The following is a 57,671-nucleotide window of genomic DNA, read 5'->3' on the forward strand; positions in this document are numbered from 1 at the left end:
GTGGACTTGCCCGACCCATTGGGCCCGACGAGAGCGAGGACGGCACCGTCGGGGACGGTCAGCGTCGCGTCGTGCACGACCCGGTCCCCGCCGTGGCCGACGCTGACGCCGTCGATCACGAGCCGGGCGCTCACACGCCCACCGCCCCCGTCGCGCTGCGGCGCAGCACCCAGAGGAAGAACGGCACGCCGATCGCGGCGGTGAGGATGCCGATCGGCAGCTCGGTCGGAGCGAGCACGAGCCTGGCGGCGGTGTCGGACCAGACCACGACGAGCGCGCCGAGCAGCACGCACACCGGCAGGGTGCGGCGGTGGTCGGCGCCGAACAGCAGCCGGGCCAGGTTCGGGACGACGAGACCGACGAACCCGATGCTGCCCGACACCGCCACCACCGCCCCGGTGAGCAGTCCGGTGAGGACGAACAGGGCCGCCCGCAGCCGGGTGGGGTCGGTGCCCAGCGCCGACGCCGTGTCGTCGCCGAGGACGAGCAGGTTGACCCGGTTCGCCTGCCACCACAGGGGCACCAGAAGCACGCCGACGATCGCGGCGGACAGTGCGAGCAGGTCCCAGCGGGCCCCGGCCAGGCTTCCGAGCATCCAGAACAGGACCTGCTGCTGGGCGTCGGTGTTGCGGGTGCGCAGCAGCAGGAAGGAGGTGATACCGCCCAGCAGCTGCCCGACCGCGACCCCGGCCAGCACCATCCGGGTCGCGTGCAGGCGCCCGCGGACCCGGGACAGGACGAAGACGCCCAGCCCCGTGAGCAGCGCACCGGTGAAGGCCGCGGCGGGCAGCGTGAACAGCCCGGCCGTCGCGGTGCCGATCGTGGTGATGACCAGGACCGCGCCGACCGAGGCCCCCGACGACAGCCCCAGGATATAGGGGTCGCCGATCGGGTTGCGGACCATGGCCTGCACCAGCAATCCGGCGACGGCGAGCCCGGCCCCCACGACGACACCGAGCAGCACACGTGGGGTGCGCAGCTCCCAGACGATGAAGTCCTCGGCCCGGTCGATCCCCGACACACCGCCGGTCAGGTGGGCGGTCACGGCGTCGAGCACCCGGCCGGGCGGGATCGACACCGGGCCGAGGCCGATCGCGACGACGACCGAGGCCAGCAGGGCGAGGAGCAGCCCGGCGAGCACGGCCGCCGGCGGCACCCGGCCGAGCAGGCCGCCGGCCGCAGGGACCGGCCGGTCCGGCGGCACCCGGCCCAGCAGGCCGCCGGTCCCCGCCGCCTCCTCATGCATGGTCATCCGGTGCCGTGGATGCCCTTCGCGATGGTGGCGACGGCGTGCCCGTTGAGCACGCTGGGGGACAGGGTGATCGACTGCGGGACGGTGACCAGCCGGTTCTCGCGCACTGCGGTCGTCGAGGCGAGGGCGGGGCTGGACCGGATGGCCGCGGTCAGCTCGGCGTCGCTCTGCGGGGAGAATCCGGTGATCACGACGATCGCCTGCGGGTCGAGGGCGGCGACCTGCTCGGCGGACAGGCTCGCGAAGTCGCTGTCCTGGTCGGCGGCGATGTTCTGTCCGCCGGCGAGGGTGATGATGCCGTTGGCGAGGCCGGAGCCGCCCTGGGTCATCAGCGGCTGGGCGGTCTGCGGGGCAGAGGACAGCGCCAGCACCCGGACCGGTGCGGTGCCGGGGGCGGGTGCCGCCGCGGCGACCTGGGCCCTGATCCGGTCGACCAGCTGCGTACCCCGTTCCTGCGCGCCGAAGACGGTCGCGACCTGCTGGATGAACGCGTAGGTCTCGTCGATGTCCTGCACCGGCGAGGGTGCGTCCTCGCAGGCCACCAGGCTGGCGGCGCCGGCCTGCCGCAGCCGCTCCACCGAGGGGGTGCCGTCGAAACCGCCGAAGCTGTAGCTGGAGATCCCGACGACGAGGTCGGGCTTCGCCGCGACGACCGACTCGGTGGTGCCCTGTCCGGGGTCCAGCACCGGGATCGAGTCGAGCTCGGTCCGCTCGGTGCCGGTGAAGGCCGCGAAGAAGTCCGGGGCGGCGGTACCGACGATCCGTTCACGTTGGCCGAGCTCGTTCAGGACTGCGGCGGCCCCGCCGTCCATCGTGACCACGCGCCGGGGCGGGGCCGCGAGCTGCGGTGTCGGGGGGCAGGCGGGTGCGGCCGGGTGTCCGGCACCGCCCGCCGACGATCCGCCCCCGTCCCCACCCTCGTGACCTGCGTGGCCGGCGGCCGGTGCGCCGCTGCCGCACCCGGCCAGCAGGAGGACCGTGGCGGCGAGGGCGGCCACTGCCGTCGTGATCGTCCGTCGGTGTCGTCGCACCCGCACACGTCCTTCATGCCGTACTCGTCCTGGACACCTCACCAGTCGGCGTCCGCGGTCGATCAGTTCCTCCGGTCGTCGTCATGACGTGTGACGTGGATCGCGCCGTTCGGCCGTATCGCCCGGGAACTCGACCACGTGTGGTGACGACTCGTCACTCGACGGTGTGGCGATCGGAGGTGGAGTGGTCGAGGACGGAACGGCGTCGGAGCCGGCCGGGCAGGTGCGTGACGACCGGGCCGCGGTCGCGGTGGCGGGCCTGCTGTCGTTCACGGCGATGTTCGACATGAACGTCGTCACCGTGGCCCTGCCGCGGATCGCGGAGGGATTCGGCGCCGATCCCCGGTCGGTCCAGTGGGTTGTGCTGGCGTATGCGATCCCGGCCGTGGCGCTGCTGCTGCCGGCGGGGCGGTGGCTGGACCGGGTCGCCGTGCGACCCGCCCTGCTCACCGCCGTCGGTGTCTTCGCCGCCGCGAACCTCACGGCCGTGGTCGCGCCGTCGCTGCCGGTGCTGGTCGGGCTGCGCGTTCTGCAGGGTGCCGGCGGCGCGGTGCTGATGGTGCTCATGCCGGTGCTCGCGGTGGCTGCGGTCGCCCCGCAGCGTCGGGGCCGGGCGATGGCGGTGCCCGCGACGGCCGGCCCGATCGGCGGGGTGCTGGGTCCCGCGGTGGGCGGGCCGATGATCGAGCTGGCCGGCTGGCGCGTCGCGTTCGTCCCGGTGGTCGCGTTGTCGCTGGTCGCGGTCGTGCTGGTCCGCCGGTCGCGGATCCCCGCCGGGGTGCTGGCCGGGCCGGACCGGGCGGGCCTGGTCGACGCCGCACTGCTCCTCGCCGGTCTCGGACTCGTGTGTGCCGTCGCCACCGGTGTTCTCGCCGGTCCGGCGGTGGTGGCCGCGGCGATCGTGGTCGCGGTCGCCGCGCTCGCCACCTCGGCGTCGCGCCCCGGCGCTCGCGCGGTCGCCGCGGCGCTTCGGCCGCGTGGCGTCGCGCCCGCCGCCGCCGTGGCCCTGCTCGCCGGGGCGTTCGCGGCCGCCTCGTACCTGGTCGCCGTCGGGTTGCAGGCCGGGGGCTCCGGTCCCGCCGCCGCCGGGCTGGCGCTGCTGGCGTTCCCGCTGGGGATGGTCGTGGCCGGGCCGCCCGCTGGCCGGCTCGCCGACCGCTTCTCCCCGCGCGCGGTCGCGGTCGCCGGCGTCGCCCTCGCCGCGGTCGGCTTCACGCTGCTCGCCGCGCTCCCCGACGGGGCGTCCTGGACCCCGGTCGACGTCGCCTGGCGGGTGGCGCTGGCCGGACTGGGCACCGGACTCTACGGCGGCCCCACCCAGGTGCTCGTCCTCGCCGGAGCCGCGCGGGACCGGATGGCGACCGCCGGAGCCGGCGTGCAGTGCGCCCGCGCCCTCGGTTTCGCGGTCGGCCCGGCCGCCGCCGCGCTCGCCTGGAACACCGACGGCACGGTGCTCGCCACCCGTCCCGCCCTCGTCGTCACGGCGCTCACGGCCGTCGTCGCCGCGTTGCTGCTGATCGGGCACCGCGATCGTCCCACCACCGAGGAGATCCCCTGATGTGTGGCATCGCCGGCCTGGCCGAGCCCGCTCCCGCCGCCGACCCGGCGGCGCTCCGCGCGGTCGCCGAGGCCATGGCCGCGACCCAGGTCCTGCGCGGGCCCGACGCCGGCGGGGTGTGGCACGAGGAACGCGCCGCGCTCGGGCACCGCCGCCTCGCGGTGATCGACCTCGACGGTGGCGTGCAGCCGATGCTCGCCGGCAGCGAGGGCACCCGCACCGTCCTGTCCTACTCCGGCGAGGTCTACAACCACCACGAGCTGCGCGCCGAGCTGCGCTCGCGCGGGCACCGGTTCGACACGCGCAGCGACACCGAGGTCGTGCTCGCCGGGTACCGGGAGTGGGGGCTCGCCGTGCTCGACCGGCTGGAGGGCATGTTCGCGTTCGCGGTGTGGGACCAGCCGACCGGCCGGCTCGTACTGGGCCGCGACCGGCTCGGCGTCAAACCGTTGTACTGGGCCCGCACCCCGACCGGTGGCGTCGCGTTCGGCTCCGAGCCCAAGGCCCTGTTCGCCCACCCCGGTATCGACCCGGTCGCCGACGTCGAGAGCCTGCGCGACGGCTACTCGCTGCTGTTCTCCACCTGGCCCGGCGTCTACGCCGGTGTCGCGGAGGTCGAGCCCGGCGGGTGGCTGCTGTTCGACGCCGACGGCGTGCGCACCGGCCGCTACTGGCAGCTGGAGCTGCGGGAGCACACCGACGGCCCCGAGGCGACCGCCGACCACGTCGCGGCGCTCGTCGAGCGGGCCGCCCGGTCCCGGCTGGAGGCCGACGTCGAGATCTGCAGCCTGCTCTCGGGCGGGCTCGACTCCTCGGTCGTGACCGCGTTCGCCGCGGCAGAACTCCGCGACCGTCACGGGCCCGACGCGGTGCTGCGCTCCTACGCCGTCGACTACACCGACCAGGCCCGCGAGTTCACCGGCGACGTCCTGCGCACCGGGCACGACACCCCCTACGCGGCCGAGGCCGGGGCGCACATCGGCACCGACCACTCGGTGACCGTCCTCGACCCGGCGGCGCTGCTCGACCTGGAGCACCGGCGCGCCGTCGTCGCGGCCCGGGACTCCCCGATCGGCGTCGGCGACATGGACACCTCGCTGTACCTGCTGTTCGGTCGGATCCGCGAGCACTCGACGGTCGCGCTGTCCGGGGAGGCCGCCGACGAGGTGTTCGGCGGCTACCCCTGGTTCCACGCCGAGCGTCCGCGGGCCGCGGCGACGTTCCCGTGGCTGCTGGTCACCGGCGACGACGCGGCGGTCCCGCTGCACCCCGACCTCGCGGCCGCCATGCGGCTCGGGGAGTTCCGCGCCGACACCTACGCCGACGCGCTCGCCGCCGTCCCGCACCACGACGACGAGTCACCCGAGCAGCACCGCTCGCGCGAGCTGCAGCACCTCTCGCTCACCCGCTGGGTGCGTCAGCTCCTGCACCGCAAGGACCGGCTGTCGATGGCGCACGGCCTGGAGGTCCGCGTGCCCTACTGCGACCACCGCCTCGTCGAGTACGCGTTCTCGGTCCCGTGGAGCGAGCAGACCCGCGACGGCCGGGAGAAGTCGCTGCTGCGCAGAGCGGGTGCGAAGCACCTGCCCGACTCGGTGCTGTGGCGGGCCAAGAACCACTATCCGGCCACCCACGACCCCGGCTACGCCACCGGGCTGCAGGAGCTGGCCCGCGACGCCCTGACCGTCGACGGCGTCACCGACGTCGTCGACCGCACCCGCATCGACCCGCTGCTCGACGCGCCCGCGGAGGGGCTCGACTGGGGCACCCGGCTGCGCCTGGAGCGGGTCGTCGACCTCGCCCTGTGGCTCGACGTCGCGCGGCCCGCGCTGCGGATCTGAGAGGACACCGATGATCTCCCACCACGAGACCGAGCCGGTCCCGCTCGTCGGCCCGGACTACAAGCGCGACCCCTACCCGCTCTACGGGGAGCTGCGCCGCCGTTGCCCGATCCACCGGGTGGCGTTCCCCAGCGGTGTGCACGCCTGGCTGGTCACGGGCTACGACGCCGCCCACGCCACCCTGAACGACCGGCGCCTGGGCAAGGACCACAGCCTGGGCAACGACCGCTGGCGGGCGCGGGCGTCGATCATGCCCGAACCGCAGCACTCCCAGCTGCAGGTCCACCTGCTGCACCAGGACCCGCCCACCCACACCGTCATGCGACGGCTGGTGACCGAGTCCTTCACCCCGCGGGCTGCCGAGGAGCTGCGCCCACGGCTGCAGGAGATCGCCGACCGGCTCCTGGACGACCTGACGGCCACCGACGGACCGGTGGACCTGGTCGCGGGGTTCGCCGCCCACTTCCCGTTCGCCGTGCTGGCCCTGGCGATCGGGCTGCCCGACGAGCTCGCGTCGGGGTTCCGGCGGGAGTGGGGCGGCGTCGTCGCCCCGGTCGGGCCCTCCGACCCGCGCCGCGCCCACTACGAGGGGCTGCTGCACGGGCTGCAGGACTACATCGCGCGGGTCGTCGACGGCGTGCGGGACCTGCCCGGCGGCGGGCTGCTCACCCGTCTGGTCGCGGCCCGCGACGCCGACGAGCTCACCGCGGAGCAGCTCGACTCCATGGTCTTCCAGCTGCTCGTGGCCGGGCAGGAGCCGGTGACGAACCAGATCACCACCGCGCTGGTCGCGCTGCTGCACCGCCCCGACGAGCTCGACCGCCTCGCCGCCGACCCGGAGCTGCTGCCGCGCGCGGTGGAGGAGCTGCTGCGCTACGACAGCGCGTTCGAGCTCACCACCTGGCGGTTCCTCGCCGAGACCGACGAGCTGCACGGCCGCGAGGTCCCCGCCGGGGACTCGGTGATCGTGTCGCTGTGCGCGGCCAACCGCGACCCGCGCCGCTTCGACCGAGCCGACGAGCTGGTGCTCGACCGCAGCCCGAACCCGCACCTCGCGTTCGGACACGGCATCCACTTCTGTCCTGGCGCCGCGCTGGCCCGCGTCGAGCTGCAGGTCGCGTTGGGCACCCTGCTCGCCCGGCTGCCCGGCATGCGGTTCGCCACCGATCCCGCCGCGCTCGACTGGACCCCGGCCGTGCTGGGCCGCGGTGTCCGCGCACTCCTCGTGACCCACGACGCGTCGTCGCACGCCCGCTGACCCGACCGACACCCACCACGCCGTCGTCACCCGTGGCGACCCGCCGATCGGAGCATCGTTGATCGCCTGTGCCCCGGACCCGGTCACCGACCGGACCCGCACCGACGCCGTCGTCGAGGACGTCCTCGACATCCTGCTGCGCCACCGGCGCGCCCCGCGCGACGAGCCGGCGCCCGAGCCCTCCGCCTTCGACCCGCAGCGCGCCCAGATCCGGGCCGCCGTCACCGCCGGTACACCACTGCGGCTGGTGCTACCGGCGTTCCCCTGCAAGTCCCCGAACCCGGCCAAGGTGCTCGGCCGGCTGCCCGACGCGGGGGAGCGGCTGTCGCTGCACCACCTGGACCGCGTCCGGGCCGAGATCGCCGCCGTGCACGAACCGGGTGCGCGGGTGCTCGTCTGCTCCGACGGGCACGTCTTCGCCGACCTCATCGGAGTGCCCGACGGGCACGTCGACGACTACGGCGCCGCACTCCGCGAGCTCGCCGCGGCGGAGCGGCTGCCGGGCTTCGAGTTCTTCGACCTGTCGGACGCCTACCCCGATCGCAGCCACTCCGAACGCCGTGCGCTGCTCGACCGGCTGTGGGCGCCGTCGGTCGAGCAGTTGCGGGAGCGCTGCCGCGCCGACCCCTCCGAACGCGCGCTCTACCTGGGGATCGTGCGGTTCCTCGTCGAGGACGCCGGCGACCACGAGGGCAGCCGCGCCGCCCTGCAGCGCCGCTCCCGGGAGCGCGGCTACCGGGTCGTGGCCCGCAGCAACGCCTGGAGCGCGCTGGTCGCCGATCGGTTCCCCGACGGCGTGCGGCTGTCCATCCACCCGCATCCGGCCGGCTCGTCGAAGCTGGGTGTGCGCCTAGTGCCGGCCGACGACGCATGGATGACCCCGTGGCACTCGTGCGCGGTGCGGGGGCGGGACGGGACCTGGTCGCTCCAGCGGGCCGACCGGGCCCGTCGTTCGGGCGGCCTGGTCAGGCGCGCGGGACGACCTGACCACGTCGCCGCTGGTCGGCCCGGTACAGGATGGTCGCCGTGATCACGCGGGCCGTCCTCCGGCGGGTGCCCGTCCCACCGCCGGACGCCGGTGGCGTGGCCCCGGCGGTTGCCGTACTGCTGGTCGCCACCGTCGATGACCCATGACGCCGTGCGGGGCCCGGCCTGATGGCCGGGCCCCGCAACTACAGAGACACTTCTACTGATCCAGATGTCCGGGGGCTTCTCTAATGATCATCCTCCCGCTCGTCTCGATCCTTCGCCGTCCCTCTGGCGTTCAGACCGTTCACGTTTTGCGCGTGCGAAGTTAACCATCGTCGGCGCTCCGGTCAAGCCCTTCTCGGTCGTCCCTCGCAGTGGCGTGGCGACTCGCGCCGTCGGGCAGCGCCTCGGTCCTCACGAGGTTCCGCAGTGAGGCAGCAGGCCCACGGTGAAGGCCTGCCGGTTGGCCCGGGTCCAACTCCACAAGTGAATCTGGATCACTTGCGCTGCCGAAGGTGACGGCCGCTTGTCGGTCTGCATGAGGCTGTGCCGCCTTCCGACGCTCGTTACGTGCCGACTACCGACAGCATGCGTGCTCCATCACTCGATCGGTCTGCATCTGGTGGGCAGCGTGCTCGTTGTTGAGAACAGCCATTCACTAAAGAGAGGCTCGATTATGAGGAGACACGTCCGCGTCGCCATAGCCGTCGCTGCGGCCGTAGCAGCGCTGGTCGGTGTGGTCGGTGTGGCCGGGGCGGCGCCGGACACGCCCGCCGCGCCCCGTGACTACGGAACCCCGACCTCCGCGGAGAACAAGACCTGCCCCTTCGCCGGGCAGATCCCGGTGTCGATCCCGGCGGTGGCCGCTCCGGCCGGGACGTCGTTGCCCGGAACGGCGGGGCTGAACCTGAAGGAGCCTTCGGTCCCGTCCTCCATCTACGGCGAACTGTGCATGAGCCGGGAAGCTCTGGCGGACGCGAAGGCCGGTCGTCCGCCCGCAGTGCTCGTGCTGATCCACGGCATCACCTACGGCACCCACTACTGGGACTTCCCCTACCAGCCGGAGAGGTACTCGGCGGTGAACGCCCTCATCCGCCACGGCTACGCGACCCTCAACATCGACCGGATCGGGCACGGTCGCTCCGACCACCCGCTCAGCGCGCTCACCACCACGGCCGCTCAGGCCGAGACCATCCACCAGCTGATCAGCAAGCTGAAGCAGGGTGCGATCGGTGATGTCGCCTTCGATCACGTCACCACGGTCGGGCACTCGTACGGATCGGTCATCGCCTGGTTCGAGTCGAGCCTCTACAACGACACCGACGCGGTCATCGCCACCGGCTACACCGACCGCGTCGGAGCGATCAACGCGGTGCCGCTGATCCTCACCGGCGGCCCGGCCGCGTTGGACCCGGTGACCGCGGACGAGCCGTGGGCGAAGGACCCGGGCTACCTCCAGGTCCGCCAGGGCAGCCGCAACATCCCGGCGCTCTACCACGAGCCGAACGCCGACCCGGCCGTGATCGAGAAGGACAACGAGCTGGCGAACACGGTGACGGTACCGGAGCTCGCGACGTTCCCGGCGCCGGAGTACACCGGGATGCACAAGAACATCACCATCCCGACCTTCACCATCAACGGTGAGTTCGACACCCTGGTGTGCGGCGCGAACCAGCAGGAGTGCGCCACGGATGCGGGGCACGACGCCTCGCCCCAGGAGCTGGAGGCCGCGTCGACCCGGCTGCGGGAGTGGGAGGCCCCGGCACACGACTCCGCAGCCTGTTTCCGCGCGGCCGCGGTCCCGGACGCCGGGCACGACATCAACCTGCACCTCAACGCACAGCAGGCCTTCGCCCAGATCGCCTACTTCGCGGACGAGGCGTCAGGGGTCCACGGCGAGAACGTCGACGGCTACCGCGCCGGGTGCCGGACGCAGGCGCCGCAGCTGAGCGACGTCCTGCCGGAGACGACCAGGCTGGTACCACCGGTGCCCGTCGACGGCGTCGGCACGCTCGGCGACCCGAAGGGGCTCCCGATCGGCTGACCGTCGGATGACACGTCGGCCACGCCCGAACCCGGGAGTGGCCGACGTGTGTCATGGTGATTCCGGCTGGTGGAGACGGAGGTGTGCCTGTGCCCGGGGAGCGTGGTCCGAGGCGGCGTGATCCTGCCCGTAAGACGCGGATCCTGACCGCGGCCGCCGATCTGATCTCCCGCAACGGCTACCACACCGTGGGGATGGCGGACATCGGCACGGCCGCCGGCATCGTCGGCTCCGGGATCTACCGGCACTTCCCCAGCAAGTCCGCCATCCTGGCCGTGCTGCTGGACAAGGTCATGGACAACCTCCGTACCGGAGCGTCGGAGGTGGTGGAGTCGGCCGTCGACGACCGGGCGGCGGTCACCGCGTTGGTACGGAACCACGTCGAGGTGGCGATCCGTGATCGGCGGATTCTCCAGGTGTACCACCGCGAGGCGCGCAACCTCCCGGAGGAGGACCTGCGCCGGCTCCGGCGCGCGCAGCGGCACTACATCGAGGAGTGGGTCGCGGTCGCTGCACCGCTGCGCCCGGGAATGCCCGACGCCGAGGTCCGGCTGCTCGTGCACGCCGCGATCGGCAGCATCCAGAGCATCCTGTTCCACAACTCGGGTCTACCGCCTGCTCGGCTCGCCGAACTCCTGAGCGGCGCTGCGCACTCGTGTCTGGGGATTGCGCCCGCGCAGGACGTGCCCGGGCGCCGACCGGCCGTCGACGGCGCCCTCGAGGAAGGTGCCTGATCCCAGCCACTCAGAGGACCGCGGTGGCCAGGGTGTCGAGGTCGGCAGGCAGGCCCTGCACGGCGAGGGAGCCGACCACCGTGCTCTCCCAGCGCCCGATCTCCTCCCGGATCTTGCCCGGCGGTCCGACGAGTGCGACCTCCTCGACCAGCGAGGTGGGGATCGCCGCCGCGGCGGCGGCCTTCTCGCCGCGCAGATAGAGGTCCTGGACCCTGGCCGCGAGCTCGGCGTGTCCCATGCGGGCGAACACGTCGTGGTGGAAGTTCGCGCCGCGGGCGCCCATGCCGCCCATGTACAGGGCGAGGTCGGGGCGGACCCGGTCGGCGGCGCGCTCGACGTCGGTGTCGACGACGACGGGCAGGGTGCAGACGACCTCGAACCGCTCCGGCCTGCCGCCGCGTCTCGCGAAGCCGGCGTCGAGGGCCTCGCGGTAGAAGCCGTCGAAGGCGGGGGAGAAGAACATCGCGTGCCAGCCGTCGGCGATCTCGGCGGCGAGCGCGACGTTGCGCGGCCCCTCGGCGCCGAGCTGGATCGGCAGGTCGGGACGCAGGATGTGCAGCGACGACTTCAGCGGCTTGCCGAGCCCGGTGCCGCCACGCAACGGGAGCTGGTGGAACTCGCCGTCGTGGTCGAGCGGTTCCGCGCGGGCAAGGACCCGGCGCACCACGTCGACGTACTCGCGGGTCCGGGCGAGCGGGCGGGGGTAGGCGACGCCGTGCCAGCCCTCGGAGACCTGTGGGCCGGACGCACCCAGCCCGAGGACGACCCGGCCGCCGGAGAGCTGGTCCAGCGTCGCCGCGGTGGTGGCGGTGGCGGTGGGGGTCCGCGCGGGGATCTGCGCGACGGCCGTCCCGAGCCGGATCCGGCTGGTCACGGCCGCGGCGTAGGCCAGCGGGGTGAAGACGTCCGAGCCGTAGGCCTCGGCGAACCACAGGCCGTCGAAGCCCAGGTCCTCGATCCGCCGGACGGTCTCGGCGAAGTCCGCGGGCACTCCCCGGAAGAAGTGCCCGACGTTGACGCCCACGGGCAGAGCCATCCGAACCTCTCTCACAGAAGGAGGCCCGCCCACCGCCAAGGGGGTGAGGCGGCGGACGGGCGGGTGGGTCACCCCGCCACCCCGGTCAGTCCGACAGCAGGGCGACGGGGATGTCGACGAGGCGGCTGCGCAGGTACTCGCCCAGGCCCTTGGCCTGCGGGTCGGGTCGGGTGGCCGAGGCGACCCCGGCGCCGAGGAGCCCGACCACGACGACGTTCAGCGCGCGCAGGTTGGGCAGGTCGAAGCGGCGGATCTCCAGCTCGGCCGCCTCCGGGAGCAGCTCGCGCACGCGTTCGACCGTGAGATGGCCGCGGAGCCACTCGTACTCGGCATCGGTCCGGGTCCAGACGCCGATGTTGGCGTTGCCGCCCTTGTCCCCGGACCGGGCCGCCGCGATCTCGCCCAGCGGGAGCCTGCGGGTGGGGCCCTCGACCGCCGCCGGCACGACGGGCGCGGCCGCCCCGGGCACCTCACCGGTGACCGGGGCGTGGGGCACGGCTCTCGTGGTGCCGTCGGGCAGCGTGACCAGATGCCGGACCTCGGAGGCGGGCACGAGGGTGGGCCAGTAGACGCCGAAGGCGCTCTCGGCCGTGGGTGGGGTCGTGGTGTGGAACCCCGGGTAGCCGCCGAGTGCGAGTTCCATCGTCGTATTGGAGAAGGCCCGGCCGACCTTGCGCCGGTCGGGGTCCTTGACCGTGACCCGCAGGTGCGCGGTGGCCTGGGCGTTGGTGGGGGCGTCCGGGTGGTCGAAGCGCAGCAGCTGCACGTCGAACTCCGCGAAGCGGTCCCGTCCGCCGAGCAGCTCCACGAGCTGCTGCTCCGCCCAGGCCGCCTTCTCCTCGATGCGGGTGCCGGTCAGGACGAGGGTCATGGTGTTGCGGTAGCCGCCCTCGTAGTTCAGGGCCACCTTCAGCTGGTCCGTGGGCGCGCTGCCCCTGACCCCGGAGATCCGGACCCGGTGCTCCCCCTCCTGGGCCAGGTACAGGGAGTCGAAGTGCGCCACCGCGTCCGGGCCGAGGTAGGCGGGCTCCCCGATCTCGTAGAGCAGCTGCGCGGTGACGGTGCCCGGCGAGACCAGGCCCCCGGTGTCGGGCTGCTTGGTGATCACGCTGGAGCCGTCGGCGGCGATCTCGGCGAGGGGGAAGCCGGGGTAGCGGCGGTCGGTGACCTCCTCGAAGAAGGAGTAGTTGCCGCCGGTGGCCTGGGGCCCGCACTCGATCACGTGTCCGGCGGCCATGGCGCCGGCGATGGCGTCGAAGTCCGTCTGCTCCCAGCCGTGCCACCAGGCTGCGGGGCCGACGACGACGGACGCGTCGGTGACCCGCCCGGTGACGACGATGTCGGCCCCGGCACGCAGGGCCTCGGTGATGCCCCAGGCACCCAGGTAGGCGTTGGCGGACACGGGGTTCACCCCGGCGTCGGCGAGCGTGGCGCCGGTGTCGAGGTGGGCCAGGGCGTGACCGGCGGCCTGGATCTCGTCGAGGCGCTCGACGAGGTCGTCACCGTGCACGTAGGCGATCCTCGGGGCGAGGCCGAGGCGTTCGGCCAGGGCGGCCAGGTCGGTGGCCAGCCCGGCGGGGTTGAGTCCGCCCGCGTTGGACACGATCCTGACGCCCCGGTCCAGACAAGTGCCCAGGACGTGCTCGACCTGGGTGAGGAAGGTCCTGGCGTAGCCGCCGTTCGGGTCCTTCTGCCGGGCCTTGTACAGGATGAGCATGGTGAGTTCGGCGAGGTAGTCGCCGGTCAGGACGTCGATCGGCCCGCCCTCGACCATCTCCCGGGCGGCGCTGATGCGGTCGCCGTAGAAGCCGGAGCAGTTGCCGATCCGTACCGGGCGGCTCGGGTCGGGGGTCATCGGAGCCCTCCAGTGCGTGCCGGTTCGGGAGCGGGTCGGGTCGGCTCGGCGACCGCGCCGGAGGCGCGGCCCGGTCCGGGCGGGTTGGCGAACGCCTGCGCGATGGAGATCCACTCTGCTGCGACCGGCCCGCTGACCTGCAGGTCGGTGTCGGAGGGGTGCCTGCGCTGGGTCACCGTGAGACAGAAGCCCAGCGCGGAGCCGGTGACCCGGTCCGTCGCGTCCTCGGGGCCCCAGGTCCAGGTGTCCCCGGAGGGGGCCGCGAGCTCGACCCGTACCGGGGTCGTCGGGATCTTGCGCCCGTTGTTGAGGTAGGTGAAGCCGAAGGTCTGCACGCCGAGGTGGGCGACGTGGCGGAGCCGGTCGGTGGGCTCGCGCCGGTAGCCGAGGGTGTCGGCGACGTCCTGGCCGTGTGCCCAGGTCTCCATCAGCCGCGCGGTCACGCAGGACAGTGCGCTCATGTCCGGCCCGTACCAGGGCAACCGCGCCTTGGGCGCCGCGTCGCGGAACGCGTCGACCAACGCGGCGCGCGCCCGCGCGAACCAGGCCCGCACCTCGTCGGCGGGCAGCGAGGCGTGCTCCGCGGCGATCCGGTCGGGGAAGGATGGGCCCTCCGCCGTGAGCACTGCCGCGTCCCGCCGGAACGCCTCGGGATCGACGACGGCCTGGGTGGCGGTCTCGTCGAAGTAGGCCAGGTGGGTCAGCTGGTCCCGGATGGTCCAGCCCGCGGCCGGGGTGGGTGCGGAGAAGCCAGCGTCGTCGAGGTCGGCGATCATCGCCGCGACCACGCGGGACTCGGCCTCCAGGTCGTCGAGCACCTGGTCGAGGAGGCCGGCCATCAGATGCCCTGCCATACGGGAGCGCGCTTCTCGCGGAAGGACAGCGGCCCCTCCTGAGCGTCCTTCGACAGGTACACCGGCTCCCAGATCTCCTCGGCCAGGTCGTAGGCCTCGGCGCGGGTGTGGCTGGCGGACAGGTACGCCGTGCGCTTGGCGGCGAGCACCGACAGCGGCGCGTTGGCGGCGATCCGCTCGGCCAGCGCCTGGGTGTGCGTGCGCAGCTCGTCGGCGGGCACGACGTCGTTGACCAGGCCGTAGCCCTGAGCCTCCGTGGCGCCGATCGGGTCGCCGGTGAGCAGGATCTTCATTGCGACGCGGGGTGGGACCAGCCAGGACAGCGGCGCCGCCCACGGGGATCCCCGGCCGATCTTGACCTCGGAGATCGCGAAGCGGGCGTGCTCGGCGGCGACGACGAGATCGCACTGTTGGGCGAGCAGGAACCCACCGCCGTAGGCGATGCCGTTGACCGCGGCGATCGTCGGCTTGGGCACGTCGATGTTGCGGCCGAGCTGGGGCAGGAAGTCCGGCGGCGGCACCTGCAGGGCGACGTCGTTCATCTCCTTCAGGTCGCCGCCCGCGCAGAAGGCCTTCTCACCGGATCCGGTGAGGACCAGGACCTTCGCCGTGTCGTCGGCGTTGAACCGGCGGACGCCGTCGAACAGACCCTCACGGACCGCCCTGCTCAGCGCGTTGCGCGCGTCCGGGCGGTCGATGGTCAGCCAGGCGACGCCGTCGGTCACCTCGTAGGTCACGTCGCTCATGTCAGGCCTCCACCTCGTCGATGACGGCGAGGACCTCGCCGGACTCCACGGTGTCGCCGACCCGGACCCCCAGCTCGGTGACGGTGCCCGCCACGGGAGCACGCACGGAGTGCTCCATCTTCATCGCCTCGAACACCACGACGACCGCACCCTGCTCGACCTGTTCCCCGACCTCGGCCGCGACCCGCAGGACGGTGCCGGGCATGGGCGCGAGCAACGAGCCGGGCGCGGCGTCGGTCCCGGGCTCGGGGAGCCGCGGTCGCTCGACGAGTGTGGTGCCGCCGAGGACGCTGTCCACGTAGGCGGTGTCGCCGACGCGGTGCACCCGCACGGCCCGGCGGATGCCGCCGACCCGGAGGTCGACGAGGTCGTCGGTGGCCTCGATGACGGCGACGTCGGCCAGGCCGGTCGCGTTGACGCTCGCCGTCAGGGCGCCGCGGACGAGCCGGTAGGTCACGTCGATCTCGTGGTCGCCCCACCGGTACTCGGCGTGCTGGGGGGCGCTGCGGACGTTCCGCCAGCCCGTCGGGACCGGTCGCTGCACCCGGGCTCCCGCGCGACGGCCGGACTGCTCGGCCAGGGCCGCCGCGAGTGCGTGGACCGCGAGGGTGTTCTCGTCCGGGGTGCCGACGAGCGCGGTGGGCTCGTGCCGGCTCAGATAGCCGGTGTCGGTCCTCCCGGCCAGGAACTCCGGCTCGCGCAGGATCGCGACGAGCAGGTCCCGGTTGGTGACCAGACCGTGCACCTCGGCCTCGGACAGCGCCCGGGCGAGCCTGCGCGCGGCCTCGGTGCGGGTGCGGCCGTGCGCGATGACCTTGGCCAGCATGGGGTCGTAGTGCGTGCCGACGACCGAGCCGTCCCGCACACCGGTGTCCACCCGTACGCCGGGCAGGGCCGGTACGTGGAAGCGGCGCAGGGTGCCCGAGCCGGGCAGGTAGTCCTGGGTCGGGTCCTCGGCGTAGAGCCGGGCCTCGATCGCGTGGCCGCTGATCGTGGCCCCCGTGACCTCCGGGGGCAGCGGCTCGCCCTCGGCGACCGCGATCTGCAGCGCCACCAGGTCCAGGCCGGTGATCTCCTCGGTGACCGGGTGCTCGACCTGCAGCCGGGTGTTGACCTCGAGGAAGAAGAACTCTCCGTTCTGCGCCATGACGAACTCGACGGTCCCGGCGCCGGTGTAGCCGATGGCCGCGCCCGCGGCGACGGCCGCGTCCCCGAGCTGGGCCCGCAGTGCCTCGTCGACCGCGGGGGAGGGGGCCTCCTCGACGATCTTCTGGTAGCGGCGCTGGATCGAGCACTCGCGTTCGAACAGGTGCACCACGGTGCCGTGGGTGTCGCCGAAGATCTGCACCTCGACGTGGCGCGGGTCCTCCACGAACCGCTCGAGGAACACCGTGCCGTCGCCGAAGGCCGACGCGGCCTCACGACGGGCGCCGAGAACGGCGTCGACCACCTCGTCGGCGGAGCGGACGATCCGCATGCCGCGACCGCCGCCGCCGAAGGCGGCCTTGACCAGCAGCGGGTAGCCGATCCCACCGGCCAGCTCGCGGACCTCGTCGGGGGCCGGGTCGGAATCGATCGTGGCGCCGGGAAGGACGGGGACGCCGGCCTTCTCCATCAGTTCCTTCGCCGCGATCTTCGACCCCATCGCCTCGATGGCCTCGACCGGCGGGCCGACGAAGGTGATCCCGGCTGCTGCGCAGGCACGGGCGAAGTCGGCGTTCTCGGACAGGAACCCGTAGCCCGGGTGGATGGCGTCGGCACCGGTGAGCCGCGCGGCCTCGATGATCAGCTCGGTCCTCAGGTAGGTCTCCGACGGGGCGGCACCGGGGAGCCGCACCGCCTCGTCGGCGGCATCGACGAACAGCGTGTCGGCGTCCGGGTCGGAGTGGACGGCGACGGTGGCGATGTCCAGTGCACGGGCGGAGCGGATGATCCGCTCGGCGATCTCCCCGCGGTTGGCCACCAGCAGTTTGTGGATGGTCATGTCCTCACTCACATCCGGAAGACGCCGTAGCCACGCTGGCCGGCGACGATGTTGGAGTGTGCGGTCGACAGGGCGATGCCGAGCACGGTGCGGGTGTCGCGGGGGTCGATCAGGCCGTCGTCGTAGAGCCGGGCGGTGACGAAGAACGAGTGCGACTCGGACTCGATCTGGGCCTCGATGGCGGCCCGGTTGCGCTCGTCGGCCTCGGCGTCGAACTCGCGGCCCGACGACGCGGCGGAGGCCTTCGCGACGATCGACATCACGCCGGCGAGCTGGGTGGCCCCCATGACCGCGAGCCGCGAGCCCGCCCAGGCGAACATCAGCCGGGGGTCGTAGGCGCGTCCCGACATCCCGTAGTTCCCGGCGCCGAACGAGGCTGCCAGGTTCATCGTGATGTGCGGGACCTTGCTGTTGGCCACCGAGTTGATCATCTTGGAGCCGTCCTTGATGATCCCGCCCTGCTCGTAGCTCTTGCCGACCATGTAGCCGGTGGTGTTCTGCAGGAAGATCAGCGGCGTGTCCGTCTGGTTGGCGAGCTGGATGAACTCGCTGGCCTTCTTGGCCTCCTCGCTGAACAGGACGCCGCGGGCGTTGGCGAGGATGCCGACGGGGTAGCCGTGGATCGAGGCCCACCCGGTCACGAGGCTGGTTCCCCACAGCGGCTTGTACTCACCGAAGCGGGAGCCGTCGACCACGCGGGCGATGACCTCGCGCGGGTCGAAGGGCACCTTGATGTCCGCCGGCGCGATGCCGAGGAGCTCGTCGGGGTCGTAGAGCGGCTCGTCGGCCGGGAGGGTGGGGCCGGGGCCCAGCTTGTGCCAGTGGAGCTCGGAGACGATCCGGCGGCCGATCCGGATGGCGTCCCGTTCGTCGACGGCGAAGTGGTCGCAGAGCCCGGAGACCTTCGCGTGCATGGCCGCGCCGCCGAGTTCCTCGTCGTCGGCGTCCTCGCCGGTGGCCATCTTGACCAGCGGGGGGCCGCCGAGGAACACCTTGGCCTGCTGGTCGACCATCACCGCGTAGTCACACATCCCCGGCACGTAGGCGCCGCCCGCGGTGGAGTTGCCGAACACCAGCGCGATCGTCGGGATCGCCATCGAGGAGAGCTCGGTGAGGTCGTGGAAGATCTTGCCCGCGTGGACGAAGAGCTCGGACTGGGTCGGCAGGTCCGCTCCGCCGGACTCCACCAGGTTGATCGTGGGGAGCCGGTTGATCCGGGCGATCTCCAGGGCACGCAACGTCTTCTTCAGCGAGTAGGGGTTCATCGCGCCGCCGCGCACGGTGGGGTCGTGGGCGATGATCATGCACTCGACGCCGGAGACGACACCGATCCCGGTCACGATCGAGGCGCCGACGGGGAACTGGGTGCCCCAGGCGGCGAGCGTGGACAGCTCGAGGAAGCTCGCGTCCCGGTCGAGGAGCAGCTCGATGCGCTCGCGCACGAGGAGGCGGCCGCGGTCGCGGTGGCGCTTCTGGTAGCGCTCACCACCTCCGGCGATGGCAGCCTGGACCTGCTCGTCGAGTTCGGCGAGAACCTGCTCGGAGTGCTTGCGGTTGGCGAGGTAGACCTCGTCGGAGGTGTTCAGCGCGGAGCGCAGGACGGTCGTCATCGGACGCTCCTTCTAGTACGAGCGGGTCAGACCCAGGCTGTGCTGGGCGACGAAGTTCAGGACCATCTCGCGGCTGACCGGCGCGATCCGCAGCAGGCGCGAGATGCCCCAGTAGGGCAGCAGGCCGTACTCGGTGGCCAGACCGTTGCCGCCGTGGGTCTGGATCGCGGCCTCGACCGCGGCGCCCGCGGCCTCGGCGGCGGCGTACTTCGCCATGTTCGAGGCCTCGCCCGCGGGGAGTCTCTCGTCGTGCAGCCAGGCGGCCTTGGACGTCATCAGGGCGGCGAGGTCGGTCTCGATGCGGGCCTTGGCCAGTGGGTGTGACACACCCTGGTGGCTCGCGATCGGGGCGTCCCAGACCGTGCGGCTCGTGGCGTAGTCCGAGGCCTGGGCGAGCACGTGGCGGGCCACACCGACACAGACCGCCGCGCCGGTGATCCGCTCCGGGTTCAGCCCGTGGAAGACCTGGTGGAAGCCCTGGCCCTCCTCGCCGACCAGCGCGCTCGCGGGCAACCGCATGTCGTCGAAGTGCAGCGTGAACTGCTTCTCCGGCAGCATCGCCGACACCGGGAGCGGGGTCCTGTGGAGGCCCGGAGTGTCGGTGGGCACGAGGAACAGCGAGAGCGTGCCCTTACCGGTGGCCTCGTCCTTGCCGGTGCGGGTGACCAGCAGGATCGCCTCGGCCTCGTCCACCCCGGAGATGTAGTACTTGGCCCCGTTGACCACCCAGTCACCGCCGTCGCGGGTGGCGACGGTGGAGAGCTTGTGGGTGTTGGATCCCGCGTCGGGCTCGGTGATCGCGAAGACCACCTTGGACTCACCGGAGGCCATGCGCGGCAGGTAGTGCTGCTTCTGCTCGGCGGTGCCGAAGTCGGCGATCATCTCCCCGGAGATGGCTGCCGAGACCAGCAGCAGCAACAGCGGACAGCCCGCCGCGGCGGTTTCCTCACAGACCATCGCGAGCTCTGCCATGCCCGCGCCCCCGCCGCCGTACTCCTCCGGCAGGTTGATGCCGAGGAACCCGCTCGCGCCGAGCTCGGACCACAGCTCGGTGGTCGGCTCACCGGCCTCGGCCCGCGGCACGTAGTACTCCGGACCGAACTTGGCGGTGATCGCCCGCACCGTCTCTCGCAGGTCCCTGTGCTCGGAGCTCTCGCGAAAGTCCACACCGACTCCTCTGTCCTCTGCGTAGGGGCGGACGACGACGTCCGCTGAGTGCATCATCGTTCACTAAGTCGGAGGTGGCAAGTCTCGGCGCCGAGTGCGCGGTGAGCTGCTGCTCATCTCGATTGATCTCGGGTGAGAGGTCGCCGGGGTGGGTGGGTGGTCCGCCGGTCACGTTGTGAATTGCTGGTGACTAGGGGGTTGTGATGTACGTCGTGTGACGCGATGCTGTGCGCCGTCAGGTGGATCGGCAAGGAGGCTGGTGTGGACCTGCAGGGACAGCTCGAGAAGATCGACGTCACCCGTCTGCGCGGACGGCGCGCGGTGAACCGGTGGGAACGGACCTCGGTCGGGGACGTGTTCGAGCGTCTGACCTGGAGCTACCCGGACAAGATCGCGATCACCGGCCGCCTCGGTGCGCACGGTGAGGAGCGGTTCGCCTCCGTCACCTACCGTGAGGCGGACGAGATCACCGGCCAGGTCGCCCACGCCCTGGCGGCTGCGGGGCTCGAGCCGGGGGCGAGGGTTCTCCTGTTCAGCGAGAACTCGGTCGAGGCCTACCTGGCGAAGATCGGTGTCGCGAAGGCGGGGATGGTGGTGGTGCCGGTCAACCCGGCCCTCGCCCCGGACGTGCTCGAGCACCTGATCCGTCAGGTCGAGCCGGGTCTGGCGATCGTCGACGCCGAGCTGTGGCCGCGCGCCGAGGCCGCCTTCGCCGCGACCGGCCTGCGGGTCGGCGCCACGATCACCATCGGCGGCGACCCGGTGGCGGGGAGTGTGGCGTTCGGGGCGTTCCTGGACGGCATGCCGACCACCGAGCCCGACGTCGAGATCCACGCCGACGACATCTGGCAGATCCTCTACACCTCGGGCACCACGGCGATGCCCAAGGGTGCGATGATCTCGCACGGCTCGAGCCATCTCGCCGCCCTGAACTTCACGGTGTCGCTGACCCGTGGGCTCGCTGTCGAGGCCGACCTCAGGGTCGCCACCCACCTGCCGATGATCTACCACGTGGGTGACCAGGTCTTCACCCTGTCCGCGTTCCTGGCGGGTGGGTCCCTCGTCCTGGGACGCCGCCCGGTGCCCGACCAGGTCGCTGCGACGGTCGCGGCCGAGCGCCCCACCGCGCTGTGGGCGGGCTCCCCGCAGTTCGTCACGGCCGTCGTCGGCGAGGCCCGCCGTTCCGGCGCGGACCTGTCCAGCCTGACCGTGCTGGTCTACGGCTGGGGTGCACTCGAGCCCGCGGTGTACGCGGCGTTGCAGGCCGAGGCCCCAGGCCTGGTGGTGCTGGGGATCTTCGGACAGACCGAGGCGATCGCCTGCCACCGGTTCTGGCCCGCGAAGTGGCACGAGATCTACGAGCGCACCGCCCCGGCCGTCAACTACGTCGGCGTCCCGAGCCCGCTGCTCGCCTCCGACGTCGTCGACGAGACGGGCGCGTCGGTGCGTCGGAGCCCGGGTGTCCCGGGGGAGGCGGTGTACCGCAGTCCGACCGTCACGGCGGGCTACTACCTCGACGAGCAGGCGACCCGGGAGGCGTTCCGCGGTGGCTGGTTCCACTCCGGGGACAGCACCTCGGTCGACGAGGACGGCCTGCGGATCATGGTCGACCGGTTCAAGGACATCGTGAAGTCCGGTGGCGAGAACGTCTCCAGCCTGCGGGTGGAGTCCGTCCTGCACGGGCACCCGGCGGTCGAGAAGGCGGCGGTGATCGGCCTGCCGCACGAGCACTGGGGCGAGGCGGTCACGGCGGTCGTGGTGCTGAGAGAGGGAGCCGAGGCAGCGGAGGAGGAGATCCTCGCGCACTGCAGGGCGAAGCTGGGGGGCTACGAGACGCCCAAGGCGGTCGTGTTCGCCGACGCCCTTCCCGAGACCGTGGGCGGCAAGATCCTCAAGTACAAGCTCCGCCGGCAGCATCACGCCCTCTTCGCGCAGGCCTGAGCGAGCACCGGGTGGAGCACACGGAGACCGGTCCGGGTCACGCCTCCGTCGCGCCCGGTCCGGTGCGTGGACGCGGTGAGGCGGTCGAGCGACGTGGGGACCTGATCGAGCTGCAGGTCGTCGACTCGGTCGCGCTGGTCCGTCTCAACCGGCCGCAGCGGCTCAACGCACTCTCCGACGGACTCCTGCACCTGCTCGAGGAGACCGTCGAGGAGGTGGAGGCGGACGAGGGTATCCGCGCCATGGTGATCACGGGGACGGGGTCGGCCTTCTGTACCGGCGCCGACCTCGGGCAGCTCCTGGAGCGGCTCGACGGACGGCAGGGCGAGATCCTGGACTTCGTCCGACGCGCCGGGCGTACCTTCCGCAGGCTCGAGACCTCCCGGCTGCCCGTCGTCGCCGCGGTCAACGGCACCGCGATCGCCGGTGGATTCGAGCTGGTCCTGGCATGCGACGTGGTGTTCGCGGCCGCGGAGGTACGCATGGGCGACGGCCACCTCCGCTACGGGGTGCTGCCTGGTGGCGGAGGAGCGGTCCGGCTGGAGCGGAAGATCCCGGCGAATGCCGCCCGGCGGCTGCTGCTCACCGGCGATCTGGAGTCCGCCGAGCACTTCCGGGAGTGGGGTCTGGTCCAGGAGATCGTGCCGGCCGCCGGGCTGGTGGACCGGGCACTCGCGTTCTCCCGGAGGCTGGCGACCCGCAGCGCACGCGGTCTGGCCGAGGTGAAACGCGTTGCGACCACGGCCCGGGACCTCCCGACCGAGGAGGCCCTGGAGCTCGAGTACGGGACGTTCGCCGGCCACGTCGCCTCCGAGGACCTGCGCGATGGGCTGCGTGCCTTTCGCGATCGAACCCGATGATGACCGCCGTTCGGTCGGAGAAGGTCATGAGCACCGAGGCGGTTCCGGTCCCCGGTCGCTGCCACGTACCCGACGACCCCGGCTGACGTTCCTCCTCGGTGGACACGAGTCGGGCTTCCGGATCGAGGTGGTGGACAGTCGCTCCCGACGTTGGGGGAGCGGGGCTGTCGGTCCTCGCAGAGGCCGATCCGGCAGGACGGGGACCGGAGCCCGCACGTCCGCCCGCGCTCACGTCCGATCGGCGCGGTGCCTACCCGTGAGGCGCGGGTCGGCAAGTCCATGGCCCATGACGCAGTGCGGGGCCCAGCCCGACGGCTGGGCCCCGCACCTACAGAGACGGTTCGACTGGTCCCGACGTCCGGGCGCTTCTCTCATGACCACACTCCCGCCCGTCTCGATCCTTCGTCGTCCCGCGGAGCGGCGTGGCGACTGATGATCGAAGGTGCGGTCCTGTCCCTGCCGTTCTCACACAGGGTTGCCCGCGGTCTCCGTGGCGGTCACCGCCGCGGGCACCGGCTCGCGCGGCACCAGCAGCATCAGGAGGGCACCGGCGACGGCGAGGCAGGCCATCACGACGAACCCACTGGTGAAGGTGCCCGTGCCCGCGACGATGAAGCCCATCACCGAGGGGGCCACGATGCCGGACGAGGCGAACGCGGCGTCGGCGAACCCGGCTGCGCTGCCCGGCTGGTCCGGGGCGGCGTCGATCGCGGCGACCCACCAGATCCCGCCGGTGACGAAGCCGAAACCGACCCCGAGTGAGATCGAGATCAGTGCGACGGTGAGCGTCGGCGAGATCGCCAGCGGCACCAGCGAGCAGCCCGCGAGCAGCAGGGCCACGCCCATCACCGCGAACCGGCTGCGCACCCGCGGGCTGCGCCGGTAGACCCGGTCGACGATGACGCCGCCGGCCAGTGAGGTGTTCTCAGTAGCGGGTTGATCATGTCGTGCGGTCGTACTCGGTGTGGAGTAGTACGAGCGCAGCTGCGGTGATCGCGCCGGTGCGCCAGGGACATAGCGTGACTCGCCGCAACGCGGCGAAGGTGGTCTTGAGCAGGGCGTTTCCGCGTTCGGCCAGAGCACGAAGGGCTGAGTGCAGGGTGTTGACGGTGCGCTGGTTGACCGTCTGCCCGCGGCCGGGGGCGAGTTTGATGGGCACGGTGAGCCGGTCGGCTTCGCCTTCGTAGCCGAGGTCGCCCAGCGCGGCGTGGGTGTCGTCGGTGAACGCGGCCAGGCCCTCGAGCAGCCCGGGGTGGGTACGGGCGCAGCGGGTGTCGTGCTCGCGGCCCGGCCGCACGTCGCTGGTCCATAGCGGCCATCCATCAGGTGCGGTGAGGACCTGGATGTTCCCGCCGTGGCGGCGGTGCTTGCCCGACCACCACAGGTCGACCCCGGGGGTGAGGCCGAGCGCGCGGCACCGGTCGGTGGCGATCAGGGTGCCGTCGAGATTCACGTGGGTGTGCCCGGCTGTGCGGGCGGCGAGCAGGGCTCCGTGCAGGCCGGGTGCGGCCGCGGCGAGGACGTCGATGCCTTCGTGCAGGTAACGGTAGGCCGTTGCAGTGCTGATCGCGTTGTCACCGGCCGAACATCGGACCCGGGTAGCATCACAGAACCAGCGGATCACCAGCACTGCCTGGGCGAACGGGGTCAACGCCCGCCGCCGGGTGCCACGTCGACGGCGTTGAAGGACCAGGAGCCGCGCCAGATAGGCCACGGTGCGCTCCCCGATCGGGAGGACAGCGGTGTAGGTGACAGGATCAGACATGCAGGACCTCGGTGACGGTGTCGATCTGTGCTGGACCGAACCGATCTACCGGGGTCCTGCCCCGTTCCCGCTCATCTCACCACCCTCGGCGTGTCGCCACGACCTGCCACCCCGCTACTGAGAACACCTCAGTGCGCCGACCATGCCGCACGCCCACGGCGCGACGGAGAACGCGCCGGCCTGCTTGACGCTGAGCCCGTAGGCGTCGGACAGGAACGAGGGCAGCCAGTACATGAAGCCCCAGAACATGAAGCCCCAGGCGAAGTAGCCGCCGGCGACGACCCAGAGGTTGCGGTTGGTCAGCAGCGGGCGCCACCGCACCCGGGAGCGGCCCGGCCCCGCGTCGGGCTCCTGCCCGGCGGCGATCAGCTCCCGCTCGGCGGCGTTCACCCGCGACGACTCCTCGGGCAGGTCACGCAGCAACGCCAGCGCGAACACCGCCCAGACCGCGCCGAAGATCGCCAGGGTCCAGAACATCCCGCCGCCGTGCTGACCGCCGAGCTGGCCGAACCGGCCCTCGATCACGGTCGGCGGCCCGGTTGCCGACGATCAACCTGCTGCACCTGTCGTCGGCCAAGGCGATGGAGGCGGCGATGCTCATGGCCCGGGCGTTCCCGCACGTGGACTTTCGCCGCGAGGTGACGATCGGCCACCTGCTCGCCGACGTCACCACCGCGGACGGGGTCGGCGGCAAGGTCAACCCGCCGCTGCGGCCCCGCGCCGACGTGGAGAAGCTGTGGGAGCACCTGCTCGCCGGTGACGTCAGCTGGGTCGTGTCCGACCACGCCTGCTGCAAGGAGGAGAAGAAGTTCGGCGCGGACCGCGACGACGTGTTCGCGGCGAAGTCCGGCTTCGGTGGCACCGAGTACCTGTTGCCCGGCCTCGTCGGCGAGGGTCGCAAGCGCGGCCTGTCGATGTCCCGGGTCGCTGAGCTGGTGTCCACCAACCCGGCCCAGCGCCTCGGGCTGCCCACCAAGGGCGACATCGCGCCCGGGTTCGACGCCGACATCGTGCTCGTCGACCCCGACCGCTCGGTCGTGGTGGACCCGGCCGACTCGGAGTCCACCCAGGAGTACACGCCCTTCCGCGGGATGGAGATCGGCGCGACGGTCGAGACCACCTTCCTGCGGGGCAGGCGGATCTTCGACGGCGGCACGGTCTGTGGGCAGCCGACGGGGCGCTACCTGCACCGCCCCACCGGCCGGTGAACCGGGCGGGTCAGCCCGCCTTCAGCGCCTCGTTGCGGGTCACCGTCCACGCGACCATCGCGCTGTCGAGGTAGGCGCGGACCTCGACGATGCGGGCGTCGGGCTCGGGGGAGTCGAAACGGCAGACCCAGCAGTAGTCGTTGTCGAAGGGGGCTCGGTCGAGGGTCGTCGACGTCGCGTGCAACTCGGCGACCGTGACGTCTCCCGCGACGTGCAGGTCGACCACCTCGAGCCGGACCCCGTCCCGCATGAGCGGGCTGAGGCGGTCGAAGGTCGCGGTGGTGAAGGCGGTCTTGGACGCGTAGTGCCCGGCGAGGGGATGGGTGCCCTCGACCGTCCAGGACACGTCGTCGGCCACCCGCTCGAAGAACGCCGCGGCCGTGGCGGGGTCGGCGAGGTGGGCGAACAGCTCGGTGCGGTCGGTGATCGTTTCGGAGATCGCGTCGTTGTGCATGGATCCAGTCTGGAGTCGGGCGACGGCGCCGGACGACCTAAGTTGCACCTCGTGACAACTACGCCGACGACGTCGGTCCTCGCACGCTCGGTCGTGGTCCTGGAGACGCTGGCGGGGATGGAGCAGCCGGCGTCGCTGCCCGCCGTCGCGGAGCGGCTGGGCGCACCGGTCAGCCAGACCTACCGCGTGCTGCGGGCCCTGCAGGAGGAAGGTTTCGTCGACCACGTCGGCCGCCGGGGGTACCGGGTCGGGACCCGGGCGATCGGGCTGGGTGCGCTGCTCGGCCCCTGGCCCGAGCTCCGCGCGCTCACCTACCCGGTCCTGGTCCGGCTCGCGGGTGGTACGTCGTTGAGCGCGCGGCTGCACGTGCGCAGCGGCTACGACCGGGTCCTGCTGCTGGCTGCCGTGCCTCCGCACGACCACGACCCGTCGTGGCGGACGCGGATCGGCGAGCGGTCACCGCTGACCCGGGGGTGCAGTGGCCGGGCCATCCTCGCCCACCTTCCCGAGTCGGAGATCGAGGCCGTCCTGGGGGCCCGCGCGGGGGAGGAGGACGGCACACTGCGCACGGAGCTGCGCCGCATCCGCGGCGACGGGTTCGCCTTCTCCTCCGCCGCCAATCACGCCGGTCGGCGTGGGATCTCGGTTCCGCTGACCTCGGCGTCGGAGGTGATGGGTGCGCTGTCGCTGTCCGGGCCCCAGGCCGCCGTCGACGAGGACGGTCTCCGGAGGCTCGCGGGCACGGTGCGGGCCGCCGCCGACGACATCGCGGGTCCGCTGTCGGCGATGCTGGGCCCCGACGCGACCCGACGCCGGTACGCGCTCGACGTCCTGCCGCCGGAGCACCCGCGGCTCGACCGCTGACGCACGGGCGGCGCGGGAGTACCGTGCGCCGGTGCGTGCACATCCGGTGGTCGCGGCCCTTCTCGGGCTGGTGCTGACGGGCGCCGTCGGATGCGCGCCGTCGCCCGCGGTCCCGGTGCCGGTGACCGCTCCGGCGACACCGGCACCGCTGCTGTCACCGCTCACCGGGTTGCCCTCCGAGCCGGGGGCACGGGTGTTCGCCGTGAAGATCGACAACACCGCGGCGGCGCGCCCGTGGGACGGCGTCGAGGCGGCCGACGTCGTCTACGTCGAGCCGGTCGAGGGTGGTCTCACCCGGCTGCTCGCGGTGTTCGCCTCGCAGCTGCCGCGCTCGGTGGGGCCGGTGCGCAGCGCCCGGGAGACCGACATCGGCGTCCTCGGCGCCTACGGCCGGCCCGCCCTCGTCTTCTCCGGCGCCGCGCCACCGGTCATGGACCGGCTCCGCGCCGCCGCGGTGGTCCCGGTCGTGTCCCGCGACCTGCCGGAGGCGTTCCGGCGTGACGACCGGCGGCCGGCGCCGCTGAACGTCTACGTGGACCTGACGGCACTGCGCGGACGGGTGCCGCAGGCGGGGCCGGTCCAGGACATCGGCCTGCGCTTCGGCCCGGCGCCGGACGGGGGAGCCCCCGTCCCGCAGCGCTCCGTCCGGGTCGGGGCCACCACCGTCACCGTCACCTGGAGCGCGCAGGACGACACCTGGACGGTCGCGACCGGCGACCGGACCGCGGTCTCCGGTCCGGACCGGAGACCGGTGCGGGCGGACACGGTGGTCGTGCAACGGGTCGCCGTCGCCGAGTCGTCGGTCCGCGACAGCGCCGGCTCGGTCTCCCCGATCGCGCTCACCGTCGGGGCGGGCGAGGCCGAGGTCCTGCGTGAGGGTCGTTCCTTCCCCGCACGGTGGTCCCGTCCCGCCGTCGCCGACCCCCTCCGTCTCACGACCCCCGACGGCCGTGAGATGCCCGTGCGTCCGGGGCACACCTGGGTGCTGCTCGCCGCGCGGTGACCGGCCGGACGGGCGGCCGTCACCCCTCCCTGTCCACCGGGGCCTGTGGTGCGGGCTCGCCGCGCAGCACGGCCGCGGCGCTGCGGACGGCGTCGACGATGAACTGGTACCCCGTGCACCGGCAGATGTTCCCCGAGATCGCCGCGCGGATCTCCTCGTCGCTGGGATCGGGGTTCTCCGCGAGGAACTCGGTGACCGTCAGCAGGATGCCGGGCGTGCAGAACCCGCACTGCAGGCCGTGGTGACGCCAGAACGCCTCCTGCAACGGATCCAGCTCACCGCCCTGTGCGAGTCCTTCGACGGTGGTGACCTCGCCGCCGTCGGCCTGGACCGCGAGGGTGCAGCAGGAGCGGGCCGTGCGGCCGTCGAGCAGGACGGTGCACGCCCCGCACCCCCCGTGCTCGCAGCCCAGGTGGACCCCGGTGGCGCCGCAGTCGCGGCGCAGGAAGTCGGACAGGGTGCGGCGCGGCTCGACGTGGTGGCGGACCGGCTGCCCGTTCACCGTCATGCGCACCGGACGTGCGGTGTCGGTGTGCTCCCCGGCGGTCCGGTCGGTGTCGGTCGGCGGGTGCTCGACCTGGTTACCGCGGGGGCGATCGACCCGGGCGTCGGGCTGGTCGTCGGGTGGCGCGAGATCCCGCGGGCGGCCCGGGGCGCTGCGCGGACGGACGGCGCCGGGCCGGGTCGTGGTCGACCTGACCCGGTGAGTCACCCGCACTCGGTCCCGGTGGCCGTGGGCACAGGACCGCGACACGGGCACGCGTCCCGGAGCGGTTCACGCTACTATCCCTGACGTGTCATCAGATCATGACGCTTCGGGCGGCGGCAAGGAAGCGGGCCTCGCCTTCGACGCGCTCGCCGATCCCGTCCGCCGGGAGATCCTCACGGTGCTCGCCGAGCAGGAGGAGTGCAGCGCCGGAGACCTCGCCGAGCGCATCACCTCCGTCGGGCGCACCGCGGTGTCCACCCACCTGCGGGTGCTGCGCGTCGCGGGGCTGGTCACCGAGCGACGCTCGGGCCGGTTCCGCTACTACGCGATCGATCCGCACGGTGCGGCGGCCGACGTGATCGCCCTGCTGCGGGCCTTGTTCCAGTCGACCCTCGACGAGATGGGGGCGGCGGTGGAGGATCAGGGCATGACGTATCGGGCCGACGCGACCGGATGACCGGCGTGTCGTCACACCGGCGCTGACCGTGGGGTCGATCGCGCTCGCGGTCGAGAGGTTCGCCGCCGCGGCCCCGACGGTGGTCTTCGACCGGTTCGGCACCGAGGGCGCCGGCTGGCTGTTCGACGCGGTCTGCGACCGGGTCGTCGTCGGTGCCCCGGTCGCGCTGCGCGCACCGATCGCCGGCGGGCCCCCGGTGGACGTGCTGGGCCGGATCAGCGACCTGCGTGTCTCCCGGGCCATCACCATCACCCACGACCAGCCCTGGCGGGGCCGCATCCGGCTGCGGTTCGACGACGCGCCCGGTGGGACCCGCGTCCGGCTCGACGCCGAGATCGACCGCCGTGGGCTGGAGTGGCTGATGCGCCGCCGCGGCCATCCGCTGCCCGACGGCCCCGCCGACGGACCGCGGATCGGGGTGATCACCAGCCGTTCCGGGTCGGGCAGCCTGTTCGCCTCGGCCGTGGGGAACGTGGCCGCGCTCGCCGTCGAGGAGATCGACGCCTCGGGCGGGATCGGGGGGCGACCGCTGGAGCTGCTGGAGGCCGACGACGCCACCGACCCCGGCACCGGGGCCCTGGAGGCGATGCGGCTGGTCCGGGCCGGCTGCCGCACGATCTTCCTGATGACGACCTCGGCGACCTACCACGCCGTCTCGGCCGCCCTGTCCGGGCAGGACGTGCTGGTCGTGCACACCAACATGAACGAGGGCGGCGGGGAGTCCCGTCTGCGGATCCGGCTGGGGGAGCGGCCGGCCACCCAGCTCGCGACGGCGGCCCGTCCGGTCATGCGCGCGGCCGGCGGCCGGCGCTGGTTCCTCGCGGGCAACGACTACGTGTGGCCACGCTCGGTCAACGCCGTCGCCCGCGAGATCCTCCCCGGCCAGGGGGCGGTGCTGGTCGGCGAGGGGTACGCCCCCCTCGGTGGCGGTGACGTCACCCCGCTCGTCGAGCGGATCGCCGCATCGGGTGCCGACGTCGTGCTGAGCACCTTCGTCGGCGCCGACGCCGCGGCCTTCGAGCGCCGGTGCCACGCGATGGGGCTGCGGGACCGCACGGTGAGCCTGGGGCCCGCCATGGACGAGGCGACCCTCGAACGGATCGGGTCGGCCGCGGCCGAGGGGATCCACGGGGTGTCCGGCTACTTCCAGCACCTGCAGACCGAGCGCAACGGGACGCTCCTGGAGCGGTACCGGCAGCGGTTCGGGCGGTGGGCGCCGCCGTTGTCGTCGCTGTCGGAGTCGATGTTCGAGGCGATCCACGTGTGGGCCGCGGCGGCCCGGAAGGTCCGCTCGACCGACCCGGTGGCCGTCGCCGACGAGATCCGGCGCGGCCGCTACGACCTGCCCCGCGGGACCCTGGACCTGCACGGCGAGCACCACGTCGACCAGTCGCTGTACCTGGCGGAGGCCCGCGGCACGACCTTCGGCTCGATGGGCGACGGCCCCGCGCACCCCTGACCACGCCGTGTTGCCGGCGTGGGTCGCCGTGTTTCCGGATCTTGTCAATGTGTCTGCAAGCGTTGACACGATGAGGGGTCGGTCCTAGGTTTCTCGCATCCCCCGACGTGAGGAGCACCACCCCGATGGCGATACCCCCTCCCGACGCCGCCCGGTTGGCGGCGTTGAACGAGCACTACGCGTTCGGTCTGTCCGAGGCCGAGCTGGCCGAGTTCGGCCCGGCGGTCGCCGCGACGCTGGCCGCGTCCGACCGCGTCGAGGAGCTGTACACCGCGAGTGCGCCGACCGCCCCGCAGCGGGTGTGGTCGGAGCCTGCGGACAACCCCCTCGGTGGTTGGTATGTGACGACGTCGGTGCCGGGTGCCGCCGAAGGTCTGTTGGTCGGGCGCACGGTGGCGTTGAAGGACAACATCTGTCTCGCCGGGGTGCCGATGACCAATGGGTCGGCGACGGTCGAGGGTTTCGTCCCGTCGCGGGATGCGACGGTGGCGACCCGGCTGTTGGCGGCGGGGGCGAGGATCACCGGGAAGTCGGTGTGTGAGGACCTGTGTTTCTCGGGTGCGAGTTTCACCTCGCGGCCGTGGCCGGTGCGCAACCCGTGGGACACCGGCCGTAATGCCGGTGGTTCGTCGAGTGGGAGCGCGGCACTGGTGGCCTCGGGTGCGGTGGATCTGGCCGTGGGTGGTGATCAGGGTGGTTCGATCCGGATCCCGAGTGCGTTCTGCGGGACGGTGGGGCACAAGCCCACTCACGGGCTGGTCCCCTACACCGGGGCGTTCCCGATCGAGGCCACGATCGATCACCTGGGTCCGATCACCCGCACGGTGTCCGACGCCGCACGGATGCTGACGGCCCTGGCGGGTGTCGACGGGCTCGACGCCCGTCAGCCCACCGAGCTGGACCCGGTCGACTACCTCACCGCACTGGAGACCTCGGCGGCGGGGTTGCGGGTGGGGATCGTGGTCGAGGGTTTCGGCCGCCCGGAGAGCGACCCGGCCGTCGACGAGGCCGTGCGTGCCGCGGTCGGTGCTCTGGCCGGGGCCGGGTTGGTGGCGGAGGAGGTGTCGATCCCGTGGCATCTGGACGGGATGGCGGTGTGGAACGTCATCGCGACCGAGGGTGCGGCCTACCAGATGGTCGACGGTAACGCCTACGGCATGAACTATCCGGGTCTCTACGATCCGGAGCTGATCGCGCACTACCACCGTCAGCGCCTCGCCCGGGGGGCGGAGTTGTCCAAGACGGTCAAGCTGGTCGGGCTCTCGGGTGGCTACGCCTTCGGCCACGGGGGCGGCGTCTACTACGGCATGGCCCGCAACCTCGCGTTCGAGCTGCGTGCGGCCTACGACCAGGCGTTGAGTGGTTATGACGTGCTGGTCATGCCGACCCTGCCCTACACCGCGCCGGAGCTGATCGGGCTCGATGCCGGGTTGGACACCTATCTGCCGACCGCGTTGGGGATGGTCGGCAACTGTGCCCCGTTCGACGTGTCCGGTCACCCCGCTGTCTCGGTGCCGGCCGGGCTGGTCGACGGGCTCCCGGTCGGTCTGATGATCGTCGGCCGGCGTTTCGACGACGCGACCGTCCTTCGGGTCGCGCACACCTTCGAGCAGGCCGTCGGCGGCTTCCCCGCCCCACCGGCCCTCGCCACAGTAGGAGGACAGCAGTGAACGGAGTCTTCGACCTCGGCGGGACCGACGGTCTCGGACCTGTCGAGAACGACCACATGAGCGAGCCCGTGTTCCGCGCCGAGTGGGAGAAGCGGGTCTTCCCCATGTTCGCCCAGAGCGCGCGTGCCGGACTCTTCAACGTGGACCAGTTCCGCCACGGCATCGAGAAGATGGACCCGGCGGAGTACCTGCTCTCGAACTACTACGAGCACTGGATGCACACGATCGAGCACTACGCCGAGGTCGCGGGCATCCTCGACCCGGCCGATCTCGAGAAGCGCACCCAGTACTACCTGGAGAACCCGGACGCGCCGCTGCCCGAGCGCGAGACCGACCCCGAGATCGTCGAGTTCGTCGACTGGGCGGTCACCAACGGGTTCCCCGCCAACCGCGAGTCCGACAAGGAGGCCCGGTTCTCCGTCGGCGACGAGGTCGTCATCGGGAACGAGAGCCCGTACGGACACACCCGCCGCGCTCGCTACATCCGCGGGCACCGAGGCGTGATCACCGCGGCGCACGGCACCTTCCTCTACCCCGACACCGCCGGCAACGGCCTCGGTGACTGCCCCGAGCACCTCTACACCGTCAAGTTCACGGCCGCCGAGCTGTGGGGTCCCGAGGCCGCGGACCCCAACGGCGTCAACTACTTCGACGTGTGGGAGCCCTACCTCACCCCCGTCCCCGCCACCCAGGGAGCCTGACCCATGACCGCGAACCCCACCGACACCCCGCTCCGCACCCAGGAGGAGATCGCCGCACGGGTCAAGGCCCTGGAGTCGGTCCTCATCGAGAAGGGTGTCGTGACCACGAAGGCGGTCGACCGCCTCGTCGAGGTCTACGAGAACGAGGTCGGTCCGCAGCTCGGCGCGAAGGTCGTCGCGAAGGCCTGGACCGACCCGGAGTTCAAGGCGCGTCTGCTCGCCGACGCCTCCGCGGCCTGTCGCGAGCTGGGCATCGGCGGCCTGCAGGGCGAGGAGATGGTCGTCGTCGAGAACACCGACACCGTCCAGCACGTCATCGTCTGCACCCTGTGCTCCTGCTACCCGTGGCCGGTCCTGGGCCTGCCGCCGAACTGGTACAAGGCGCCGCCGTTCCGGGCGCGCATCGTCCGCGAGCCCCGCAAGGTCCTCGCCGAGGACTTCGGCTACCCCCTGCCGGACTCGGTCGAGATCCGCGTCTGGGACTCCAGCTCCGAGCTGCGCTACTGGGTGCTCCCGCAGCGCCCGGCCGGCAGCGAGCACCTGTCGGAGGAGCCGCTCGCCGCGCTCGTCACCCGGGACTCGATGATCGGGGTCGGAGCGCCGAAGCCGGTGGTCACCGAGGCGGCCGGGGCATGAGCGAGGGGGTGCGCACCGACGCCACCGAGCTGGGCGACGCCCGCCGGCGGATCGAGAAGCTGGTGTGCGACATGCCCGGCGCCGACAAGCCGTTCTCCGAGCCGTGGGAGGTGCGGGCCTTCGCGATGGCCGTCGCCGCCTACCACGAGGGCCACTACGAGTGGAGCGAGTTCCAGCTCTCGCTGATCGACTCCATCCGCTCGTGGGAGAAGGGCGACGGCGGCGAGCCGTGGAGCTACTACCTGCACTGGCTGGAGGCGCTGGAGACCACCCTGGCCTCCAGCGGCGCCCTGTCGGACTCCCTCGCCCTCGACGAGCGGACCCGCCAGGTCCTGTCCACCCCGCGCAACGCCAACCACCACGAGGCGCGGCGCGAGCCGGTCGCGATCTCGCCGGCGACGCGCTGAACCCGGTCGCCGGCCCGGTCCGTCTCCCCACGGACCGGGCCGGTGCCGTCGTCATGACGCCGCTCCCCGCATCCGCGCCCGCCGACGGCGGACCCGGCACGGTGCCGGTCTCGCGCGTGCCGCTCGGGCCCCGCTTCGTCGCCCGGTCCGGTCGTCCACAGGGCTGGTCCCCGGCCCACCGGGTCCTCGGGCCGGAGCTGGACGACACCCTCGACCGCGTCGCCGACGAGCGCGGGACCGACCGCCGTGCCGTCGCGGCGGTCCTGCTGCTCGACCGCTACGCCCTGCGCCTCACCGCCCCGGTCCTGGCCGCGTTCCACGAGCTCGACGTCCTGCTCGACGCCCGGCCGGAGGTGGTCTCCCTCGGCCCGGACCCCCACGCCCCGGGCTGGCTCGCCCTCGCCGCTCCCGGGCGCCCCGCCCGAGGGGACCGGGCGGCGCTGCGGGCGTCGCTGCTCGACGGGGCGCTGCTGCCACTCGCCGACGACCTCGCGGTACGGACCCGGGCCGGGCGTCGCACGCTGCGGGCCGCGGTCGCGCACGCGGTGGCGCTGAGCATGCTGCACCTGTCCTGGCGGCGCCCGCGTCCCGACGCACTCGTCGGGCCGACCCGGGCGCTGCTGCACGACGCCGGGCTGGGCGGTCTGGTCGTCGTCGGTGCGGTGCGCGTCGACGGCACCGACTGGATGTCGGTGCGTCGCCGGGCGTGCTGCCTCGCCTTCCGGACCACCTCCGCCGCCGGGCGGTACTGCGGCGCCTGTCCGGTACGACCTGCCGCCGCGGTCGAGTCCGACCTGGCCGCCGCCGCCCGCTCGTTCAGCGCCCGCGCGGCGCCGGACCCGCGGCCGACCCCGCCGAACGCCCTGCCGAACCCGCTGCCGAACGCCCTGCCGAACTCGCTGCCGAACCCACCGGGGAGCACACCGTGATGCTGATGGTCGATCTGGTCGGACGCGCGGTGCTGCGCCGTGGGCTCACCACCACCGAGGCCGTCGACCGCTGGTACGACCACCACGCCGACGAGGTGGGGCCCCGGACCGGGGCCCGGGCGGTGGCCCGGGTCTGGTCGGGCGCCGCGCGCGACGGTGGCGCCGGCGCGCTGGGCGACGACCTGGGCCGGTGCGCCTGCGGCCGGATCTGGCGGGCCCACCACGACACCGACACCGTGCGCAACGTCGTGCTGCCCGCCGCCCCCGGCTGCAGCGGCTGGCCGGTGCTCGGGGTGCCGCCGAGCTGGTACCGGCCGCGTTCGGAGTACCTGTTCGAGACCGTGACGCCGGACGACCCCGCGGTGCGCACCGCGATCTGGACCGACTCGTCCCGCACCCACCACCTCGTGGTCCCCCGGGTGCCGGCGGGGGAGACCCGTGGCCCGGCCGACCTCGAGTCGCAGGTCGGACGGGCTGCCCTGCGTGGCGTGCCCGTCGCGTCCGACGGCCCGGCAACGCCCGGGGACCCGGAGTGGGCGCGGGCGCTGCCGGGTTACGTGCTCGACGAACGGCTCCTCGACCACCCCTGGGAGCTCCGCGCCCTCGCCCTGGTCCTGGCGATCGGCACCGACCGACCTGGCCTGCGGTCCGTCCTCGTCGGGGCTGCGGTGACCGCCCCGGTCGACGACGTCGGCGCGGGCTGGGTGCGCGCCGCCGCCGAGGCCGTCCGGCTCACCGCCTGAGCGGGGCAGCGCCGACCGCCGCCCGACCGCCGCCCGACCAGGACGACGGCCCGCGACGACGCACGACCGGCCCCGCACGGCCGTGTGCCGGTACCCGCTGCGAGCAGGTACCGGCACACGGTGCGGGTCGGCCCGGACCCCAGGTCGCGTGGAGGGACCCGGACCGACGTTGGGGGGACCTCAGAACGCCCCGGGCAGGACCAGGACCGCCCACGCGGCGAGCGGCCCGAGGGCCACGATGCCGCAGGTGTAGGTGATGACCTGGCGGTAGAAGCGGGTCCGGTCGACGCCCCGGGCGTTGGCCAGCACCAGCGCGCCGTTGGTGGAGAACGGCGAGACGTCGACGATCGTGGTCGAGATGGCCATGGCCGCGATGACACCCGCGGCGGGCAGCGAGCCGGTGAGCAGCAGCGGGATCGCCATCGGGATCACCGCGGTCAGGATCGCGGTCGAGGAGGCGAACGCCGAGGTGATGCCGACGACCAGGCAGAGGACCAGCGCGACCAGCAGCGGCGCGCCCAGGTGGACCGCGCCCTCGGAGACCCACTCGATCGTCCCGGCGTGCTCCAGCACCCCGACGTAGGTGACCATGCCGGCGACCAGCAGGATCGTCGGCCAGCTGATGCCGTCGATCGCCTTGCCCAGGTTCTCGCGGTCGAGCAGGGCCAGGACGGCGCCGGCGGCCAGTGCGAGGAAGCCGATCTGCAGGTGGAAGGCCAGCGCGCCGACGACGAGGCCGACCAGCGCGACCAGGGTGGCGCGCTGCTGCCAGGTGATGACCTGCGGCCGGGTACGGACCAGTGTCGCGACGCCGCCGCCCCCGGTGGGCAGGTCGTCGTCGGTGTCGGTGGTCTCGGGCCGCTCGACGAAGCTCTCCTCGCCCCGGTTGCGCAGCAGCAAGTAGGTGATGGCGCCCAGCAGGGCGTTGAACGCGAGGCTGGCGAAGAAGAGCACGGCCTGGGAGACCGCGAGGCCGGAGTCGGCCACGATCCCGAAGACCAGGGCACCGGAGACGGCCATCGGGGAGAACGCGCCGGCGTGCGCACCGCAGATGACCATCATGCCGATCATCAGCGGGCTGATCCGGTACTTGAAGGCGAAGTTCATGCCGATCGGCACCAGCAGCGCGACGGCGGCCGGGGTGAAGGTGCCCAGCGCGGTGAGCACCGCGGCGACGGCGAACAGCACCCAGGGCACCAGGATCGCGCGGCCCCGGACCAGGCGGATCCCCTGGTCGACCAGCAGGTCGATCGTTCCGTTGAGCTTCGCCACCGAGAACAGGTAGGTGACGCCGACGACGGTGATGAACAACGAGACCGGGAAGCCTTCGAAGATCTCCTTCTCGTCGAGACCGAGGGCGAAGGTCCCGACCACGAACGAGGCGACGAAGGCCAGGATCCCGATGTTGATCGGCAGCATCGTCGCGACGACGAACATGCCGGCCAGGACCAGGATGGAGAGGAGTTGGGGCGACATCATTGTCCTTCGGGTGAGCGGAGCGGTCCGGTGATGGGTGGGAGCCGGTCGGCGTGCCGCTCCCGGAGGGGTCTCAGGCGGCGTGCGCCGCCGCGGCGGCCGCGGTCGCGGCATCCGGAAGGGCCAGGAGGGCGTCCGCGATCCGGCGCGCGGTGCGCCGCACCGCGACCGCGGGCAGGCCGTCCCGGCTGCCGTGCACGGTGGCGATGACGCCGGCCGGGGTGTCGATCAGCAGGTCCTCCCGCTCCGTCGCGACGAGGTCGTGCAGCACGGTACCGGGAGTGCGGGCCGCCAGGGTGAGCGCGATCGAGCCGGTCACGGCCAGCGCCGGGTGCGTACGCCCCATCGACAGCATGCGGACGGCCACGTCGGACCGGCCGGGCGCACCCTCGGCGACCAGCGCCAGCTTCGGCACGGCCCGGGCGGCCTCGCGCGGGGTGCGGGCCAGGCCCATGCGGACCGCGGCCTCCCGGCGGATCACGTCGAGCCGGTCCAGCAGCCCCGGCACCGCGTCGATCTCGGCGGGCGACTCGTGCCCGGTGATCCCCACGGCCGCCGCGGGGACGACGACGACCGGTGCCCCGGCGTCGACGAGGGTGACCGCCACCCCGTGCACGACGTCGGTCGCGTTCCCGGTGGGCAGCAGCGCACCGGTGGTCCGGCCCGCGGGGTCGACGAACCACATCCGGATGCCCAGACCGGGCCGGGGGACGCCGGGGATGTACTCGTCGCCCTCTTCGACGACCCGGCCGCCGGGGGTCGGGACGTCCAGCACGATCAGCTGGCCGGTGTTGGTGTTGCGGACCCGGACGGCGGTGACGTCACCGGTCGGGCTCACCCAGCCGCGGCGCAGCGCGTAGGGCCCGACGACGGCGGAGCAGTTGCCGCAGTTGCTGGTCCAGTCGACCGCGCCGTCGGTGATGCCGACCTGGGCGAAGGTGTAGTCGACGTCGGCGTCCTCGCCGCGGGCGGGGGAGAGCACGACGGCCTTGCTGGTGGTCGAGGTGGCACCGCCGACGCCGTCGATCTGGCGCGGGTCGGGGCTGCCGTACAGGCGCAGCAGGACCTCGTCGACCGTGTGACCGTCGACGTCCAGGTCGTCGCGGTCGAAGACCCAGCACTTGCTGGTGCCGCCGCGCATCCAGGTGGCGGAGATGTCGCGCACGAGTCGCTCCCTCGTCGGCGGTGGCGGGCACCGCGGGCCGGTGTGATGGGGCGACAGTGCGCCCGACTCGGCTGCAGCACCAGCGCGTCTTCGTCGATACCTGTGAAGCCGTGCTTCACGCTCGTACGGGCCTGGAGAGCGGATTCGGGCCGTGATCCGACGTCTCCGCAGCTCCCGGGCTCGGCTAGGGTGAAGCAGACATGCAGGCCCTGGATGAGCTCTGCGATCCACCGGGCCCGAGTTCCTCGCCCGGGAGGCCCCGTGCTCGACGTCCGACGGCTCGCGCTGCTGGCCGCCGTCCTCGACGCCGGTTCGATGACGGCCGCGGCGGAGCAGCTCGGCTACTCACCGTCGGCGGTGTCGCAGCAGCTGCGCCGGCTCGAGGCCGAGGCCGGCCAGCCGCTCGTGCAACGCCTCGCCCGCGGGGTGCTGCCGACCGAGGCCGGTGCCGTGCTCGCCGGGCACGCCCGGCACGTGCTGCGCCGGCTGGAGGCCGCCGAGGCCGCCGAGGCCGACCTGGCGGAGCTCGCGGGCCTGCGCCGCGGCACGCTGGCGATCGGCACCTTCCCGACGATCGCGAGCGCCCTGATGCCGCAGGTCGTCAGCCGGTTCCGGCGCCAGTACCCCGACATCCGGCTCGACGTGCGCAGCGCCCGTTACGACGAGCTGATCGCGATGCTGGAGAGCGGGCGGGTCGGGATCTCGCTGCTGTGGGACTACGCCTGGCAGCGGGTGGACGCCGCCCAGTTCTCGCTGACCCCGTTGCTCGACGACCCGACCGTGCTCGTCGTGTCCGAGGACCACCGGCTCGCCCGCCGTCGCACCACGTCGATGACCGAGCTCGCCGACGAGGACTGGGTGGTGCGGGCGCACGACCACCCGGTCGCGGAGGTGCTGGAGCGCAGCTGCCGGGCGGCCGGGTTCTCACCGCGGATCGCGTTCGAAGCGAACGACTACCAGGAGGCCCAGGCGATGGTCAGCGTCGGGCTGGGCGTGGCGCTGGCCCCGCGCACCGCCGTCACCACGCCGCGACCCGACGTCCGGGTGCTCGGGCTCGGCCGGGAGGCGCCGTCGCGACGGGTGCTGCTGGCCCACCGGCCGGACCGCTTGCGGGCGCCGGCCGAGCTGGCCATGCACCAGATGCTCGTCGACGTGGCCCGGGAGTACCAGACCCGGGCCTGAGCGCCGCCCGTCCTACCGGTAGCCGAGCAGCCGGGCCGCCAGGTCGGTCAACACCTCGGTGGCCCCACCGCCGATGCCGAGGATGCGGGCGTCGCGGTAGTGGCGTTCGATCTCCGACTCGCGCATGTAGCCCATCCCGCCGTGCAGCTGCACCGCGGAGTCCACCACCCACTCGACGGCCTCGACCGCGGTGTTCTTGGCCATCAGCGCGGCGAGCACCATCGCGGGGTCGGTCGGCGACGTCGTCGCCGAGCGCTCCAGGGCGGCGCGCGTCACGGTGCGCGCGGCGTCGGTGCGCCGGTGCATCTCCACCAGCGTGTGCTGCACGACCTGCCGCTTCACCAGCGGTTCGCCGAACGTGACGCGGTCGCGGGCGTGGCGCACCGCGAGGTCCAGGGCGCGCTGGGCGGTCGCGTGGGCCTGCACGGCCAGGCCGAGGCGCTCACCGACGAACTGCTGCATGACCAGGGCGAAGCCGCCGTTCTCGGGGCCGACCAGGTTCGCCGCGGGCACCCGGACGCCGTCGAAGCTCAGCTCGGCGGTGTCCGAGCAGTGCCAGCCCATCTTGCGCAGCGGGGCACTCACGGTGAACCCGGGTGTGCCCGTCTCGACCACGAGCAGGCTGAGCCCGCCGTGACCCTCGCCGCCGGTGCGCACGAGCGTCGTCACGAAGTCGGCGCGGGTGCCCGAGGTGATGAAGGTCTTGGCGCCGTCGACGACCCAGTGGTCCCCGTCGCGCACCGCGCGGGTGGTCAGCCCGGCCACGTCGCTGCCGCCGCCGGGCTCGGTGACGGCGAGCGAACCGATCGTCTCCCCGGCCAGCGTCGGACGGACGAAGCGGTCGACCAGGTCGGGCGTCCCGGCCGCGACGATGTGCGGCAGCGCGATGCCGTGGGTGAACAACGAGGCGACGACCCCGGAGCTGCCGCCCGCCCCGATCAGCGCCTCGGTCGTCACGGCGACGTCGAGCCGGTCGCCGCCCTCGCCGCCGAGCGCCTCGTCGAACCCGACGCCGAGGATGCCGGCCTTCGCCGCGGCCGCGTGCAGCTCGCGGGGCAGACGGCCCTCGTCCTCCCAGCGGGGCAGGTGCGGCACGATCTCCCGCTCGGTGAAGCGGGTGACGGTGTCGCGCAGGGCGCGGCGCTCGGGGGTGTCCCAGACGGTCATGCCGGTGATCCTCTCCTGCCGACCCGGTCCGTGGCGACCGCGTCACGCCGGATCGCGACGCCGCGCGTCGTGGTCGAGACGCGGTGCGTCAGGAACCGCGGAACCGGTCCGGACCCCTGGGGCAGGACTGGGAATCCACCCAGTGTGCCCCCGCCCGCGCCGTGCGAACTTCCTGGGGACGCTGCCCTCTCCGCGCACACCGGAGTGACCACCACGGAGGACGTCATGAGTGTGGACATCGACCGTCTCGGGGCGGTGCTCGACACCGCCGTCGTCGAGGACCGCGACGCCGGGATCTACCGCGCGAACCGTCGGATCTTCACCGACGAGGAGATCTTCGACCTCGAGATGAAGCACATCTTCGAGGGCAACTGGATCTACCTCGCCCACGAGAGCCAGCTCCCGGAGAGCGGGGACTACCTCACCGGCCACATCGGCCGGCAGCCGATCCTCATCACCCGGGACCGGCACGGTGAGCTGCACTGTCTCATCAACGCCTGCGCGCACCGCGGGGCCATGCTGTGCCGCCGCAAGACCGACAACCGGCTGACGCTCACCTGCCCGTTCCACGGCTGGACCTTCCGCAACGACGGGACGCTGCTCAAGGTCAAGGAGCCCGACGGCGCCGGCTACCCGGAGAGCTTCGCGACCGACGGCTCGCACGACCTCACGAAGGTCGCCCGCTTCGAGTCCTACCGGGGGTTCCTGTTCGGGTCGCTCAACCCGGACGTGCTGCCGTTGTCCGAGCACCTGGGTGACACCACCACGGTCATCGACATGCTCGTCGACCAGTCCCCGGACGGCCTGGAGGTGCTGCGCGGCAGCTCCACCTACACCTTCGACGGCAACTGGAAGGTGCAGGCCGAGAACGGGGCCGACGGCTACCACGTCTCGTCGGTGCACTGGAACTACGCCGCCACCACCTCCCGGCGCAGCTCGGGCGAGTCGGCGAACGACACGAAGGCCCTCGACGCCGGTGGCTGGGGCAAGTCCGGCGGTGGCTACTGGTCCTACCCGAACGGCCACCTGTGCCTGTGGACCTGGGCCGCGAACCCGCAGGACCGTCCGCTGTGGAGCGAGCTGGACGCGCTCAAGGAGCGGTTCGGCGAGGCCAAGGGCGAGTTCATGGTGAAGGGCAGCCGCAACCTGTGCCTCTACCCCAACGTCTTCATCATGGACCAGTTCTCCACCCAGATCCGGATGTTCCGCCCCCTCGCTCCGGACCGGACCGAGGTGACGATCTACTGCATCGCGCCGAAGGGGGAGAGCGACGCCGCCCGCGCGCACCGGATCCGCCAGTACGAGGACTTCTTCAACGCCTCGGGCATGGCCACCCCCGACGACCTGGAGGAGTTCCGCTCCTGCCAGCTCACCTTCCACGCGACCACCGCCCCGTGGAACGACATGTCCCGCGGTGCCGAGCACTGGCTGAGCGGCCCCGACGAGGTCGCGACCGCCCTGGGCATGCCCGGCGTCATCTCCGCCGGGATGAAGAACGAGGACGAGGGACTGTTCCCGGTCCAGCACGGCTACTGGCAGCGGATCATGCGGGCCGCCGCGGCGAAGGAGGCCTCCGGTGACGGGCACGGCGCGCACGGACACGGCTCCCTGACCGCCGAGGACCGGCGCGCCGCCAACGCGCAGGCCGGCGCGGGAAGGGCCGAGGCACGATGACCACCACCGAGAAGGGCACCGGTCCCGCGGCCCCGTCCGCGGCGCCCACGCCGATCACGCAGAACGCGATCGAGCAGTTCCTGTACCGCGAGGCGCGCTACCTCGACGACCGCGAGTTCGAGAAGTGGCTCGAGTGCTACGCCGACGACGTCGTCTACTGGATGCCGTCCTGGGACGACCACGACCTGCTCACCACCGACCCGCAGCGCGAGATCTCGCTGATCTACTACGGCAACAAGGGCGGCCTGGAGGACCGGGTCTTCCGCATCCGCACCGAGCGGTCGTCGGCGACCTCGATCCCCGAGCCCCGGACCAGTCACAACATCTCCAACGTCGAGGTGATCGAGCGTCGCGGTGACCTGGCCGACGTCCGGTTCAACTGGCACACCATGTACTTCCGGTACAAGACGGTCGACCCGTACTACGGCACGTCGTTCTACACGATCGACTTCTCCGGGGACGCCCCGCTGATCCGCCGCAAGACCGTGGTGCTGAAGAACGACTACATCCACCACGTCGTCGACATCTACCACTTCTAGCAGGGAGGACGGCGATGACCGCCACCGCTGACGCACCGTCCTCCACGAGCGCCGCGCCGGGGTCCCACCAGGTCGCGCTCTCGTTCGAGGACGGTGTCACCCGGTTCATCCGGTGCCGGGAGGACCAGAGCGTCGCCGACGCGTCCTACCGGTCCCGGATCAACATCCCGCTCGACTGCTCCGACGGCGCCTGCGGCACGTGCAAGGCCTTCTGCGAGTCCGGCAGCTACGACGCCGGCTCCTACCTCGAGGACGCCCTGTCCGACGACGAGGCCGAGCGGGGATACCTGCTCGCCTGCCAGGCCAGGCCCCGGTCGGACCTCGTCCTGCAGATCGCGACGACCTCGGACGTCGCGAAGACCGCCGCGGCGACCCACACCGGCACGGTCACCGCGGTGAACCGGCTCTCGGAGACCACCGTCGACCTGCGGATCCGGATCGAGCAGCGCGACGAGCTCGCGTTCCTGCCCGGGCAGTACGTCAACATCGCCGTCCCCGGCACCGACGTCACCCGGTCCTACTCGTTCTCCAACGGGCCCGACGAGGCCGAGCTCGGGTTCCTCGTCAAGCTCACGCCCGGTGGGCGGATGTCGGAGTACCTGGACCGGCGTGCCCGGGTGGGCGACGAGATCGAGCTGACCGGGCCGCACGGCAGCTTCTTCCTGCGTGAGTCCGACGCCCCCCTGCTGTTGCTCGCGGGCGGCACCGGACTCGCCCCGATCCTGTCCATCCTGCGCACCCTCGACGCGACCGGCAGCGACCGGCCGGTGCACCTGGTCTACGGCGCGTCGACCGACGCCGACGTCGTCGAGCTCGACACCCTGCGCGCCCTCGCCGACCGGACCGGCCTGACCTGGGAGTACTGCGTCGCGGCCGAGGAGACCACCGCGCCGAACCGGGGCTACGTCACGACGCTCGTCCGGCCGGAGCACCTGCACGACGGCGACGCCGCGGTCTACCTGTGCGGGCCGCCGCCGATGGTCGAGGCCGTCCGTTCCTTCTTCGCCGAGCAGGGCCACGAGCCGGCGGGCTTCTACTACGAGAAGTTCGCGCTCGCCGCCTCCCCGGTCGAGCAGGTGGGGGAGACGGTGTCCGCCGAACCCGTGGCCGTCGCCCCCGGGCACGACGGGGGCGGGGGGAGGGCCGACGATCCGGCGGAGCCCGGGGCCGCTCCGGTGGTCCCGCCCGGGTGCGACGGTGTGCTCCCGACCCTCGGGGGCCGGGAGGGGAGGGGGATCCACGGCCGGACCGTCACGACGTTCGGGGAACCGGAACCGCGCCACGATGGCGGTCGACCGGAGTCCGTCGGCTCGACCGACGCGGTGTGGCGCATCGCCGGCCAGCGGATCGGCACCCCGTTCGTGGCAGGCGGCGAACCCACCGGCCTGGACGACGACGCCGGACTCGTCGTCAGCCCCGACGCGCGGACGGTGCAGTCCCAGGAGCTCGGACGGTCCGACGACCTCCGCCCACTGGTCGAGCGGCCCGCCGCGGCCGCTCGGTCCGGAGCGGGCGTGGTCGCCGCCGACGGCTACGAGATCGGCGAGGAGCATCCGTCGATCCGGAAGTCCGACGCGATCTTCGACGCCCGGCAGGGCCTCGAGCTCGGGGCGCTGGAGCTCGTCATCGGGCGGCTCGACACCCGGCAGATCGCCGGGTACCGGCTCCTCGCCCAGGCGACCGTGCCCTACGTCGACCGGGACGGCGAACGCTTCACCGACGCCCACGCCTACACCGAGACCAACGCCGCGTTCCACGACCACCTGTTCACCCTGACCGGGAACGAGCACCTGCTGCGCGCCTACCAGGCGCTCGGGGTCAAGGGCGCGATGGCGGAGACGCTGCGCTCGGCGGTGTGGTGCCACCCCGACTGCGCGCAGGATCACCTCGACATCGTCGACGCGTTCGAGGCCGGCGACCGTGACGCCGCGCGGTCCCTGATCGTCGACCACGCGCGGAACTCCAAGGCGACGATGCGGCGCGCGATGCGGGACACCGACGAGCGGCGACGGCCCCGGTTCGTCACGCCGGGCCGGTTCGCCGGCAAGGTCGTGGTGGTCACCGGCGCCGCACAGGGGATCGGTGAGTGCACGGCCCGCCGGATCGTGGCCGAGGGCGGCAGCCTCGTGCTGGCCGACCGCGCCGAGCACGTCCACGAGCTGGCCGGGGAGCTGGCCGCCGACGGGGACGCGGAGTCGACGTCGATCGGCGTCACCGCCGACCTCGAGACCTGGGACGGTGCGTCCGCCGTCGTCGAGGCCGCGATCGGCAGGTTCGGCCGCGTCGACGTCGCGATCCACACCGTCGGCGGGACCATCTGGGCCAAGCCGTTCGAGCACTACCCGCCCGAGCAGATCAGGGCCGAGATCGACCGGTCGCTGTGGCCGACCCTGTGGTCCTGTCGTGCCGTCGCCCCGCACATGGTCGAGCGGGGGAGCGGGACGATCGTGAACGTCTCCTCGGTCGCCACCCGCGGGCTCAACCGGGTGCCGTACGCGGCCGCGAAGGGCGGGGTCAACGCGATCACCTCGGCTCTCGCGCTCGAGCTGGCACCGCACGGGATCCGGGTCGTCGCCACCGCACCGGGGGGAACCGACGCGCCGCCGCGACGGACCCCCCGCGGTCCGGCGCCGCAGGGCGAGCAGGAACGCGGCTGGTACGCCACGATCGTCGAGCAGACGACCGAGTCGTCGCTGATGAAGCGCTACGGCACGCTCGACGAGCAGGCCGCCGCGCTGACGTTCCTGGCCTCGGACGAGGCCTCCTACATCACCGGGACGGTCCTGCCGGTGGCAGGAGGCGACCTCGGGTGACCTCGTCGTTCGCCAGGATGGGGGCATGACGTCCCCCTCCGGCCGCGACGCCGTCGTCGACCGGCTGTCGGCGTACCGCCCGACCGCCACCGGCCCGGCGTGCACGGTCGTCCTCACCGGGCCCTCGGGCTACGGGAAGACCACCGTTCTCGACGCGCTGGTCCGCGCGACCGACGGTGTGGTCCTGCGGGCACGCGCGGCGCCCTGGGAACGGTCCCGGGCGGGCGGGGTCGTCTCCCAGCTGGCGGAGGGGATCGACGCGCGGGCCACACCGTTCGAGATCGCCGGGCAGCTCGCGGACCGGATCGGCCGCGACGGCGGCCTGGTCGTCGTCGACGACGCCCACGCGGCCGACGTGGCGTCCCTCCAGGCCCTGAGCACGCTGGTCGCCCACCATGCGCGCACGGCGATCCTGGTGGTGCTGGCCGTGGACCCCCTGCGGGCGGGGGCCGAGCAGCACGACCTCCTGGCCCGGGTCGAGCACACCGTGCGCCTGGACCCGCTCGACGCGCGCAGCATCGGCGCCATCGCCTCCGATCTCGGCCGCCCGCTCACGGCGCCGGCCGCCGAACGGCTGCGGCGCCACACCCGGGGCACGCCCCGGCACGTCGTCGCCCTGCTCACCGAGGTGGACGCCGAGGACTGGGCCGACCCGTTCCTCCGGCTCCCGCCGCCGGCGGCGACGTCGACGGCCGTGCGTGCGAGGTTGGCCGGGATCGGCGCGGGCGCCCGCGCGCTCGTCGAGGCCGTCGCGGTCCTCGGCGAGCGGGTGGAACTGCACGAGGCCGCCCGGGTCGCAGGTCTGGACGAGGTCCTGGAACCGCTGGGCGAGGCCTCCGACGCCCGTCTCGTCGTCCGCGCCGGGGGGCAGCTCGGCCCGCGGGTGAGCCCACCTGACCCGATGGTGCGGGCCGCGGTCCTGGACTCGGTGGGGCCGGCGCGCGCGGCCGCGCTCCGGCGTGCCGCCGCCGACCTCGTCGACTCCCCGGAACGCCGTCTTCGGCTCCTCGCCGCGGCGACCACCGGGCGCGACCCCGAGCTGGCCGACCGGCTCGACGCGCTGTCCGCGGACGCGGCGGCCCAGGGCCGGTGGAGCTCGGTCGCCGGTCTCCTGCTGGACGCGAGCCGTCTCGCCGACGCGCGCGTCGACCGCGAGGACCACCTCACCCGGTCGGTCGACGCGATGGTCGGCGCCGGGCAGGTCCTCGACGCGCAGGCGCTGATCCCGGCCGTCGAGGGCCAGCGGGACACACCGTTGCGCAACGCCGTGCTCGGCTATCTCGCCATCGTGCAGGGCAAGGCCGCCGAGGCGGGGGTCCGGCTCGGACGGGCGTGGGAGCTGGTCGATCCGCGCTCCGACCCGGCGACCGCGGCCCTGGTGGCTCAGCGCCACGTCCTCCACGCCCTCGCGCACTGCCGCGGAGCCGAGATCGTCGAGTGGGCCGACCGCGTCGGAGAGCACGCCGAGCCGGGGTCCCCGGCCGCGGTGGAGGCGGCGGCCATCCGGGGGCTCGGGCAGGCGGCGTCGGGCGATCCCGTGGGCGCCGCACGGTCCTACGACCGGGCCGCCGAGCAGATCCGGCACGGCGCGCAGCACCAACGGGTCACGATGGGCCGTGGCTGGCTGGCGGTCGTGACCGACGACCTGGACGAGGCGCGGCTGGAGCTCGAGGGAGCGACGCCCACCACCCTGCTGGGCGGATCGTCGCGCATCTCGCTGTGGGCATGGGGCTGGCTGGCCCGTGCCCGGTTCCTGGGTGGGGACTGGGACGGGGCGCTCGCGGCGGCCGACCGCGGCCGGGCCCTCGGCGAGCGCACGGGGATCCTGCTCACGATGCCGCTGATCGAGTGGACGGCGGCCCAGGTCCACTCGCTGCGGGGCGACACCGCGGCGGCCGACCGCGCCGCGCGGCGCAGTGAGGCGGGCGGGGCCGCCTACGAGATCATGCGGGTGCCCGCGGTCCTCGCCCGGGCCCACATCGCGGAGTCCGCCGCCGACTACGAGCGGGTCGTCCGGGTGCTCGCGCCGTTGGACAGGTCCGGCTCCGACGGGTGTCTGCGGGAGCCCGGCTGGTGGCCGTGGGCCGACGTCTACGCGAACGCCCTCGTGCTGACCGGTCGGCTCGAGGAGGCGGAGACCGTCCTCCACCGGCACGAGGCCCTCGCGGCGCGGCGCGGGCACCGGTCGACCCTGGCCCGGCTCGGCGCCGCCCGGGGCCGGTGGCACGGCGCGCACGGGGACGTCGACGCGGCCACGGAGGCCTTCGAGACAGCGGTGCGGGCGATCGACGGCATGGCGCTGCGCTACGACCTGGCCCGGATCCACCTCGCCTACGGCCAGACCCTGCGGCGTGCGGGCAAGCGGCGCGACGCCGACACGTCCCTGCTGATCGCGCGCGAGCACTTCGACGCGCTCGGAGCGACCGTCCACGTCCACCGCTGCGACCGCGAGCTCCGGGCGGGCGGGGTCGGCGCCGGTCGCGACGAGCGGGCACCGGTCGACCTGACGCCCCAGGAGTCGGCCGTCGAGGCCCTGGTCGCACGGGGGATGTCGACCCGCGACGTCGCCGCGGAGCTGCACGTGTCGCCGAAGACCGTGCAGTACCACCTGACGCGGATCTACGCGAAGTTCGGCGTGCGCTCGCGTACCGAGCTCATCGCCCGGCGCAACGACGACCGGCTCGCCCGGCCCGACCCCGGGCACGGTTCGCTCTAATCGACAACGACATCCGGTACGGTCAAGGCGTGGCTGCTCCCTCCTTCGGCGTCATGCTGTTCACCCACCGCTTCCCCGGGCAGAGTCCGGCTGGCGTCGGCCGGGTCGGGCCGGGCCGATGATGGACCATGAGGTGCTCGGCACCGGCATCGAACGGTGGCCCAGCGGGCTGCCCGACGAGCTCGGGCTGGTCCTCGCCTCCTTCACCGGGCTGGCGCCGGTGTCCGGCGCCTCGTCGACCTCGTCCGGGGGAGCGGGGCCGGGCGGGTGCTGCACGTGGAGTCCTCCGGCGAGCGCGACGCGGTGCTCGCCGCCATCGAACGCCTCGCGACCGAGGTCCTGCCCGCCGGGCCTCGGTACCAGGGTCTCCGCCGCCGCCGTCGGGCAGCCCGGCAGGCCGGGCTGCCCGACGGCGTGACACTGGTGAGCGCGGGTGCCGACCCGCTCCGGGCGCCGGGGCAGCAGCTGCTGGTGGCGGCGTAGCCGCCCCGACGGCGGGACGGCGCGGCCCGGTCACCCCTTCCGGCAGACGCACCCCTGCGAGGACCCGCCCGCGATCTTCGCCGAGCAGAACCTTCGGTCGATCGCGTCGTGGTCCTCCCAGCGGTGCGGGCAGACGGGGCAGAGGTCGCCGGGGCGGGTGTCGTCGGTGTCGGGGGCGGGTGCCGGTCGTCCATGCTGGTGGTCCTCCTCCGGAGGTTGCCCCGAGCGGACCCGGGGGCGGGTCAGGTGGCCGGCGGCCCGGCGGGGCGGCGCAGCGGGGCACCGACCGCGTGCAGGTGACGCAGGACCTCGGCGCAGGACCGCAGGGGCCCGGTGCGGGTGTAGGGCAGGCCGTGGGCGGCGCAGGACGCCTGCACGACCGGCTGGGCGCGACGCAGGTGCGGGCGCGGCATCCGCGGGAACAGGTGGTGCTCGATCTGGTAGTTCAGGCCGCCCATCGCGAGGTCGAGCACCCGACCGCCGAGCACGTTGCGCGAGGTCGACACCTGCTTGTGCAGGTGGTCCAGACGCAGGCCCGCCGGGACGACCGGCATGCCCTTGTGGTTCGGCGCGAACGCCAGCCCCATGTACACGCCCCACAGCCCCTGGTGGACGACGACGAAGGCGACCGCCTGCAGCGGGTCGAGCACCCAGAACACCGCGCCCAGGTAGCCGACCGCGTGCGCGACGAGCAGCGCCGCCTCCAGCCGCGGGCGGGGGACCTGACGACGGACGACCGCCCGGACGGCGGTGACGTGCAGGCTCCAGCCCTCCAGGAACAGCAGCGGGAGGAACAGGTAGGCCTGGTGGCCGATCATCCACCGGACCGGCCCGCGTGCGGCGGCGGCCTGCTCGGGGCTGAAGGCGAGGAACGGGATGTCGATGTCCGGGTCGTCGTCGGCGTGGTTGGGATGGGCGTGGTGGGCGGTGTGCTGGGTGACCCAGGCGCCGTAGCTCAGCCCGACCAGCCCACCGTGGAGGTGGCCGACGACGTCGTTGGCGCGCCGGCCGGCGAAGATCTGGCGGTGGCCCGCGTCGTGGCCGATGAAGGCCAGCTGCGTGGTCACGACCGCGAAGAACACCGCGGGCAGCAGCTGCCACCACGACGGCCCGAGCCATACGAACGCGGCGACGCCGCCGGCGAGCAGGACGGCGTTCGCCGCGAACAGCAGCAGGTAGGGGCGGCGGGCCTCGCGCAGCAGGCCGGCGTCGGAGACCAGGGTGGCGAGCTCACCGAACCCGCCCGCGGTCGCCGCAGGGGTGGGGTGGGCGGGCGTGCCCGCGGGTGGGGACGTCGTCATGCGTGTGCTCCGGTCGGCCCTCGGGACACGTGGCGGGCGGTCCTGACGACCGCGCGGCCGACGCGTCGGAACGAGCCGCCGGGTCGGGGCGACCACGGGACCCGGCCGGTCGCCCCAGGGGAGGAACCGCGCCACGGACGGCACGGTCACGCTCCCGTACCGTGACACACGGTGCGACCCCCGGCAATCGGTGGAGCCGCACCGTGTATCACGGTCCCGGTCAGACCAGGCCGAGCAGCCGCACGTCGGCGGCGTACTTCTCGATCAGCGCCCGGTCCAGGTGCGGGATGTCGGTCCAGCCGCCCGGCCGGGCCGCCTGCACCGCGGCCCGGAACGCCGCCGTCGGCGCCGCGCTGCCGGGCACCGCGTCGGCCGGCTTGTCGTAGGAGCGCAGCACCGGCAGCAGGGAGTGCTTGCGCTGCTGCTCGGGCAGCCCGCGCAGTGCGGTCTCGACCCGGTCGCGCCACTCCACGTAGTCGTCGAGACGGGTGATGGTGTGGCCCGCCTCCACCAGCCAGTCGACGAAGGTGTCGAGCGAGATGCCGTCGTCGTGCGGGTTGAACAGGTGGAAGGTGCGGAACCCGGCCGAGCCGTCGGTACCGATCCCGTCGACGGCGGCGGCGCTGAAGTCGACCGGCAGCCCGTCGTAGTGCGCGCGGGCCCGGCCCCCGTCGGGGCCCGGCTCGTAGAACGACGCCGGGGCCAGCCCGGTCGCGAGCAGGGTGACGATCAGCCGGGTGAACACGTCCGGCACGTTGAGCTGCCCGGCCCAGCGGGTGTGGGCCAGGATCATGTCCGACCGGAACACCGTGACCGGCAGCCCGCACAGGTCGTGCGCCTCGCGCAGCAGCACCTCGCCGGCCCATTTGCTCATGGCATAGCCGTTGGCGTAGCCGTCGTGGACGTGGCGGACCGCGCTCATCTCGCGGATGTCGGTCTCCTCGGCGAACGAGCCCGCCGGGATCTGGTCGGCGACGCCGATCGTCGACAGGTACACCACCGGCTTGAGCCGGGTGGTGAGCGCGAGGCGCACGACCTCCGCGGTGCCGACGACGTTCGGGCCGAACAGCTGGCCGTAGGGCAGCACGTGGTTGACCAGCGCACCGGGGTGCAGCACGACATCGACCTCGGAGGCGAGCCGCTCCCAGGTCGGCTCGTCGAGTCCGAGCCGCGGCGAGCCGAGGTCGCCCGCGAGGACCTCCAGGTGCTCCTCGGCGAGCGCGCGGTAGTGACGCAGCAGCTCCGGGTCGCCGGAGTCGAAGGTCTCGTCGAGCCGGCGGCGGGCGGCGGCGTCGTCGGAACCGCGGACCACGCAGACCACGCAGACCACGGTGCCGCCGGTGCGCGCGGCCTGTTCGAGCCGGTCCAGGCACATGAAGCGGCCGAGGAAGCCGGTGGCCCCGGTGAGCAGCACGGTCCGCGGCTCGCCCGCGGCCGGCGCGGGCAGCCCGGGGGCGGCGGCGAGGGTGGCGGGGTCGAGGAAGGCGTCGAGGCGCAGGTGCTCCGCCCGGATCTCGACGGCGTCGGGTCCGTGCACGCTCGCCGGGGTCGGGACGGCGTCGCCGTCGCGCAGCCGCTCGATGTGCGCGGCGACCGACCGCAGGTCACCGGCCGGGTTGATGACGACGCCGACCGGGACCTCGACGCCGAACACGTCGTGCAGCAGGTTCGAGAAGCTCAGCGCCGACAGCGAGTCGCCGCCCAGGTCGAGGAACGTCGCGTCCGGCGTGACCTCGGTGCTGGAGGCGCCGAGCAGCGCCCGGGCGGCGCGGATCACCGTCTCCTGCACCGGCTGGTCGGCACCACTCGCCCGCAGCGCGGCCAGCTCGTCGTTCTCGGCGCGCGCCAGCTCGGCGTAGAGCTGGTCGAGCCGCTCGCCGTAGCGCTCGCGCAGCCGCGGGCGCAGCAGCTTGCGGATGTCGGAGAGCAGGCCGTTGGCCATGCTGAACGGTTCCGGCTCGACGATCAGGTCGCGCGGGATCTCGTACGGTTCGAGGCCGGCACGGCGCGCGGTGCGCTGCACCGCCGCGGTCAGCTCGCCGTGCAGCTCCTGCGGGTCGGAGACGCGGTCGAGCAGGTCCTGCGACGGGACGACGACGGCGAGCAGGTAGGGCCGGTCGCTGTTGCCGTGGACGAAGACCTGCCGGATCGCCGGGTCGTGGGTGAGGGCTGCCTCCACCTTGGACAGGGCGACGAACTCGCCCTGGGAGAGCTTCTGCACGTTGTTGCGACGGTCGACGTAGACGAGCCGGTCCGGCCCGACCTGGGCCATGATGTCGCCGGTGCGGTAGTAGCCGTCGTCGTCGAAGACCGAGGAGGTGACCTCGGGGCGGTGGTAGTAGCCGGGGAAGATGTCGTCGGTCCGCACCAGGAGCTCACCGCGCGGGTGCGGGTGGTCGTCGGTGTGGTAGCCGAGCTCGGGGACGTCGACCAGCTTCCAGGCGGTCACCGGCGGGGACTGGACGACGCCGTCGATGAGCACGACCCCGCACTCGGTGGAGCCGTAGCCCTCGTGCAGCGGCACGCCGAGCACGGCCTGGGCGAACTCCTTCATCTCCGGGGAGATGGGGGCGCTGCCGACGAGTGCGCACAGGATCCGGCCGCCGAGCACCCGCTCGCGCAGGTCGTCGAGGACGGCCCGTTCGGCGGCGGCGGGGTCCCCGCCGTCACCGGAACGCGCGTGGAGCTCGGACTGGAAGAGCTGGAACAGCATGTCGAAGATCCGCGGCACCACGTGGAACTCGGTCGGCCGGGCGAGCGCGAGATCCTCGAACAGGGTCGACAGGTCCGACCGGGCGACGAAGTACGCGATGCCGCCGGAGCCGAGCGTGCTCAGCAGCACCGTACGGCCCATCATGTGGCTGAGCGGCATGAAGTTCAGGCTGATCGTCGGGCGGGTGGCGGGCAGGCTCATCGCGTGGCCGCTCCAGGCGCGCCACTGGGCCCGCTGCGGGTACATCGCCCCCTTCGGGGCGCCGGTGCTGCCGGAGGTGTAGATCAGGACCGCGAGGGGGTCGTCGTCGCCGTCGGGGGAGTGCAGCGGGGCGAGCGGGAGCTGCGCGGCGCCGTCCAGGACCTCGTCGAGGGTCTGCACCGTGGGCAGCGCGACGGCGGCCTCGGCGAGGGCCTCGCGCTCGTCGTCGATCTCGGGGTGGTGGTCGAACACGACCAGGCGTGGGGTCCGCTCGGCGGCGCGGGCCAGCTCGACGGCCTTGCCCAGGTACTCCTGGCTCGTGGCGAGCACGACCGGGGCGGTCTCGTCGACGATCGCCTGCAGCTGCGGCAGCGCCGAGCTGGGCTGCAGGGGTACCGCGACGGCGCCGAGGGCGACGACGGCGAGGTCCACCGTCGCGTACTCGGTGCTGGTGAACCCGATCGTCGCCACGAAATCGCCCGGCCGGACACCGGAGGCCGCCCAGGCGGTGGCGAGCCGGCGGGCCCGCTCCCAGGCCTGGGCGTAGCTGAGGGTGGAGAAGCTGGGCAGCAGCCGCAGGGCCGTCCGGCCGGTCGCGGGATCGGTGTAGGGCTCGGTGTCGCGCTGGGCGAGGGCGGGCCGGTCGCCGTAGCCGGTCATGATGCGGTCGACCGCGGCGGCGAGACCGGGTCCCGCCCCGAGTGCGGCCGCGCGGACGGTCTCGTCGGGCCTCGCGGCCCGGTACTGCGGATCGTTCTCGTCGAGGTCCGCCGCCAGGCGCTCGGCCCGGGCCTCCGGATCGGTGACGTTCACTCAGGCACCCACTTCCTCGTCCGTTCGCGTCCTCCGGCCCGTCCGGGAGGGACGGCCACCAGGGGTTAGCTTTCCTAAGCATTACTCCGCGAAACGACCTTGGGCCATGTGATCGTCGTCGCGATGTGCTTGCGCGACACAAGCATTCGTGGTTTGAGCACGCGTCGTGCGCTTTTCGTAGAGCGCTTGTCGACGGCCGTGATCAGGGCTGGAGTGGCCCCAGACCGACGAGCTCCAGGGCCCGCCGGGCGGGTCCGGGCGACACCGTGATCCGCAGGCGGTGCCCACCGGCGGCCGCGCGGTCGCCCGCCTCGGCGAGCAGCGCGGCGCCGTTGCTCGCGACGTAGGCGGCGCCGTCCACGACCAGGTCGACCGACCCGGACGCGGCGAGCTCCAGCAGCCGGTCCCGCACGTCGCCGGCACCGGCGAGGTCGAGGTCGCCGTCGAGCAGCACCTGCACGACCCCGTCGCGGCGTCCGTGTGCGCGCAGCACGGTGGTCCGCCGGTCCTCCGACTCCCGCGGCCGGTGGACCGCCGCGGAGTGCGGCGCGGTGGGACGGGCCGTCGGGGCGATCCGCATGCGCACCGCCGTCCCGCCGTCGGTGTGCTCGATCTCGCTGCTGCTCGCGATCGCCCGGATCATCGCCAGACCGAGCCCGCGGTGGCCGGGGTCGCTCGGCGGCGGCCGCCATCGGCCGTCGTCGGAGACGCACGCGCTCACCCCGCCCGACGGCGTGTAGCCCAGGTGGAGCCGGACGTCACCGGGCGGGTCGAACCCGGCGTAGCCGTGTTCGACGCTGTTGGCGGCGGCCTCGTCGATCGCGCGGACCAGGTCGTCGCCGAGGTCCTCGCCCAGACCCACCTGGTCGGCCCAGCGCCGGACCCGGCGGCGCATGCCCCTCAGCTCCCGGGCGGACCCGGGGACGGTGAGGTCGATGTCGGGCGGCAGGACGCGGACGCAGACCAGCGCCGCGTCGTCGGTGTGCGCGGCGCCGGCCAGGGCCCGGTCGATGATCTGCCCGGCGAACTGCTCCGGCGGCAGCCCGGCCACCTCGGTGGCGATCCCGGCCAGCCGGTCCAGTCCGTCGTCGACGACCTCGCCGCGGCGCTCGACGAGCCCGTCGGTGTAGAGCACCAGCGTCTGCCCGGCGGCGATGGGGGCGACCCCCTCGCGGAAGGCTGGCCGGCCGCGGATCCCCAGGACGGGGTTGTGCCCGCCCGCGAGGTAGCCGCCGCCGTCCTCGTCGACGACCAGCACGGGCAGGTGTCCGGCCCGTGCCCAGCGCAACTCCCCGCGGCCGGGGTCGACGACCACGCAGGCCGCCGTCGAGTAGCGGGCGCCGGGGATCCAGGTCGCGAACTCGTCGAGCAGCTCCAGCGCGGACGCGGGGTCGCGACCCTGGCGGACGGCGCCGGAGAGGACGGTGCGCAGCTGGGCCATCACCGCGGCCGCGGCGACGCCCTGCCCGACGACGTCGCCGACCGACAGCCCGATCCGCCCGTCGCCGAGGTCGACGACGTCGTACCAGTCGCCGCCGGCCTCGGTGCCCGCGGCGCCCGCCTGGTAGCGCACCGCGATCTCCACGGTGTCGAGGTCGGGCAGCCGGATGGGCAGCAGCGTCCGCTGCAGGGTGTGCGCGACCTCCCGCTCGGCGCGGTAGAGCCGGGCGCGTTCGAGGGCCTGCGCGGCCGGGTCGGTCAGGGCGAGCAGGGTGGCGCGCTCGCTGGGTGGCAGCGGCCGCGGCGTCATGAACGCGGTCGCGATGACACCGACGGTGCGGGCGGCGGTGACCAGCGGGAGGGTGAAGACGGTCAGGTGGCCGAGGCGGTCGAGCAGCTCGGCCGTCTGCGGGTGGCGCTCGCGCCAGTCGGTGCCCGGTTCCAGCCACAGCGCGCGGGCCTCGCGGGCGGTCACCGCGGCCGGGATCGGCGAGCTCAGCGGCACCTCCTGCCACGCCTGCGGGTCGGCGACGTCGTGCAGGGCCAGCGCCCGCAGGTGCTGGGCGGTCGGGTCGAGCTCGTAGACCGCGATGCGGCAGGGGCCGAGCAGCGCCCGCAGGTGGGTGACGACGGTCCGGGCCACCTCGGTCGGGTCGGCGGCCGCCGACAGCTCGGCGGTGGCCTGCTGCAGCAGCGCCAGCCGGTCGGCGTTGGCCCGCTCGTCCGCGAGCAGCAGCGCGTTGTCGAGTGCGAGCGCGGCGCGGTCGGCGAGGTCGGTGACGAGCTCGATGTCGTCGGGGGCGTACGGCGTGGTCTGCGGGCCCCGCACCAGGACCAGGACGGCCAGCGTCCGGCCGCGCGCGGTCAGCGGGACCCCGACCGCGGAGCGCGCCGGGATGGCCGAGCCCGGGACCGTCGCGCCGGGGGCGGTGTCGTCCCACAGGACCGCGGCGCCCGCATCGAGCACCTGCCGGCCGAACGAGGTCTCGTCGGGGCGCTCGTCGAGCAGCGCCTCGGTCGTGGTGTCCGGAGCGGCCCCGGCGGCGCGGACGAGCTGCCCGGCCTCGTCGACGCGGCGGACCGTGCACACGTCGGCCAGCCGGGTCTCGACGAGCAGGGCGGTCAGGCGCCGCAGCCGGTGGTCGACGTCCTCGGCGGTGTCCAGCTCCCGGCTGAGCCGGGCGAGCAGCGCCTGGCGTTCGGACTCGCGGTAGCGCACGGTGATGTCGGTGCCGCTGCCCACCCAGCCGGTCACGGCCCCGTCGGCGTCGGTGTGCAGCGGGACGGCGTGCTCGAGGATCCAGCGGAAGGCGCCGTCGGCGCGGCGGAGCCGGTACTCGATCTGCCAGCCCGTCCCGGACGCGACCGCGCGGGAGAACCGGTTGCGGTAGCGCTGCCGGTCGTGCGGGTGCAGCCCGTCGGTCCAGCCGTCGTCGAGGTCGGCGGAGGCCTCCCGGCCGGTGAACTCCTGCCAGCCGGAGTTGACGTAGGTCCGCGCGCCGTCCGGGTCGGCGACCCAGATCAGGGCCGGTGCCAGGTCGGCCATCGCGGTGAACCGGGCCTCGGCCTCGCGGCGGACCCGCCCCAGCTTCAGGTGGGCGTTGCCCCGGGCCACGAGCTCGGCCGCGGAGAACGGCTTGACCAGGTAGTCGTCCGCACCGGCGCCCAGGCCCTCGATCGCGGCCTCCTCACCGGCGCGGGCGGAGAGCAGCAGGACCGGCACCCCGGCCGTCCGACGGTCCCCGCGCAGCGCTGCGAGCAGCTCCATGCCGTCGAGGACGGGCATCATGATGTCGGTGACGACGAGGTCCGGCGGGCGTTCCCGGGCCGCGGTCAGCGCGGACTTCCCGTCCTCGACGAGCTGGACCTCGTGCCGGTCGGCCAGCAGCCGCTGCAGGTACTCCCGCATGTCGGCGTTGTCGTCGGCGACGAGGATCCGGCCCGCGGAGGCCGGCGCGTCCGGACCCGCGACGCTCGCCGGGACGGGTGCCGGGGCCGGTGCCGGGTCGGGCAGCCAGCGCAGCGCCTCGCCGACGAACGCCTCCGACGTCGCGGTGGGTGCGCTCCCGGACGCGGTGTCGGCGACGCGGTCCGGATCGAGGTGCGCGGTGCCGGTCGGGATCCGGACGGTGAAGGTGGTGCCGGTGCCCGGTGTGCTCGCCGCGGTGATCGTCCCGCCGTGCAGGGTGACCAGCTCGCGGGTCATGGCGAGCCCGATGCCCGACCCCTCGGTCGAGCGGGCG

Annotated in this window: 46 protein-coding genes (1 of these 46 only partly in view); 25 read left to right on the top strand and 21 right to left on the bottom strand. The window is 73.3% G+C overall.

Annotation, left to right across the window (positions count from 1 at the left end; all coding sequences use genetic code 11):
* Positions 1-130 precede the first annotated feature (130 nt).
* Together Ae505Ps2_RS17615 and Ae505Ps2_RS17620 are read right to left on the bottom strand one after the other, a co-directional pair.
* Positions 131-1,252: an iron ABC transporter permease gene (locus tag Ae505Ps2_RS17615; protein WP_249265290.1), complete on the bottom strand. Its 1,122-nt coding sequence runs from the start codon at positions 1,250-1,252 to the stop codon at positions 131-133.
* Positions 1,249-2,283, bottom strand: a complete 1,035-nt coding sequence (locus Ae505Ps2_RS17620; RefSeq protein WP_075554259.1) for an ABC transporter substrate-binding protein — start codon at positions 2,281-2,283, stop codon at positions 1,249-1,251. Before Ae505Ps2_RS17620 ends, Ae505Ps2_RS17615 begins: the two co-directional genes overlap by 4 nt.
* Positions 2,284-2,467: 184 nt before the next feature.
* Between Ae505Ps2_RS17620 and Ae505Ps2_RS17625 the strand changes: the two genes are divergently transcribed.
* From Ae505Ps2_RS17625 to Ae505Ps2_RS17650, 6 genes are all read left to right on the top strand, one after another.
* On the top strand, positions 2,468-3,841 hold the full coding sequence (locus Ae505Ps2_RS17625) for an MFS transporter (protein ID WP_083702293.1): 1,374 nt from the start codon (positions 2,468-2,470) through the stop codon (positions 3,839-3,841).
* On the top strand, positions 3,841-5,682 hold the full coding sequence (gene asnB, locus Ae505Ps2_RS17630; RefSeq protein WP_075553784.1) for an asparagine synthase (glutamine-hydrolyzing): 1,842 nt from the start codon (positions 3,841-3,843) through the stop codon (positions 5,680-5,682). The genes Ae505Ps2_RS17625 and asnB overlap by 1 nt, the downstream gene beginning before the upstream one ends.
* A gap of 10 nt (positions 5,683-5,692) precedes the next feature.
* Positions 5,693-6,940, top strand: coding sequence for a cytochrome P450 (locus Ae505Ps2_RS17635; RefSeq protein ID WP_075553785.1), 1,248 nt, complete (start codon positions 5,693-5,695; stop codon positions 6,938-6,940).
* A 58-nt stretch (positions 6,941-6,998) separates the two neighbouring features.
* On the top strand, positions 6,999-7,970 hold the full coding sequence (locus Ae505Ps2_RS17640) for an isocyanide synthase family protein (protein ID WP_233147483.1): 972 nt from the start codon (positions 6,999-7,001) through the stop codon (positions 7,968-7,970).
* Between the two features lie 615 nt (positions 7,971-8,585).
* Positions 8,586-9,953 (top strand): alpha/beta hydrolase, encoded by a 1,368-nt coding sequence (locus tag Ae505Ps2_RS17645; RefSeq protein WP_158071472.1) that lies wholly within the window; start codon positions 8,586-8,588, stop codon positions 9,951-9,953.
* A gap of 89 nt (positions 9,954-10,042) precedes the next feature.
* Entirely contained in the window at positions 10,043-10,687 is a 645-nt protein-coding gene (locus Ae505Ps2_RS17650; protein ID WP_020624307.1) for a TetR/AcrR family transcriptional regulator, read from the top strand.
* 10 nt (positions 10,688-10,697) lie between these two features.
* On the opposite strand, the gene Ae505Ps2_RS17655 is transcribed toward Ae505Ps2_RS17650, so the two are convergent.
* The 7 genes from Ae505Ps2_RS17655 to Ae505Ps2_RS17685 form a co-directional block, all read right to left on the bottom strand.
* Positions 10,698-11,717 carry an LLM class F420-dependent oxidoreductase gene (locus Ae505Ps2_RS17655; RefSeq protein WP_043278742.1) on the bottom strand — a complete coding sequence of 340 codons (1,020 nt, stop codon included), beginning with the start codon at positions 11,715-11,717 and terminating at the stop codon, positions 10,698-10,700.
* Between the two features lie 91 nt (positions 11,718-11,808).
* Positions 11,809-13,578: an acyclic terpene utilization AtuA family protein gene (locus tag Ae505Ps2_RS17660; RefSeq protein ID WP_075333175.1), complete on the bottom strand. Its 1,770-nt coding sequence runs from the start codon at positions 13,576-13,578 to the stop codon at positions 11,809-11,811.
* Entirely contained in the window at positions 13,575-14,432 is an 858-nt protein-coding gene (locus Ae505Ps2_RS17665; protein WP_233147484.1) for a TIGR03084 family metal-binding protein, read from the bottom strand. Before Ae505Ps2_RS17665 ends, Ae505Ps2_RS17660 begins: the two co-directional genes overlap by 4 nt.
* On the bottom strand, positions 14,417-15,178 hold the full coding sequence (locus Ae505Ps2_RS17670) for an enoyl-CoA hydratase-related protein (RefSeq protein WP_020624311.1): 762 nt from the start codon (positions 15,176-15,178) through the stop codon (positions 14,417-14,419). Before Ae505Ps2_RS17670 ends, Ae505Ps2_RS17665 begins: the two co-directional genes overlap by 16 nt.
* Position 15,179: 1 nt before the next feature.
* Entirely contained in the window at positions 15,180-17,162 is a 1,983-nt protein-coding gene (locus Ae505Ps2_RS17675) for a biotin carboxylase N-terminal domain-containing protein (protein WP_075311521.1), read from the bottom strand.
* Positions 17,163-17,170: 8 nt separating this feature from the next.
* Positions 17,171-18,772, bottom strand: coding sequence for a carboxyl transferase domain-containing protein (locus Ae505Ps2_RS17680; protein ID WP_075553786.1), 1,602 nt, complete (start codon positions 18,770-18,772; stop codon positions 17,171-17,173).
* A gap of 12 nt (positions 18,773-18,784) precedes the next feature.
* Complete coding sequence (locus Ae505Ps2_RS17685; protein WP_020624314.1) at positions 18,785-19,939, bottom strand: acyl-CoA dehydrogenase family protein; 1,155 nt, start codon at positions 19,937-19,939, stop codon at positions 18,785-18,787.
* 261 nt (positions 19,940-20,200) lie between these two features.
* Between Ae505Ps2_RS17685 and Ae505Ps2_RS17690 the strand changes: the two genes are divergently transcribed.
* On the top strand, positions 20,201-21,880 hold the full coding sequence (locus Ae505Ps2_RS17690) for an AMP-binding protein (protein ID WP_075553787.1): 1,680 nt from the start codon (positions 20,201-20,203) through the stop codon (positions 21,878-21,880).
* Between the two features lie 11 nt (positions 21,881-21,891).
* The gene (locus Ae505Ps2_RS17695) at positions 21,892-22,740 is read left to right on the top strand and encodes an enoyl-CoA hydratase/isomerase family protein (protein ID WP_170917055.1); all 849 of its coding nucleotides are present in this window, start codon (positions 21,892-21,894) and stop codon (positions 22,738-22,740) included.
* 465 nt (positions 22,741-23,205) lie between these two features.
* On the opposite strand, the gene Ae505Ps2_RS17700 is transcribed toward Ae505Ps2_RS17695, so the two are convergent.
* From Ae505Ps2_RS17700 to Ae505Ps2_RS17710, 3 genes are all read right to left on the bottom strand, one after another.
* Positions 23,206-23,607: a hypothetical protein gene (locus Ae505Ps2_RS17700; RefSeq protein ID WP_075311527.1), complete on the bottom strand. Its 402-nt coding sequence runs from the start codon at positions 23,605-23,607 to the stop codon at positions 23,206-23,208.
* A 73-nt stretch (positions 23,608-23,680) separates the two neighbouring features.
* Positions 23,681-24,505 (bottom strand): transposase family protein, encoded by an 825-nt coding sequence (locus tag Ae505Ps2_RS17705; protein WP_075553319.1) that lies wholly within the window; start codon positions 24,503-24,505, stop codon positions 23,681-23,683.
* A gap of 114 nt (positions 24,506-24,619) precedes the next feature.
* Positions 24,620-25,030, bottom strand: a complete 411-nt coding sequence (locus Ae505Ps2_RS17710) for an MFS transporter (RefSeq protein WP_075553788.1) — start codon at positions 25,028-25,030, stop codon at positions 24,620-24,622.
* 14 nt (positions 25,031-25,044) lie between these two features.
* Here Ae505Ps2_RS17710 and Ae505Ps2_RS17715 point away from each other — a divergent pair, with 14 nt between their 5' ends.
* A complete protein-coding gene (locus Ae505Ps2_RS17715) occupies positions 25,045-25,713 on the top strand; it encodes an amidohydrolase family protein (RefSeq protein WP_020627992.1) in 669 nt (222 codons plus the stop codon).
* Between the two features lie 10 nt (positions 25,714-25,723).
* Here the strand turns inward: Ae505Ps2_RS17715 and Ae505Ps2_RS17720 are convergent, their stop codons facing one another.
* Positions 25,724-26,167 (bottom strand): hypothetical protein, encoded by a 444-nt coding sequence (locus Ae505Ps2_RS17720; protein WP_075305578.1) that lies wholly within the window; start codon positions 26,165-26,167, stop codon positions 25,724-25,726.
* 51 nt (positions 26,168-26,218) lie between these two features.
* Here Ae505Ps2_RS17720 and Ae505Ps2_RS17725 point away from each other — a divergent pair, with 51 nt between their 5' ends.
* Complete coding sequence (locus Ae505Ps2_RS17725; protein ID WP_170917056.1) at positions 26,219-27,031, top strand: IclR family transcriptional regulator; 813 nt, start codon at positions 26,219-26,221, stop codon at positions 27,029-27,031.
* 31 nt (positions 27,032-27,062) lie between these two features.
* Positions 27,063-28,034, top strand: a complete 972-nt coding sequence (locus Ae505Ps2_RS17730) for a DUF3048 domain-containing protein (protein WP_075305580.1) — start codon at positions 27,063-27,065, stop codon at positions 28,032-28,034.
* Between the two features lie 19 nt (positions 28,035-28,053).
* Here the strand turns inward: Ae505Ps2_RS17730 and Ae505Ps2_RS17735 are convergent, their stop codons facing one another.
* Positions 28,054-28,542: a (2Fe-2S)-binding protein gene (locus Ae505Ps2_RS17735; RefSeq protein ID WP_075554261.1), complete on the bottom strand. Its 489-nt coding sequence runs from the start codon at positions 28,540-28,542 to the stop codon at positions 28,054-28,056.
* 286 nt (positions 28,543-28,828) lie between these two features.
* Between Ae505Ps2_RS17735 and Ae505Ps2_RS17740 the strand changes: the two genes are divergently transcribed.
* The 8 genes from Ae505Ps2_RS17740 to Ae505Ps2_RS17775 all read left to right on the top strand — a co-directional run bounded on the left by Ae505Ps2_RS17740 (position 28,829) and on the right by Ae505Ps2_RS17775 (position 35,745).
* A complete protein-coding gene (locus Ae505Ps2_RS17740; RefSeq protein ID WP_075305581.1) occupies positions 28,829-29,200 on the top strand; it encodes a metalloregulator ArsR/SmtB family transcription factor in 372 nt (123 codons plus the stop codon).
* A 28-nt stretch (positions 29,201-29,228) separates the two neighbouring features.
* Positions 29,229-30,659, top strand: a complete 1,431-nt coding sequence (locus Ae505Ps2_RS17745; protein ID WP_075553790.1) for a substrate-binding protein — start codon at positions 29,229-29,231, stop codon at positions 30,657-30,659.
* Positions 30,660-30,784: 125 nt separating this feature from the next.
* A complete protein-coding gene (locus tag Ae505Ps2_RS17750; RefSeq protein WP_075553791.1) occupies positions 30,785-32,329 on the top strand; it encodes an amidase in 1,545 nt (514 codons plus the stop codon).
* Positions 32,326-33,030 (top strand): nitrile hydratase subunit beta, encoded by a 705-nt coding sequence (gene nthB / locus Ae505Ps2_RS17755; protein ID WP_020625489.1) that lies wholly within the window; start codon positions 32,326-32,328, stop codon positions 33,028-33,030. Before Ae505Ps2_RS17750 ends, nthB begins: the two co-directional genes overlap by 4 nt.
* Positions 33,031-33,033: 3 nt before the next feature.
* Positions 33,034-33,666, top strand: coding sequence for a nitrile hydratase subunit alpha (gene nthA / locus Ae505Ps2_RS17760; protein ID WP_075553792.1), 633 nt, complete (start codon positions 33,034-33,036; stop codon positions 33,664-33,666).
* Positions 33,663-34,073 (top strand): nitrile hydratase accessory protein, encoded by a 411-nt coding sequence (locus Ae505Ps2_RS17765; protein WP_020625487.1) that lies wholly within the window; start codon positions 33,663-33,665, stop codon positions 34,071-34,073. Before nthA ends, Ae505Ps2_RS17765 begins: the two co-directional genes overlap by 4 nt.
* Positions 34,074-34,126: 53 nt before the next feature.
* A complete protein-coding gene (locus Ae505Ps2_RS17770; protein WP_075553793.1) occupies positions 34,127-35,002 on the top strand; it encodes a hypothetical protein in 876 nt (291 codons plus the stop codon).
* 5 nt (positions 35,003-35,007) lie between these two features.
* Positions 35,008-35,745, top strand: a complete 738-nt coding sequence (locus Ae505Ps2_RS17775; protein WP_158071474.1) for a nitrile hydratase subunit alpha — start codon at positions 35,008-35,010, stop codon at positions 35,743-35,745.
* Between the two features lie 180 nt (positions 35,746-35,925).
* On the opposite strand, the gene Ae505Ps2_RS17780 is transcribed toward Ae505Ps2_RS17775, so the two are convergent.
* Together Ae505Ps2_RS17780 and Ae505Ps2_RS17785 are read right to left on the bottom strand one after the other, a co-directional pair.
* A complete protein-coding gene (locus tag Ae505Ps2_RS17780; RefSeq protein WP_043277774.1) occupies positions 35,926-37,221 on the bottom strand; it encodes an SLC13 family permease in 1,296 nt (431 codons plus the stop codon).
* A gap of 73 nt (positions 37,222-37,294) precedes the next feature.
* Positions 37,295-38,386: a PrpF domain-containing protein gene (locus Ae505Ps2_RS17785; protein WP_212567646.1), complete on the bottom strand. Its 1,092-nt coding sequence runs from the start codon at positions 38,384-38,386 to the stop codon at positions 37,295-37,297.
* A gap of 261 nt (positions 38,387-38,647) precedes the next feature.
* Between Ae505Ps2_RS17785 and Ae505Ps2_RS17790 the strand changes: the two genes are divergently transcribed.
* Positions 38,648-39,568, top strand: coding sequence for a LysR family transcriptional regulator (locus Ae505Ps2_RS17790; protein WP_075305586.1), 921 nt, complete (start codon positions 38,648-38,650; stop codon positions 39,566-39,568).
* Positions 39,569-39,580: 12 nt separating this feature from the next.
* Here Ae505Ps2_RS17790 and Ae505Ps2_RS17795 read toward each other — a convergent pair whose 3' ends face one another.
* Positions 39,581-40,735: an acyl-CoA dehydrogenase family protein gene (locus Ae505Ps2_RS17795; protein WP_020623487.1), complete on the bottom strand. Its 1,155-nt coding sequence runs from the start codon at positions 40,733-40,735 to the stop codon at positions 39,581-39,583.
* A gap of 225 nt (positions 40,736-40,960) precedes the next feature.
* Between Ae505Ps2_RS17795 and benA the strand changes: the two genes are divergently transcribed.
* The 5 genes from benA (at position 40,961) to Ae505Ps2_RS17820 (ending at position 48,960) form a co-directional block, all read left to right on the top strand.
* On the top strand, positions 40,961-42,409 hold the full coding sequence (gene benA, locus Ae505Ps2_RS17800; protein WP_083696398.1) for a benzoate 1,2-dioxygenase large subunit: 1,449 nt from the start codon (positions 40,961-40,963) through the stop codon (positions 42,407-42,409).
* Positions 42,406-42,948 (top strand): benzoate 1,2-dioxygenase small subunit, encoded by a 543-nt coding sequence (gene benB / locus Ae505Ps2_RS17805; RefSeq protein WP_075305587.1) that lies wholly within the window; start codon positions 42,406-42,408, stop codon positions 42,946-42,948. The genes benA and benB overlap by 4 nt, the downstream gene beginning before the upstream one ends.
* Positions 42,949-42,962: 14 nt before the next feature.
* On the top strand, positions 42,963-45,761 hold the full coding sequence (gene benC, locus Ae505Ps2_RS17810; RefSeq protein ID WP_075333184.1) for a benzoate 1,2-dioxygenase electron transfer component BenC: 2,799 nt from the start codon (positions 42,963-42,965) through the stop codon (positions 45,759-45,761).
* 25 nt (positions 45,762-45,786) lie between these two features.
* On the top strand, positions 45,787-48,477 hold the full coding sequence (locus tag Ae505Ps2_RS17815) for a LuxR family transcriptional regulator (protein WP_075305589.1): 2,691 nt from the start codon (positions 45,787-45,789) through the stop codon (positions 48,475-48,477).
* Positions 48,478-48,744: 267 nt separating this feature from the next.
* On the top strand, positions 48,745-48,960 hold the full coding sequence (locus Ae505Ps2_RS17820; protein WP_075305590.1) for a hypothetical protein: 216 nt from the start codon (positions 48,745-48,747) through the stop codon (positions 48,958-48,960).
* A 30-nt stretch (positions 48,961-48,990) separates the two neighbouring features.
* Here Ae505Ps2_RS17820 and Ae505Ps2_RS32645 read toward each other — a convergent pair whose 3' ends face one another.
* The 4 genes from Ae505Ps2_RS32645 to Ae505Ps2_RS17835 all read right to left on the bottom strand — a co-directional run.
* Positions 48,991-49,278, bottom strand: a complete 288-nt coding sequence (locus Ae505Ps2_RS32645) for an RGCVC family protein (protein WP_233147742.1) — start codon at positions 49,276-49,278, stop codon at positions 48,991-48,993.
* On the bottom strand, positions 49,203-50,261 hold the full coding sequence (locus tag Ae505Ps2_RS17825) for an acyl-CoA desaturase (RefSeq protein WP_083696118.1): 1,059 nt from the start codon (positions 50,259-50,261) through the stop codon (positions 49,203-49,205). The genes Ae505Ps2_RS32645 and Ae505Ps2_RS17825 overlap by 76 nt, the downstream gene beginning before the upstream one ends.
* Positions 50,262-50,481: 220 nt before the next feature.
* Positions 50,482-53,988, bottom strand: coding sequence for a carboxylic acid reductase (car, locus tag Ae505Ps2_RS17830; RefSeq protein WP_075553794.1), 3,507 nt, complete (start codon positions 53,986-53,988; stop codon positions 50,482-50,484).
* Positions 53,989-54,190: 202 nt separating this feature from the next.
* A protein-coding gene (locus Ae505Ps2_RS17835) for a SpoIIE family protein phosphatase (RefSeq protein WP_075553795.1) crosses the window boundary here: on the bottom strand, positions 54,191-57,671 show its 3' portion. It continues 1,610 nt past the right edge of the window; the window shows 3,481 of its 5,091 coding nt (coding positions 1,611-5,091); its start codon lies beyond the right edge, outside the window — the gene reads right to left on this strand; it ends in the stop codon at positions 54,191-54,193.

It is taken from the genome of Pseudonocardia sp. Ae505_Ps2 (assembly GCF_001932425.1).
In the GTDB taxonomy this organism is placed as follows: Bacteria; Actinomycetota; Actinomycetes; order Mycobacteriales; family Pseudonocardiaceae; genus Pseudonocardia.

What these genes read in the sequence shown, in the direction of transcription:
- Ae505Ps2_RS17615 (WP_249265290.1), bottom strand. Translation starts at nt 1,252, where the DNA reads ATGACCATGCATGAGGAGGCGGCGGGGACCGGCGGCCTGCTGGGCCGG.
- asnB (WP_075553784.1), top strand. Translation starts at nt 3,841, where the DNA reads ATGTGTGGCATCGCCGGCCTGGCCGAGCCCGCTCCCGCCGCCGACCCG.
- Ae505Ps2_RS17635 (WP_075553785.1), top strand. Translation starts at nt 5,693, where the DNA reads ATGATCTCCCACCACGAGACCGAGCCGGTCCCGCTCGTCGGCCCGGAC.
- Ae505Ps2_RS17645 (WP_158071472.1), top strand. Translation starts at nt 8,586, where the DNA reads ATGAGGAGACACGTCCGCGTCGCCATAGCCGTCGCTGCGGCCGTAGCA.
- Ae505Ps2_RS17660 (WP_075333175.1), bottom strand. Translation starts at nt 13,578, where the DNA reads ATGACCCCCGACCCGAGCCGCCCGGTACGGATCGGCAACTGCTCCGGC.
- Ae505Ps2_RS17665 (WP_233147484.1), bottom strand. Translation starts at nt 14,432, where the DNA reads ATGGCAGGGCATCTGATGGCCGGCCTCCTCGACCAGGTGCTCGACGAC.
- Ae505Ps2_RS17670 (WP_020624311.1), bottom strand. Translation starts at nt 15,178, where the DNA reads ATGAGCGACGTGACCTACGAGGTGACCGACGGCGTCGCCTGGCTGACC.
- Ae505Ps2_RS17675 (WP_075311521.1), bottom strand. Translation starts at nt 17,162, where the DNA reads ATGACCATCCACAAACTGCTGGTGGCCAACCGCGGGGAGATCGCCGAG.
- Ae505Ps2_RS17680 (WP_075553786.1), bottom strand. Translation starts at nt 18,772, where the DNA reads ATGACGACCGTCCTGCGCTCCGCGCTGAACACCTCCGACGAGGTCTAC.
- Ae505Ps2_RS17705 (WP_075553319.1), bottom strand. Translation starts at nt 24,505, where the DNA reads ATGTCTGATCCTGTCACCTACACCGCTGTCCTCCCGATCGGGGAGCGC.
- Ae505Ps2_RS17720 (WP_075305578.1), bottom strand. Translation starts at nt 26,167, where the DNA reads ATGCACAACGACGCGATCTCCGAAACGATCACCGACCGCACCGAGCTG.
- Ae505Ps2_RS17735 (WP_075554261.1), bottom strand. Translation starts at nt 28,542, where the DNA reads ATGACGGTGAACGGGCAGCCGGTCCGCCACCACGTCGAGCCGCGCCGC.
- Ae505Ps2_RS17750 (WP_075553791.1), top strand. Translation starts at nt 30,785, where the DNA reads ATGGCGATACCCCCTCCCGACGCCGCCCGGTTGGCGGCGTTGAACGAG.
- nthA (WP_075553792.1), top strand. Translation starts at nt 33,034, where the DNA reads ATGACCGCGAACCCCACCGACACCCCGCTCCGCACCCAGGAGGAGATC.
- Ae505Ps2_RS17765 (WP_020625487.1), top strand. Translation starts at nt 33,663, where the DNA reads ATGAGCGAGGGGGTGCGCACCGACGCCACCGAGCTGGGCGACGCCCGC.
- Ae505Ps2_RS17770 (WP_075553793.1), top strand. Translation starts at nt 34,127, where the DNA reads ATGACGCCGCTCCCCGCATCCGCGCCCGCCGACGGCGGACCCGGCACG.
- Ae505Ps2_RS17775 (WP_158071474.1), top strand. Translation starts at nt 35,008, where the DNA reads ATGGTCGATCTGGTCGGACGCGCGGTGCTGCGCCGTGGGCTCACCACC.
- Ae505Ps2_RS17780 (WP_043277774.1), bottom strand. Translation starts at nt 37,221, where the DNA reads ATGTCGCCCCAACTCCTCTCCATCCTGGTCCTGGCCGGCATGTTCGTC.
- Ae505Ps2_RS17795 (WP_020623487.1), bottom strand. Translation starts at nt 40,735, where the DNA reads ATGACCGTCTGGGACACCCCCGAGCGCCGCGCCCTGCGCGACACCGTC.
- benA (WP_083696398.1), top strand. Translation starts at nt 40,961, where the DNA reads ATGAGTGTGGACATCGACCGTCTCGGGGCGGTGCTCGACACCGCCGTC.
- benB (WP_075305587.1), top strand. Translation starts at nt 42,406, where the DNA reads ATGACCACCACCGAGAAGGGCACCGGTCCCGCGGCCCCGTCCGCGGCG.
- benC (WP_075333184.1), top strand. Translation starts at nt 42,963, where the DNA reads ATGACCGCCACCGCTGACGCACCGTCCTCCACGAGCGCCGCGCCGGGG.
- Ae505Ps2_RS17815 (WP_075305589.1), top strand. Translation starts at nt 45,787, where the DNA reads ATGACGTCCCCCTCCGGCCGCGACGCCGTCGTCGACCGGCTGTCGGCG.
- Ae505Ps2_RS17825 (WP_083696118.1), bottom strand. Translation starts at nt 50,261, where the DNA reads ATGACGACGTCCCCACCCGCGGGCACGCCCGCCCACCCCACCCCTGCG.